Annotated in this window: 55 protein-coding genes and 1 other annotated feature (2 of these 56 cut by a window edge); of the genes, 23 read left to right on the forward strand and 32 right to left on the reverse strand. The window is 52.9% G+C overall.

The annotated features are described in order from the left end of the window. On the reverse strand, positions 1-491 hold the beginning of the coding sequence (locus TJ79_RS13390; protein ID WP_040951047.1) for an APC family permease. The gene continues 817 nt to the left of window position 1, outside the view; the window shows 491 of its 1308 coding nt (coding positions 1-491); the start codon lies at positions 489-491; its stop codon lies beyond the left edge, outside the window. 118 nt (positions 492-609) lie between these two features. On the opposite strand from TJ79_RS13390, the gene TJ79_RS13395 reads away from it, so the two are divergent. Beyond that, positions 610-1527, forward strand: coding sequence for a LysR family transcriptional regulator (locus TJ79_RS13395; RefSeq protein WP_040950822.1), 918 nt, complete (start codon positions 610-612; stop codon positions 1525-1527). Positions 1528-1622: 95 nt separating this feature from the next. Here the strand turns inward: TJ79_RS13395 and TJ79_RS13400 are convergent, their stop codons facing one another. Then, complete coding sequence (locus tag TJ79_RS13400; protein ID WP_040950823.1) at positions 1623-2879, reverse strand: MFS transporter; 1257 nt, start codon at positions 2877-2879, stop codon at positions 1623-1625. 304 nt (positions 2880-3183) lie between these two features. Here TJ79_RS13400 and TJ79_RS13405 point away from each other — a divergent pair, with 304 nt between their 5' ends. Further along, on the forward strand, positions 3184-3606 hold the full coding sequence (locus TJ79_RS13405) for a MarR family winged helix-turn-helix transcriptional regulator (protein ID WP_040950824.1): 423 nt from the start codon (positions 3184-3186) through the stop codon (positions 3604-3606). Positions 3607-3795: 189 nt separating this feature from the next. Here the strand turns inward: TJ79_RS13405 and ssuE are convergent, their stop codons facing one another. The 12 genes from ssuE to TJ79_RS13465 form a co-directional block, all read right to left on the reverse strand. After that, positions 3796-4368, reverse strand: coding sequence for an NADPH-dependent FMN reductase (gene ssuE / locus TJ79_RS13410; protein WP_040950825.1), 573 nt, complete (start codon positions 4366-4368; stop codon positions 3796-3798). Positions 4369-4585: 217 nt separating this feature from the next. Further along, on the reverse strand, positions 4586-5602 hold the full coding sequence (locus tag TJ79_RS13415) for a potassium channel family protein (RefSeq protein ID WP_040950826.1): 1017 nt from the start codon (positions 5600-5602) through the stop codon (positions 4586-4588). A gap of 23 nt (positions 5603-5625) precedes the next feature. Then, complete coding sequence (locus tag TJ79_RS13420) at positions 5626-6018, reverse strand: DUF350 domain-containing protein (RefSeq protein WP_040950827.1); 393 nt, start codon at positions 6016-6018, stop codon at positions 5626-5628. Continuing rightward, the gene (locus TJ79_RS13425) at positions 6015-6674 is read right to left on the reverse strand and encodes a hypothetical protein (protein WP_040950828.1); all 660 of its coding nucleotides are present in this window, start codon (positions 6672-6674) and stop codon (positions 6015-6017) included. Before TJ79_RS13425 ends, TJ79_RS13420 begins: the two co-directional genes overlap by 4 nt. Beyond that, positions 6646-7869: a glutathionylspermidine synthase family protein gene (locus TJ79_RS13430; protein WP_420319390.1), complete on the reverse strand. Its 1224-nt coding sequence runs from the start codon at positions 7867-7869 to the stop codon at positions 6646-6648. The genes TJ79_RS13425 and TJ79_RS13430 overlap by 29 nt, the downstream gene beginning before the upstream one ends. A gap of 2 nt (positions 7870-7871) precedes the next feature. Beyond that, positions 7872-8669 carry a hypothetical protein gene (locus TJ79_RS13435; RefSeq protein ID WP_040950830.1) on the reverse strand — a complete coding sequence of 266 codons (798 nt, stop codon included), beginning with the start codon at positions 8667-8669 and terminating at the stop codon, positions 7872-7874. Between the two features lie 30 nt (positions 8670-8699). Then, the gene (locus TJ79_RS13440; protein WP_040950831.1) at positions 8700-8915 is read right to left on the reverse strand and encodes a hypothetical protein; all 216 of its coding nucleotides are present in this window, start codon (positions 8913-8915) and stop codon (positions 8700-8702) included. Positions 8916-9181: 266 nt separating this feature from the next. Next, positions 9182-10012, reverse strand: coding sequence for an energy-coupling factor transporter transmembrane component T family protein (locus TJ79_RS13445; protein WP_040950832.1), 831 nt, complete (start codon positions 10010-10012; stop codon positions 9182-9184). Continuing rightward, positions 10009-11715 carry an ABC transporter ATP-binding protein gene (locus TJ79_RS13450; RefSeq protein WP_040950833.1) on the reverse strand — a complete coding sequence of 569 codons (1707 nt, stop codon included), beginning with the start codon at positions 11713-11715 and terminating at the stop codon, positions 10009-10011. Before TJ79_RS13450 ends, TJ79_RS13445 begins: the two co-directional genes overlap by 4 nt. 112 nt (positions 11716-11827) lie before the next feature. Continuing rightward, positions 11828-12388 (reverse strand): ECF-type riboflavin transporter substrate-binding protein, encoded by a 561-nt coding sequence (locus TJ79_RS13455; protein WP_040950834.1) that lies wholly within the window; start codon positions 12386-12388, stop codon positions 11828-11830. A gap of 214 nt (positions 12389-12602) precedes the next feature. Beyond that, positions 12603-13262: a hypothetical protein gene (locus tag TJ79_RS13460; RefSeq protein WP_040950835.1), complete on the reverse strand. Its 660-nt coding sequence runs from the start codon at positions 13260-13262 to the stop codon at positions 12603-12605. Between the two features lie 21 nt (positions 13263-13283). Continuing rightward, positions 13284-14036, reverse strand: a complete 753-nt coding sequence (locus TJ79_RS13465; RefSeq protein WP_040950836.1) for an SDR family NAD(P)-dependent oxidoreductase — start codon at positions 14034-14036, stop codon at positions 13284-13286. Positions 14037-14229: 193 nt separating this feature from the next. On the opposite strand from TJ79_RS13465, the gene TJ79_RS13470 reads away from it, so the two are divergent. Beyond that, positions 14230-15288, forward strand: coding sequence for an endonuclease/exonuclease/phosphatase family protein (locus tag TJ79_RS13470; RefSeq protein WP_040950837.1), 1059 nt, complete (start codon positions 14230-14232; stop codon positions 15286-15288). A gap of 194 nt (positions 15289-15482) precedes the next feature. Here the strand turns inward: TJ79_RS13470 and TJ79_RS28160 are convergent, their stop codons facing one another. Continuing rightward, positions 15483-15845 (reverse strand): collagen-like protein, encoded by a 363-nt coding sequence (locus TJ79_RS28160; RefSeq protein ID WP_238323002.1) that lies wholly within the window; start codon positions 15843-15845, stop codon positions 15483-15485. A 223-nt stretch (positions 15846-16068) separates the two neighbouring features. On the opposite strand from TJ79_RS28160, the gene TJ79_RS13475 reads away from it, so the two are divergent. The 3 genes from TJ79_RS13475 to TJ79_RS13485 are packed head-to-tail and all read left to right on the forward strand — an operon-like array spanning position 16069 to position 19109. After that, on the forward strand, positions 16069-16554 hold the full coding sequence (locus TJ79_RS13475; RefSeq protein WP_040950838.1) for a DUF4358 domain-containing protein: 486 nt from the start codon (positions 16069-16071) through the stop codon (positions 16552-16554). Between the two features lie 6 nt (positions 16555-16560). Continuing rightward, positions 16561-17946: an MBOAT family O-acyltransferase gene (locus tag TJ79_RS13480; protein WP_040950839.1), complete on the forward strand. Its 1386-nt coding sequence runs from the start codon at positions 16561-16563 to the stop codon at positions 17944-17946. Positions 17947-17966: 20 nt separating this feature from the next. Beyond that, positions 17967-19109, forward strand: coding sequence for a DHHW family protein (locus tag TJ79_RS13485; RefSeq protein WP_040950840.1), 1143 nt, complete (start codon positions 17967-17969; stop codon positions 19107-19109). Between the two features lie 15 nt (positions 19110-19124). Here the strand turns inward: TJ79_RS13485 and TJ79_RS27580 are convergent, their stop codons facing one another. Beyond that, positions 19125-19637 carry a hypothetical protein gene (locus TJ79_RS27580; protein ID WP_238323003.1) on the reverse strand — a complete coding sequence of 171 codons (513 nt, stop codon included), beginning with the start codon at positions 19635-19637 and terminating at the stop codon, positions 19125-19127. Between TJ79_RS27580 and TJ79_RS27585 the strand changes: the two genes are divergently transcribed. Further along, entirely contained in the window at positions 19621-19980 is a 360-nt protein-coding gene (locus TJ79_RS27585; RefSeq protein WP_238323004.1) for a DUF4358 domain-containing protein, read from the forward strand. The genes TJ79_RS27580 and TJ79_RS27585 overlap by 17 nt on opposite strands. 78 nt (positions 19981-20058) lie before the next feature. After that, entirely contained in the window at positions 20059-20364 is a 306-nt protein-coding gene (locus TJ79_RS13495; protein WP_040950841.1) for a putative quinol monooxygenase, read from the forward strand. Between the two features lie 86 nt (positions 20365-20450). On the opposite strand, the gene TJ79_RS13500 is transcribed toward TJ79_RS13495, so the two are convergent. From TJ79_RS13500 to TJ79_RS13515, 4 genes are all read right to left on the reverse strand, one after another. Next, entirely contained in the window at positions 20451-20840 is a 390-nt protein-coding gene (locus TJ79_RS13500; RefSeq protein WP_040950842.1) for a thiol-disulfide oxidoreductase DCC family protein, read from the reverse strand. Between the two features lie 11 nt (positions 20841-20851). Next, positions 20852-21379: a DUF4362 domain-containing protein gene (locus TJ79_RS26005; protein WP_052339579.1), complete on the reverse strand. Its 528-nt coding sequence runs from the start codon at positions 21377-21379 to the stop codon at positions 20852-20854. A 74-nt stretch (positions 21380-21453) separates the two neighbouring features. Continuing rightward, a complete protein-coding gene (locus TJ79_RS13510) occupies positions 21454-21930 on the reverse strand; it encodes an SRPBCC family protein (protein WP_040950843.1) in 477 nt (158 codons plus the stop codon). Positions 21931-22058: 128 nt separating this feature from the next. Beyond that, positions 22059-23165, reverse strand: a complete 1107-nt coding sequence (locus tag TJ79_RS13515; RefSeq protein ID WP_040950844.1) for a glycerol dehydrogenase — start codon at positions 23163-23165, stop codon at positions 22059-22061. A 199-nt stretch (positions 23166-23364) separates the two neighbouring features. Here TJ79_RS13515 and TJ79_RS13520 point away from each other — a divergent pair, with 199 nt between their 5' ends. From TJ79_RS13520 to TJ79_RS13535, 4 genes are all read left to right on the forward strand, one after another. Beyond that, on the forward strand, positions 23365-24405 hold the full coding sequence (locus TJ79_RS13520) for an LLM class flavin-dependent oxidoreductase (RefSeq protein WP_081756919.1): 1041 nt from the start codon (positions 23365-23367) through the stop codon (positions 24403-24405). Between the two features lie 20 nt (positions 24406-24425). Further along, entirely contained in the window at positions 24426-24779 is a 354-nt protein-coding gene (locus TJ79_RS13525; RefSeq protein WP_337588944.1) for a heme oxygenase, read from the forward strand. Positions 24780-25036: 257 nt separating this feature from the next. Then, positions 25037-25375 (forward strand): DUF4234 domain-containing protein, encoded by a 339-nt coding sequence (locus TJ79_RS13530; protein WP_040950847.1) that lies wholly within the window; start codon positions 25037-25039, stop codon positions 25373-25375. After that, positions 25356-25766, forward strand: coding sequence for a DUF2752 domain-containing protein (locus tag TJ79_RS13535; protein WP_052339580.1), 411 nt, complete (start codon positions 25356-25358; stop codon positions 25764-25766). The genes TJ79_RS13530 and TJ79_RS13535 overlap by 20 nt, the downstream gene beginning before the upstream one ends. 77 nt (positions 25767-25843) lie before the next feature. On the opposite strand, the gene TJ79_RS13540 is transcribed toward TJ79_RS13535, so the two are convergent. Next, positions 25844-30463 carry an endo-1,4-beta-xylanase gene (locus TJ79_RS13540; protein ID WP_040950848.1) on the reverse strand — a complete coding sequence of 1540 codons (4620 nt, stop codon included), beginning with the start codon at positions 30461-30463 and terminating at the stop codon, positions 25844-25846. Positions 30464-31003: 540 nt separating this feature from the next. Here TJ79_RS13540 and TJ79_RS13545 point away from each other — a divergent pair. Genes TJ79_RS13545 through TJ79_RS13555 form a run of 3 tightly spaced genes read left to right on the forward strand, consistent with a single transcriptional unit; the run spans position 31004 to position 35291 of the window. Beyond that, positions 31004-31993 carry an ornithine cyclodeaminase family protein gene (locus tag TJ79_RS13545; protein ID WP_040950849.1) on the forward strand — a complete coding sequence of 330 codons (990 nt, stop codon included), beginning with the start codon at positions 31004-31006 and terminating at the stop codon, positions 31991-31993. Positions 31994-32000: 7 nt separating this feature from the next. Continuing rightward, a complete protein-coding gene (locus TJ79_RS13550; protein WP_238323005.1) occupies positions 32001-33128 on the forward strand; it encodes a dipeptidase in 1128 nt (375 codons plus the stop codon). 15 nt (positions 33129-33143) lie between these two features. Further along, a complete protein-coding gene (locus TJ79_RS13555; RefSeq protein ID WP_052339582.1) occupies positions 33144-35291 on the forward strand; it encodes a CocE/NonD family hydrolase in 2148 nt (715 codons plus the stop codon). A gap of 525 nt (positions 35292-35816) precedes the next feature. On the opposite strand, the gene metG is transcribed toward TJ79_RS13555, so the two are convergent. Next, positions 35817-37496, reverse strand: coding sequence for a methionine--tRNA ligase (gene metG, locus TJ79_RS13560; RefSeq protein WP_040950850.1), 1680 nt, complete (start codon positions 37494-37496; stop codon positions 35817-35819). Positions 37497-37583: 87 nt separating this feature from the next. Beyond that, positions 37584-37851 (reverse strand) — a binding site (T-box leader). 173 nt (positions 37852-38024) lie between these two features. Here metG and TJ79_RS13565 point away from each other — a divergent pair. Then, positions 38025-39137, forward strand: a complete 1113-nt coding sequence (locus TJ79_RS13565; RefSeq protein WP_040950851.1) for an ATP-binding protein — start codon at positions 38025-38027, stop codon at positions 39135-39137. A gap of 13 nt (positions 39138-39150) precedes the next feature. Further along, positions 39151-39864: a class I SAM-dependent methyltransferase gene (locus TJ79_RS13570; RefSeq protein ID WP_040950852.1), complete on the forward strand. Its 714-nt coding sequence runs from the start codon at positions 39151-39153 to the stop codon at positions 39862-39864. A 77-nt stretch (positions 39865-39941) separates the two neighbouring features. Here the strand turns inward: TJ79_RS13570 and TJ79_RS13575 are convergent, their stop codons facing one another. Further along, positions 39942-40505, reverse strand: coding sequence for a DUF4352 domain-containing protein (locus TJ79_RS13575; protein ID WP_040950853.1), 564 nt, complete (start codon positions 40503-40505; stop codon positions 39942-39944). Between the two features lie 155 nt (positions 40506-40660). On the opposite strand from TJ79_RS13575, the gene TJ79_RS13580 reads away from it, so the two are divergent. After that, the gene (locus tag TJ79_RS13580) at positions 40661-41977 is read left to right on the forward strand and encodes a sensor histidine kinase (protein ID WP_238323006.1); all 1317 of its coding nucleotides are present in this window, start codon (positions 40661-40663) and stop codon (positions 41975-41977) included. Here TJ79_RS13580 and TJ79_RS13585 read toward each other — a convergent pair. Together TJ79_RS13585 and TJ79_RS13590 are read right to left on the reverse strand one after the other, a co-directional pair. Further along, positions 41972-42670, reverse strand: coding sequence for a response regulator (locus tag TJ79_RS13585; RefSeq protein WP_040951053.1), 699 nt, complete (start codon positions 42668-42670; stop codon positions 41972-41974). The genes TJ79_RS13580 and TJ79_RS13585 overlap by 6 nt on opposite strands. A gap of 161 nt (positions 42671-42831) precedes the next feature. Next, positions 42832-46437 (reverse strand): FG-GAP-like repeat-containing protein, encoded by a 3606-nt coding sequence (locus tag TJ79_RS13590; protein ID WP_040950855.1) that lies wholly within the window; start codon positions 46435-46437, stop codon positions 42832-42834. 257 nt (positions 46438-46694) lie between these two features. On the opposite strand from TJ79_RS13590, the gene TJ79_RS13595 reads away from it, so the two are divergent. Further along, entirely contained in the window at positions 46695-47621 is a 927-nt protein-coding gene (locus TJ79_RS13595; protein ID WP_040950856.1) for an aldo/keto reductase, read from the forward strand. Between the two features lie 79 nt (positions 47622-47700). On the opposite strand, the gene TJ79_RS13600 is transcribed toward TJ79_RS13595, so the two are convergent. The 4 genes from TJ79_RS13600 to TJ79_RS13615 form a co-directional block, all read right to left on the reverse strand. Then, positions 47701-49458 (reverse strand): SulP family inorganic anion transporter, encoded by a 1758-nt coding sequence (locus tag TJ79_RS13600; protein WP_040950857.1) that lies wholly within the window; start codon positions 49456-49458, stop codon positions 47701-47703. 174 nt (positions 49459-49632) lie between these two features. Continuing rightward, on the reverse strand, positions 49633-49959 hold the full coding sequence (locus TJ79_RS13605; protein WP_040950858.1) for an ArsR/SmtB family transcription factor: 327 nt from the start codon (positions 49957-49959) through the stop codon (positions 49633-49635). Positions 49960-50097: 138 nt separating this feature from the next. Further along, complete coding sequence (locus tag TJ79_RS13610; RefSeq protein ID WP_040950859.1) at positions 50098-51117, reverse strand: S-layer homology domain-containing protein; 1020 nt, start codon at positions 51115-51117, stop codon at positions 50098-50100. A 127-nt stretch (positions 51118-51244) separates the two neighbouring features. Further along, positions 51245-52045 carry a (2Fe-2S)-binding protein gene (locus tag TJ79_RS13615; RefSeq protein ID WP_040950860.1) on the reverse strand — a complete coding sequence of 267 codons (801 nt, stop codon included), beginning with the start codon at positions 52043-52045 and terminating at the stop codon, positions 51245-51247. A gap of 259 nt (positions 52046-52304) precedes the next feature. Between TJ79_RS13615 and TJ79_RS13620 the strand changes: the two genes are divergently transcribed. After that, positions 52305-52922 (forward strand): NUDIX hydrolase, encoded by a 618-nt coding sequence (locus tag TJ79_RS13620; RefSeq protein WP_040950861.1) that lies wholly within the window; start codon positions 52305-52307, stop codon positions 52920-52922. 76 nt (positions 52923-52998) lie between these two features. Here TJ79_RS13620 and TJ79_RS13625 read toward each other — a convergent pair whose 3' ends face one another. Both TJ79_RS13625 and TJ79_RS13630 read right to left on the reverse strand, forming a co-directional pair. Beyond that, complete coding sequence (locus tag TJ79_RS13625; RefSeq protein ID WP_040950862.1) at positions 52999-53583, reverse strand: DJ-1/PfpI family protein; 585 nt, start codon at positions 53581-53583, stop codon at positions 52999-53001. Between the two features lie 44 nt (positions 53584-53627). Next, positions 53628-53939, reverse strand: a complete 312-nt coding sequence (locus TJ79_RS13630) for an antibiotic biosynthesis monooxygenase family protein (protein ID WP_040950863.1) — start codon at positions 53937-53939, stop codon at positions 53628-53630. 163 nt (positions 53940-54102) lie between these two features. Between TJ79_RS13630 and TJ79_RS13635 the strand changes: the two genes are divergently transcribed. The 3 genes from TJ79_RS13635 to TJ79_RS13645 all read left to right on the forward strand — a co-directional run bounded on the left by TJ79_RS13635 (position 54103) and on the right by TJ79_RS13645 (position 56422). Next, positions 54103-55092: an N-acetylglucosamine kinase gene (locus tag TJ79_RS13635; protein ID WP_238323007.1), complete on the forward strand. Its 990-nt coding sequence runs from the start codon at positions 54103-54105 to the stop codon at positions 55090-55092. A 108-nt stretch (positions 55093-55200) separates the two neighbouring features. Beyond that, positions 55201-55641, forward strand: coding sequence for an RrF2 family transcriptional regulator (locus TJ79_RS13640; RefSeq protein ID WP_040950864.1), 441 nt, complete (start codon positions 55201-55203; stop codon positions 55639-55641). A gap of 157 nt (positions 55642-55798) precedes the next feature. Continuing rightward, entirely contained in the window at positions 55799-56422 is a 624-nt protein-coding gene (locus tag TJ79_RS13645) for an FMN-dependent NADH-azoreductase (RefSeq protein WP_040950865.1), read from the forward strand. 83 nt (positions 56423-56505) lie between these two features. Here the strand turns inward: TJ79_RS13645 and TJ79_RS13650 are convergent, their stop codons facing one another. Beyond that, positions 56506-57671: the 3' portion of an ABC transporter ATP-binding protein gene (locus TJ79_RS13650; RefSeq protein ID WP_040950866.1), read on the reverse strand. The gene runs 634 nt beyond the window's last position; the window shows 1166 of its 1800 coding nt (coding positions 635-1800); its start codon lies beyond the right edge, outside the window — the gene reads right to left on this strand; its stop codon occupies positions 56506-56508.

Consider the following 57671-nt stretch of genomic DNA (forward strand, 5'->3'; position numbering starts at 1 on the left):
AGCAACAACACGATGACGATCGCCAGGACCACCGCTATTTGCACGCGGCCGACCACCTTCATCCCGATCAAATTGATGCTAAGCCCGATAAACAGCATGAATGCGGCCAGAACGATCCGGGCGGAATCATCCAACCCGAGAGCGGAGGTCAAATAGCCGGCCCCCGTCAAAGCTGCGACCGGCGCGCCGATGGGAACCGACAACAGGAAAAACCATCCCGTTAGGGACCCCGCCTTAGCACCAAAAGCTAAGGTCGCAAAATGGGAAACGCCCCCTGCGTTAGGGTAACGGGCCGACAATAACCCCATGGACAACGCCATCGGCAACACGAGCAGCGTCATAAGCCCCCATGCCAATAGAGAAGCCGGACCGGCGATTTCCGCCGCGAGACCAGGAACGATCAGGACGCCCGAGCCGAGAACCGCGCCGATATACAAGGCCACCGCTTGCGGCAGGCCAATCGCCTTTTTCAACTTTCCATCATGACTCATATCCATACCTGCCATCCTGTATTTTTACAAAACAATAGCAGATCATGATATCATCAGTAAATCGGAACTTTTCGATCTGTTCCATCGGAAAAATCGATCGAAGAAAGAAGGGCATCACATGGAACTTCGTCATCTTCAAACCTTTCTTGCCGTTGTCGAGGCATCTGGCGTTACTCGGGCGGCCCAGCAGTTGGGTTACGCCCAGTCCAGCATTACCGCCCATATTCAGGCGCTGGAAGATGAACTGGATGCGCCTTTGTTCAATCGGCTAGGCAGACGACTTCTCCTGACCGAAACGGGTTACCGCCTGCTCCCCTACGCCCAGGAAATGACCCGCATGCATGATATAGCGAAAGAAGCGGTCCAGTCCGAATCCGTTTTGAACGGCACCGTGACTCTGGGCGCTCCCGAGTCGCTGGCCGCTTTTCGCCTGCCCGGCATCATCCGCGAATTTCGCAACCGCTATCCGGAGGTCAAAATCATCTTGAAGCCCGGCGTCTGCTGGGAATTACATGATCGTGTCCGCTCCGGCGAGTTGGACCTTGTCTTTACCCTGCAGGCCGAAACGAATACCCCCGACCTCCATGTGATTCGCCTCGTGGAAGAATCCATGGCATTGATCGCTGCCCCAAACCACCCTCTTGCCGCGGTTCATCCCGTTGAACCCGTCCACCTCAAAAACGAAGTAATCCTCCAGACCGAACCCGGTTGTACGTATCGTGAACTGTTCGAGCAGCAGTTGAAAAGCTGCGGCGTCTATCCCAATCCAGGGCTAGAATTTTGGAGCATCGAAGCCATCAAAAATTGCGTCATGTCCGGAATCGGCCTGTCGCTGCTCCCCCTCGTCTCCGTTCGCGACGAGATCCGGGAGGGAAAACTGGCGAAGCTGGATTGGGACGACAGACCGCAACGGCTCACCACTCAGGCCGCCTATCACAAGAAAAAATGGCTTTCTCCCGCTTTGCGCGAATTTCTACGGATCACCGAAAAACATGGGGAAGCTTGGCGCGCAGAATGCCAATTGCCGACGAGCTGACCCCGCCTTACAACCTCTCACCGCTCAAAAAAAGAGACCGGAGCGAAAAGAGCGATGTGCTCTTCCCGTCCCGATCTCTGTTGCGTAGTTGATACTCAGTGCGCAGACTCTACATTCTCGACGTGCTTGATATGTTTGTAATTGCCCGCAATGACCAACATGGCGGCCAATACGAAGCACGCGCCAACGACAAAAGGAACATGGGGATTGTACCATTCCGCCAGCTTGCTGGAGAAGTAAGGCGCGATGGCTCCACCCAGAAAACGAAGAAAACTATAGGCAGCCGATGCGGTGGAGCGCTGAACCGGAGCGGCGTTCATGACCGCCGTGGTGAGCAGCGTATTGTTGTTTCCGAGCATTGCCCCGGCGATGATGACACAAACAATAATAACGGTCTGATGGTTCGTCCAAATCCCCATGCTCAATAGCGTGAGTGCAAACAGCACAAGCATGGCGCACATGGAAGGGATGCTGCCGAATTTTTGATGCAGTCTGGGAGCAGTGAACACGGAAGTGAGCGCCAGCAGGATGCCCCAGCCTAAGAACACATAACCCAATCCGTGCTCGTCAAGCCCCATAACGAAAGGCGCAAAAGCCATCAAGGTGAAAAACCCGAAGTTATACAAGCAAGCGGAGAGTCCGAAGACAAAGAGCGGACGATGTTTTAGCGCCCTAAACGGATCCATGAGCGACGATTTTTGCTGCGGCTCGGCTTGGGCAAGCCCCATCTTCTTCGCTCCCGGCATCATGATGGACAAGGCGATGAAAGCAACCACCATCAAAGTAGCGACGCCATAAAAGGGACCTCTCCAGGACATGGCTCCAAGCTCTCCACCCAAGAGCGGTCCAACGGAAATCCCGATGCCGATTGCGGCTTCGTATAGGATAATGGCTTTCTCCGTCCCAGAGTTGGACAAGGAAACGATGGCAGACAAAGCGGTTGCGACAAACAAAGCGTTGCCGAGGCCCCAGCCGCCCCGCAGGCCGATCAACTCCCAGATCCCGTTGGAGGCACCGCCAAGAGCGGAGAACACGGCAATAACGACAATGCCCGTAAGCAGCGTCCGCTTAATCCCGAGACGGGAAGAAATCACGCCTGTAATCAGCATGGCGATAGCCATCACTGCATTATAGCTGGTGAACAGCAGGCTGACCTGACTCGGCGTAGCCTCTAACTTTTTCGCGATTGCAGGCAGAATCGGATCGACAAGCCCTAACCCCATGAATGCGATGATACAGGCAAAGCTGACCGCCCAAACGGCCCGAGGCTGCTTCAGAAGACTGGTTTCTTCCAGCGAAACGGCATGGGAATGATCCGCAGCGCGGTTGGCAGGTTGAACAACAGATGACATTCTCTCTACTCCTTCTTTCTCTTTTTTGGCAATGAAGTCTATGTCTTTGATCATTGCTTTCTTTAAAAACTAGTTGTATCATGAAACTTTATATGGTGTTATAATTGTATTATGCAACTACTTGAGCTGTCAAGACATTCCTTACATTCCCTTTTATATGCTATTATGTTACCAACCCTGAAATAACCTTGCTTCAATGTAGGTTAAGCTTCAGGCGGCTTCGCCGAATTTTCGATACATTCGCTGATGCTACGCTAGCGGCATGTATGTCTAATACGAATACGTCAAAAAGGCGGTACCCAACATGGAACCACATTTAATCGAATCCATCGATTTAGAGCTTGCGCTGTTGATCCGCCACCTCACTTCGCTGAAAACCAGCAGAACCTCGCCAAATCTTGACCGTTCCGCTTATCTGCTGCTTCAATATATTCACAATCATGAATCTGTCGGTGTAAAAACGCTTGCCGATGCCCTTCGTCTAGACGTATCCACCGCCAGTCGGCAAGCCGCCGCTCTAGAACAGAAGGGCTATGTCTTCCGCACCCCCGATCCCCAGGACGGACGAGCTTATTTTCTAAAGCTTACCGATTTGGGCCGGGAGGATTTTTTCGCCTATAAAGTGTTTCGGCAGACGCGCATTTTAGAAATCACCGAAGGTTGGCCGGATGAGGACAGAGCCAAGTTTGGCGAACTTTTGCACAAATTCAATCAAGGCCTACGGTAGACGGTTTGAGTATGATAATGACTATGACGGCACGCTGGAGCAATTTCGTGGCAAAGAAATCATCCGGCTTAACGGAGAAAACTTATACGATTGCGGTACAGCGGCGGAATCATCCGCTAGCGCCACCAGCGAAAAGGGCATCCATCGGGATGCCCTTTTTCATGTTGAAACGAAAGACCGCGTGGCGGCTTACTCAGCAGCAACCGTATCCGTACTGCTTGCGGAAAGCTGCTGCCTTCCAATCTCCAACGCGAAACGCTGCACCGTTTGGTCCAGGCGGGCCTGCAGCTCGGCGGTCAGCTCGAATCCGCCTCCTTCCAGCCGGGTTACCCACTGGTCCACCGCATAGACTCCTTGCAAAATATTCGTCCCGCCCAATACAGACAAAACCGGCTTCAGCGCATATTCGATGACCAGCAGATGAGCTAGGGATCCGCCAATGAACAAGGGAAAAATGATTTTGTCTTGAAGCCCTTTCTGCGGCAGCATGTCCAGGAATACCTTTAACAACCCCGAATAGGAGGCTTTGTAGACCGGACTGGCGATGATCACCGCGTCCGCCTGGGCCACCTGGGTAAGGGCTGCCTGAATGGCCGGATCGCCGAAATCCGCAGACAACAAGGATGCAGCCGGCAAATCGATCACGTGCAGCACGGAAACAGATAAGCCGCTTTTCAGCAGCGCCTGATGGCAATAATACGTCAGCCCGTTCATCCGCGAGCTTTTGGACGGATTTCCGGAAATAAGAAGAACTTGCGGCATCTCTCATACCTCCCTTATATGCATCTAGCATACGGCTAATCGCCCGATAACGCCAATCAAACGGCACATAGCCCCTACTCCGCTTACATAAAATCCTTCTTATATGATCGGCCTGATGCTGTCTATACCGGGATTGCCGTCCGGTCTTCCTTCAAACACAAAAAAAGCCTGAACCCTCTTTTCCGGGGCTTCGGGCTTATCTTGCATTAACGTGCGTTCACTTTCCCGCAATCCGTTGATATGTCGCTTCGTCAGAGACGACAAACAAGCGCGCATCCTTCGGCAGCGGCTTATCCAGCTTTCGGTTAATGCCGAGGTCGTTCCGGTCCGAAAGCAAGGTAGCGCCTTGCCGGAGCAGGTCCTGAAAGGCTTCTCCGTATGTTTTCCACGAGGGATTCACCGGCACCTCGTACAAATCGTCGCCGTACTGCCGGCTGATCAACTGATTGATCACTTCGGAGCTGCCCGTTTGCAGCGCCGCCCGCACCGCCAAACGGGAGACGGCGTCATGGGACAGGATGAACTCATTCACCTGCACATGGCGAAAATTTTGAATGTTCTTTTCCTGCAGAATTTCTACTGTCGTATGGACCTGCGGCGCCATGCGCTCGATGCTGGATGCAATAAGCAGCGATTTGCCGTCCGAGAGGGATGGATCGTCGATCCGCCCGTCGGCAAAGAGGATCACCGCCCGTGCTTCGCCAAGTCTCGCTTTGAGCAGCACCTCTTCCGAGGAAGGGTCTCCGCTGATAAAATGCACCTGCTCCACATACTCTAAAGGGTGGCGGTCAGCCACGTCGATCAGTACGATATGAACGTCCGGCAGATACGAAAAAATTTCGTCTATGGCGGACTGCGCTTTTTTGCTCCAATTGATGACGATGATGTGATTCTTACCTCGGAAGGTCAACGCTCCCGCTCCTCTCTTCCGCTGGAACTCCGCCATGGCGTCGATCACTTTGCCGATGACCAGGCTCAAGAGTCCGATCCCGAATACATACAGGAACATGGTTAGCCACTTCCCAGCCACTGTATGGGCGAAATAATCGCCGTAACCTACAGTAGCCATAGTCGTCATGACCCAATACAGGGCGGTAAACCAGCTATGGAACGTGGAAGGCTCCAGCAAATAAGCGGCAGTGGCGCTGACCAAAACGAACAATAAAATGATCATTCCGATGCTTCGCTTTCTTAACCGCATCATTTTCGTCGTGATCCGGATGAAGTAATGCACGGCTGGCGCCCCTTCCCGGACCTCTATACGATCAGGCTGCTGACAGAGATGGCGGTACCGACGAATATGGCGAAGAGCAGCGCACCTACGGCGACATTGCCTTTTTTCAATTCTTTTGAAAGGGTCAACCCCGGAGTGACGAGTTCAAACACCCAATAGGCGATCATAAGGCACACATAGCCCACGGCAAACCAAAGCATCATAAACCAGATGGACGTATTGGTATACGCCGATACAGCAAGGATGATGGCCGTGGCAAGAAACTTTCCGCCCATGGCAAGACCGACGGCGACGTTCCCTCTCTTCAGCTCTTCCAAATCGTTGAACGGCGTCATCCACATGAAAATCGCCATACCGAGAAGCTGCAACAGGATAATGATGATTACGCTGACGATAATATTAACGACGACTGTCAATTGCCCCACCCCCGAAATTTTGCATAAGCCAAATCGTAATCGGCAAAATCATGCACTTCCTCCAGCTTGACGCTGGTTGTTTTCGCTTTCTCTAAAGCGGAGTAGCGGGCGTCGTCGATGGGCTGCTTGATGCGGTTGCCAGACGGTAGCTCCAGAACGGCGAAATCGCGGGTCTCGCCCTTGTATTTCGTTTTGTAAACGCCGACGACGTCGATATCTGTGGTAACCTGAATTTTCAAGTTCGCCATGTCGGTCTGGGCGTCCTTTTCCGTTTTATAGGTCTTGATGGTGGTCCAGCCGGACAAGCGGATGTCGTTGCGCTGGTTTTCATCAGTGGTAATCTCGGCGTCCATGTACTGCAGCGTCCAGATTTTATCGCCGGTGCCGTAATTACCGTCATTGGGCATCAGCTCGTTATCGGGAAGCACCGTCATGTCGCTGCCGACCAGGTCGCCAACGGTATTTTCCACGATCTTGTAATCCCAAGGAACCCGAACGGTTCCGGTGCCGTCTTGCGTATTCGCAGATGACCCGGTTTCTGTGTTGGTGTGGAACACCGATTGCTGATCCAGACCGCAAGCGCCCAGCAGCATTACCACCAGCAATAGAGCCGCTAAGGCAAACCCTCTAGACGCTGGCTTCAACTTCGTTTGCATCGTTTTCTTTCACTCCCATCGGGATAAAATGACTCGTATTGCCGGTAATCGGCCCCCCTGCCCGGCCCAACAAGCCGCAGGGCGTGCCGTTCAGCATGAACATGCCGGTAAGCAGGTACAGCTCGCCTTCCTCCGTATCGATCCGGGCCATGTCCGCCCGTTTTTGGTAAACCGAAGGGAACAGCGCGCTGGTGTCGTAGCCATCGTGATCCTCAATCTCCAGCTTACCTTCGGCATCAAACATCCGCACCGAACCGCCTTCGCGGCCGAACATGGATTTGGAGACAAAGCTGCCTTCAAAAACCGGCTTGTTATAAGTAGGCAAAACATAACGGGAAATTGTCTCCCGTTCCTCTTCGTTAAAAAGCAGACCGAGCTCATAGAGCCCCCAGACCACTGCGAGCAGACCCTTCGACTGCAAGAGAATGCTGTGGGGAGGGTTGAACAGTTCCAGCTTCCCGGTTTCGACGGCGTAAGATAAGGCTTCACCGCCTTCATCCACGGCCATCCATTCTTTTGGATATAGAGCGAACATTCGCTCAATTACCCGGCCGTCCTGATCCATAACCGTCCCTTTGTCGATCTGCAAATCCATGCAATCTACATAGTTGACCTCAAGCCCGCTGTGCATGCCAAGCGCCTCGATGGTGCCGGAATCCTCCTGGTGCCAACCGTAAGCGACACAGGCGATGGTGTCCGGCCGGTATTCCGCCCAAGCTTCCGCCACCAGTTCCTTCATTCTCCCGTTGGGAGAATGAATTCCTTCCCGTTCGCACAGCCACGGAGTGGCGATGGCTGCCTCCACATACCCCGTTGGAGTATCGGCATTCAGCTCCAGCAGTTTGATGGTGCCGTCGTTTGCCACCGCGTAATCAAACCGGGCGTACCGGCTGATAAAACCGGCAGGCGGCAGAGGCAACGTGTCGAGCATTTTCCACAGGACAGGGGGAATGCCGATCAACTCGTACATGGCCGGATTACCGTGAATATGCCGGGCCGCTTTGTCGAGAATGCTCCACAGCTTGGCGGATGCCTGTTCCAGCTCCCGATACGTATCTCCGCTCAAGACGGCCAGTTGGTCGAGCCAATATTCTTCGTCTTCCAAATCCGCCCAGGTAAACCCCAGTTCCTCCAACTGCTCCACCAAAGGAGCTCGTTCCCGGCCCGGACGCCTAAGCAATTCGAATGCTCCCATGGTCATCCGCCAAATCCGCTCGACTTGGAGCCGCCGGATTTTGTGCTGGTACCGGACTTCGTGCTAGATTTTGTACTGCTCTTCGTGCTCGAGCCGGAGCTTGTGCCGGATTTCGTACTGGACACCGAACCCGAATTCGTTGTTGTTTTCGTACCTGACGAGCTGAGATTGCTGGACTTGCCCCCAATGCTGCCCTTCTTCGCGGAGGTGGACCGCTTCGTAAACGTGCCGACGGAGGTAGAGGTCTTCGGTTTAACCGCCGAGCCGGGAACATTTTTGTTTTGGAAGGTCTCGCTCGTGAACGTCCGCGGCTTGTAGGCCGTACTCGTTCCGGTATAATACCCCCGGTGATCGTTATACCAGCCCCGCGACGAGTAGTTCCCGCCGCTGTTGAATAGCAGGTGATAGAGCAGCAGATCGTCCCAGCCGAAGCCGGAGTGATACGACCCACCGTAGTTGTTGATCACCGTGGTCGTTCCGCCCGTCGTGCCCGACCCCGTTCCTTCCGCCGCTGTCCCGGAATTCTGCTCGTCTAATTGATCCCCTGGAAGAGGAATGCTCCAGTCGACGTTCGGGTCGAAATAGGCCTTCACTTCGTCCGTTGACCAGCTTACAAGCTGAGGTTGATCGGTTTTTGCCGATTCAGCGACAGCCGCTCCAGTCGACAGGAACGCATTGGCCAAAAGCGCGATACCCAGGGAAGTGGACAAGACCTTGAGAGGCTTTCCCTCCGGCGTCGTCAGCCGGGAAATCGCCGGCTGCTTTTCGTCCTTCGCCTGTTCCGATTCATGGTCGTTCATCAAAATAATAGCCTCCTTCTATAACCTTGCTTACACGCTCTGCATCGGGACAAGCAGCAGTTCCAAATGGCCGCTATCCACATTAAGCCTGCCCTCGATGGTTTCATATTCCCGTCCGTCGACGACGAGATAGTTGACATGCTCCAGCGCCGCAATCATCGCCGCGCTCCAAAGGCGCTCTTCAATTTGCCGGAGACCCCCCTCTGGCAATTTTTCCAATAGTATCACATTCATGCTGTCGCTCATCTTCATTCCCACCTTTCTTAGATCACTACCCATCTATTACGAGGTTCGACTCCGATTGTTCCAGATTCTTATGCCCAGGATAAACGGCTTCTCCGTCCATATTGGACGCGCGACGTTTACCGTAGCGGAATCGGGCTAAGTATAATAAATTTTTATACTTTCCGATGTAGAAAAAAAAGAATCGTACCCATCAAGGATACGATCATTTATTCCCTCGCGCAATGCTAGTTTTTCTCTTTTTCTTCCAGAAACAAGCATCCGCTTCCCTACTGAAAAATAGTATAAAACCGCGACCCGTTCACTACCATCATCGATACGCACACAACAGCAATCACTATAACAAGAGCGACCGCCGCATAGTCCCCTGCTGCAAACGGACGATAGCGATACCAGGTGCGTCTTGCCTTTTGTCCGAACCCCCGAAGCTCCATAGCGGCGCTAACGCTATCAATCCGCTCCACACTGGCCAAAATCAAAGGTAGAAGGATCGAGACAGCGTTTTTCAATCGCGCAACCAGATTTTCTTTGCGGGAAATATCGATCCCCCTGGCCTGAGCCGAGAACGAGATGTTTTCGTAATCCCGCTGGATATCGGGAATATAGCGCATGGCAAGGGAGACGGCATAAGCGATTTTATAGGGGACGCCGATCCGGTTGAGGGAAGCTGCAAACTCGCTGGGGTCAGTCGTCAGGATGAACAAAAGCGCCATCGGGGTAACGGTCAGGTACTTCAAGGCGATATTGAACTGGTAAAAAAGCTGCTCCGCCGTCACTGCATAATGCCCCCCGAAGGAAAAGAGAAGGTGCCGCGCGCCATACAACTTCACACCCTCCTGAGGTGAAAAAGCGAAGATGGCGAGCTGATTGAGCAGGAAGAAAAACAAGATCACATAGAGAACGAAAGCGTACTCCCGAAATTCCACTTTGGAACGCCATAACGCGATCAAAGCGATGACGAACATCGCCAGCAGACAGCGGGTATCATAAGTTACCATGGCGGAGACGGACCAAACAAGAAAGACGATCAGCTTCGAAGCTCCCGTCAGACGGTGGATTGCGCTATCCTTCTTTGTATAAGCGAGCATTTTCGCTGTCATCGGCGGCGCACCTCCCGGTCGTGCTCGATAAAATGACGCACGAATGCCTGGGGCTCGCAGATGCCTGCGCGCCGCGCCAGCTCATGGACCGATGTCGTCTTTAAGCCCGTCGCCTCCACGACTTCCTCGCGGGTCAACAAGGAAGCCGGATGGTCATCGGCCAAAAGCCGGCCGTCGGCCAGAACGACAGTCCGTTCGGCATATTCCAGCATGAGGTGCATGTCATGAGTGATCATAATGACGGTGATGCCCGACTCGTTCAACCCCCGCAAAAACTCCATCATTTCATTGTAATGACGAAAATCCTGGCCGGCCGTCGGTTCATCGAGAATGATGACCTCGGGATTCAACACAAGGATGGCGGCGATGGTCACCCGTTTTTTCTGTCCGAAGCTGAGCGCTGAGATCGGCCAATTGCGGTATTCGTACAGTCCGCATACGCGGAGAACGGCATGAACCCGGTCCCGGATCTCCTCCTCCGCCACGCCCCGTGTCTTCAGCCCGAGAGCGACCTCCTCGAAAACCCCGACTTTCGAAATCATATGGTTAGGATTTTGCATGACGAAGCCGATCCGCTCCGCCCGCTCTTTGATCGTGTCTCCGCGCATATCGCGGCCTTCATAAAGAATCCGGCCTCCGCCGGGTCGGTAAAATCCGCAGATCAGCCGGGACAGGGTAGATTTGCCGGCGCCGTTTTTTCCGACGATACTGAGCATCTCCCCTTTACCGATAGCGAAAGAAAGATCGTGCAGTACGGGCGCCCCTTTTTCATAGGAAAACGAAAGCTCCTGCAGCTCCAGGAGCGGTGGGCGCTGGGGAACAGGCTGGGTTGCCCGCCATCCGTCGTGCCAAGCTTGCAGCTTGCCTGTACATGTCACGAGATCAATGGTTTGGATGTGCTGGGGATTCATCTCCGTCTCGATTCGGCAGCCGGCGTATTTCAAGGCGGTGAGATACAGCGGTTCGCGCAGGCCTGTTTGTGCCAAAAGACTGGAGGAAAGCAGCTTGGAGGCTGGCTGGTCCGCCAAAATCTGGCCGTTGTCCATGACGATAATCCGGTCCACGGGACGGTGAAGGACCTCCTCCAGCCGGTGCTCGATGATGAGGACGGTTTTCCCTGTTTCCCGGTGCAACTGATCAATCCGCTCGATGGCCGCCTTTCCCGCAGCCGGGTCCAAATTGGCCAAGGGCTCGTCAAACAGCAGGATGTCGACATCGCTCACCAGCACACCCGCAAGAGTCGTCCGCTGCTTCTGCCCGCCCGACAACGCATGGGGCGAGGCGTCAAGGCGGTCCTCCAGACCGACGGCTCGCGCCGCTTCCTTCACCCGGATGCGCATCGCGTCCAAGGGCTCCGCGTCGTTTTCCAGCCGGAAGGCGATGTCTTCGCCCACAGTCAGCCCGACGAACTGCCCGTCCGGATCCTGCAAAACCGTGCCCACTTGTTCGGAAGCGCGGGCAATGCCGACGTTTTTCCGTTCCTCCCCCATGATCCGGAGAATGCCCTTCGTTTCACCCGGATAAAAAAACGGGGCCAACCCGTTGATGCAGTGGCCCAACGTGCTTTTTCCCGAACCGGATGGGCCGACGATCAGCACTTTTTCACCTTGATGTAAAGTAAGATGGATGTCGTGAAGAGTAGGCTCCGATTGGGCCCTATATTGGAAGCTGAACCCGATAAATTCAATAGCCGGTGATCTCATGTAAGGTACCTCGACGTTCCGCCCTCCTGGGAAGGCGATGGAATGGAGTAAAAAAGCCGGTGCGATCACCGGCTTAAGGTTATGAAGTAGTGGATGAAGGGCTTAAACTTCCTTAAGCTTCCCGGCTCAGACTGCCCTTTTTCGTGCGGGTACGGGCATAGGCGGAGAGGAGCAGGGTGCCGAGAATCGCCACGGTGACGATGTTGGCGGCTCCGGCTACGAGGCCCTGGGTGTATACCTTATCCGCCGGCTCAGCGTAGATGAGAATGTCCAGCGTCGGCGCCAAGACAAACCAGGCGATGGCATTGGCAATAATCTGATAAAGATTGAAGCGGATGATCTCGTTCCGGCCGAATTCCCCGTCATGGATGCGGATTTTCCCGGAAGCTAGACCGATGAGTAGGCCGACGACGGCAGAGGCAATCACCCAACTGAACCAAGGAGAGCCGTAAAAAATCGCATCCTTCAGGGTATGGCCGATGAGGCCGATGAGCAAGCCCGCCACTGGACCATACAGCAACGCCATTAAAGCCAAGAGAGCGTATGTCGTTTCGATGTTGGTATTGGGAATGCCCGAAGGTATAGAGCCGAACCTCCCCAAAATGACGAATAGCGCGGACCCAATGCCGACAGCCACGATCGTTTTTACCGATAAACCGTTTCCTTTTGCCAAATGCAATCCCTCCCAGGTTCGTCCTTGTACATTGTTATGGGTTACCTATGCGTACATAATGCCGCTTATGTATAGATGGAGAAAATTTCAAACGATTTATATTATTGTACATCGGAATACTTGGGATTACAAGAAAAAACGACTGCTCCCGTCTCTGTCTGTCACCGCTTGGGAGCAGTCTATTCCGAAGCTGTCTTCGGCGCGGCAGCCTGTGTTAACGGAACTTGCCCGGAAATTGCTTGATGATGCCGGAGCTAAGGATATCCGCAAAATGAATCATATGGGATTCGCCATTGTCCACAGCCTCAACATAACCGGGCCAATCTTTCTTTAGACGCGTCGTAGCGGCGGCGGTGACAAACTGCAAATGCCGATCCATCATGTCCTTGATCACTTGATAGGACCAGTTAGGGTTGGCTTTGCTGAGAAAAATGGCGATATCATTGGCGTTGCGGTACCATTCTTTGTTAAAGCGCTCGAGGTCCGCCTGGTTGCCCGCCTTCGCGGCATCGACAACCTTTCCAGCCAATACGATATGCTCCCTCAACAATTGAGCCAACTTATTGCCAGCCGCTTCTCCGTAATACGGCTTGATCGCGTTGCCGATATCATCCTGGTTCCGGAGCAATCGGTCCAGAACGGTTTGTTGGTCTGGGAGCCCGGCAAGGGCGCTGACAATGTAGGTGCTTGTCCAATAGACATGGTCCTGCCAAAGTCTTCTCATATCGCCTTGGAACTTGACCATCGACTGAGTCAGCGCAGGGCTAGGGGTGCGAAATTGGACGCTTTGATCAGCTGCTTTCACGGCACCGGGGGCAAAGCTCCAGGCTAGTACAGTCGCAAGTAAAGTCAGTTTAAGGAATAATCTTCTCATCCCGCGATCTTCTCCTTTGGTCTATTTCGCCGTAACGCCGCCGTCCACAGGCAGCTCGACTCCCGTAATATAGGAAGAAGCATCAGATGCAAGAAAAAGCACCGCCTGAGCCACCTCCGAAGCCCGCCCGACCCGGGGCAGCGCCGTCTGGGAAAGGAACCATTGCAGCATCTGTTCGTTCTTGATCAGATCCGAACTCATCGGAGTCTCGATGAACCCGGGGTGCACCGAATTGACGCGGATGTTGTCCTTGCCGAAATCGACGGCGGCGGCTTTGGACAGCATCCGGTTGCCTCCTTTTGAAGCCGTATATGCCCCGGCTCCGTTGCTTCCGGTCAATCCGGCGATAGAGGAGATGTTGATGATCGAGCCGCTTTTATTCTTTTGCATATGGGGAATCACGTACTTCATCCCGAGAAAATTACTAGTCAGGTTAATCGCCAATACTTTATTCCACTGCTCCATGGTGGTGTCCAAAAGCCCCACGGCCAGCGATATGCCGGCGTTGTTGACCAGCACATCGATTTTTCCGTACGTTTCCACCGCCAAAGCCACAACTCTGCTCCAGTCCTCCTCCGAAACCACGTTGTGGGCAAAGGCCGCAGCCTCTCCGCCCGCCGCTTTAACCTCCTCTACTACAGCCTTCACGGCCGCTTCATTGATGTCCGTAGCGACAAGCTTTGCCCCTTCCCGGGCAAGCAACAGAGTCTCTTCTCGTCCCATTCCGCTGCCCGCTCCCGTTACGATCGCGACTTTTCCACTCAATATCGGCATGCTTCTACCTCCGGCTTCTTGATGTTTTGCGGTCTCTTGCAGTGTTAGTATGATCCAACGGCTGTCAAACCAATCAGACTCTTCCAAAGCACCATCCCGCAAGGCCGGGGCAGGCGGTTTTCTTGACCCTCAAATCCCCGCATGGTACAGTTTCGGTAGCGTTTCCAGGTAAAGGATAGGGGAGATTGGACGTATGAAACGTTTCGCAAAAATAATCGGTTCATTCATTCTGGCGGCGGTGCTTCTCTTCGCAGTGCTTCTCTTGGTCCTCACGATTACCGATTATAAACCCGATGAAGTGATTCCCCTGACGGCATCCCCTAGTCAAAATCCAATCATCAAACATAATGAGCCTTTTTCGGTTACGACCTTCAATATCGGCTATGCCGGCCTTGACCAAAACCAAGACTTCTTCATGGACGGCGGAACGATGTCCCGCTCCAGCAGCAAGTCGCAAACCTTGACCAACCTCACGGGCCTTTCCTCCTACTTGAAGAAGGCGGAGTCGAACATCATCTTTTTGCAGGAAGTGGATACCCGCTCATCCCGCAGCTACCATATCAATGAAGCAGACTACATGGCCGATCAGCTTCCGGCGTACAGCCACGTGTTTGCCGCCAACTATAATGTGCCGTGGGTGCCCGTTCCCCTGACCCACCCCATGGGTTCGGCACACAGCGGCCTGCTTACTCTTTCGTCCTATAAAAGCACGGCCAATACCCGCTACGATCTTCCCGGAAAAGAAAGCTGGCCGACTCAGCTTTTCGAGTTGGACCGAGCCTTTCTCGAAAGCCGCCTCCCGGTAGATAACGGAAAAGAACTAGTGCTCGTGAATCTGCACCTCTCGGCCTTCGACAAAGGCGGGAAAATCCGCAAAAAGCAGCTGAACTACCTGAACGCCTATATCCAAAAAGAAAGCGAAAAAGGCAACTATCTGCTCATTGGCGGAGACTGGAACCACGCGCTGCCTGATACCGATCCTTCCGCTTTTGCCACGACGCAAGAGTGGCCAGAGTGGCTGCAGAGCTTCCCCGACAGCTTCAAGCCGGTGGGCTTCCAATGGGCGGTCGACAAAAAAACGCCCAGCGTCCGGACGGTGGATGTCCGTTATACGGAGGGCGTTAATTTCAGAGCGGTAATCGACGGATTCCTCGTTTCCCCGAATATCGAAATCAAATCGGTGGAAGGCACCGATCTGCACTATGCGAACAGTGACCACAACCCAGTGACGGCGCGGTTCATTTTACGTTGATGGCGGACTGCGGCTAGCAGAAGTCAGCCCAGAGCTAGCGCTAGGAAACGGCGATTTCTCCTACCATTACCGGTATTCAGCAGACAACACGCCCCTCTACGTTTTCGACTTCGCTTAGCATGCTCCCTCACCTTACATTAGGATAAGGGACTGCTGGCAAAGAGAAAACCATGGAGGGGCGTGTCATGCTTTCATTAGAAACAGGTAAACGACTGGATCTCGTTTAAGCTGACTCCCGAGATGACCCAGAATCGGCCGGTCCACCGAAAACCGCTGACCGATACGCGACCGACGAAGGTCGGGAAGAACCAAAACCGCTGCCCGTTTCGCAGCCAAATGAACGTGTTCCGGAACAGACATTGGGATATGGCACGAGGGTCGACGGCAAAAGTGGATATCTGTGGTTCAAAAGGTGGCGGCGGCGCGGTTGGTCCCTGACCAGGGCCGGGGCCGGGACCAAATCCGGGGCCAGGACCAAATCCAGGACCGAATCCAGGACCGAATCCGGGACCAGGGCCAGGAGAACCTGGTGGCGGGGGTGGCATCATGAATCCCATCGGTATTCACTCCATTTCGCATAGGCTAACACAATGTATGTCAAAATGGGTTCATGGGATTGGGCGTTTACCTATTTTCGGAACTCCACGATTGCCTTCGCGTCATAGCTAAACAAAATCTGGGAAACGTATAGTTTACGCAACATTCCCCAACTTCCCCTCGTTAGGTACTTGTCGCAGATAGACACACACTAAAAAACACACATCAAGGAGAGTGCACGCATTGAAAAAGATTACCCTCGCCATACTGGCAACCCTCGTATTAAGCCTGGTACTTGGTGCCTGCGGCGGCAATAAGGAAGCGGCGCCGGACTCCAAGGTACCGCCGAAAGATATGGTGGACAAGCTCATTCAAACCGTGGAGCAGCCCGCCCAAATGGAGCTGGATAAAACCATGGTGGAAGCAACGTATCATTTCAATCCGGACCTGCTTGAAGCGTTCAGCATCCGCGTTCCGCTCATGAACGTTAAGACCAACGAAATCGCTATTCTTAAAGTAAAAAGCGCTAAGGATCTTTCCGCCGTGGAAACCGGCGTCAAGCAGCGCGCAGCGGATGTGCAGAAGGTATTTGAATCCTACCTTCCCGACCAATACGAAAACGCGAAAAATTACAAGCTCGTTACGAAAGGCAACTACGTGCTGTTCGTCATTTCCGAAAATGCCGATGAACTCGTGAAGACCTTCGACAGCTACTTCGCTAAACAATAACCGGGCATGGTATTCAGCAGTCTGCTTTTCCTGTTCCTATTCCTACCCGCCGTCCTTCTTCTCTATTACGCATCGCCGTGGCGGATCAAGAATCTCATCCTTTTCGTGAGCAGTCTGATCTTCTACGCGTGGGGCGAACCGGTTTACATCGTCATTATGCTGCTGTCCACCGTGACGGATTACAGCTTCGGCCTGCTCCTCAGCAGGTCGAAGCTCACTCAAATCCAGCGTAAGTGGATCGTGGTCTGTTCTGTCATTGTCAATTTGGCCTTACTATCCTATTTCAAATACGCCGATTTTCTCATAGAGAACGTCAACGCGCTCTTTGGCACGGATATTCCGCTGACGCAACTGCCGCTTCCCATCGGTATCTCTTTTTATACCTTTCAATCGATGTCCTATATTATCGACGTGTATCGGGGAACCGCCAAAGCCCAGCGGAATTGGCTGGATTTCGGCACCTTCGTCGCCTTGTTCCCGCAGCTTGTCGCCGGCCCCATCGTCCAGTACAACACCATCGCCGAGCAGCTGCGCAAGCGAACGGTAACGGCGGAGTCCTTCGCGAAAGGAATCCGGAGATTCATTGTCGGGCTGGCGAAGAAGGTGCTTCTGGCCAATAACATCGGACTGCTGTGGGACACGATTTCTGCATCTAATCTAGGGGACATGCCTGCATTAACCGCATGGCTCGGTATTATCGCCTTCGCCTTTCAAATCTATTTCGACTTCAGCGGATATTCCGATATGGCCATCGGCCTCGGCCTCATGTTCGGATTCCGGTTCAACGAAAACTTCAACAAACCCTACACCGCCCAAAGTATCACCGACTTCTGGCGAAGATGGCATATTTCCCTTAGCAGTTGGTTCCGGGATTACGTCTACATCCCTCTAGGAGGAAACCGCCGGGGTTTGGGCATTCAACTGCGCAATATTCTCATCGTGTGGATGCTTACCGGCATCTGGCACGGGGCAAGCTGGAATTTTCTCTTCTGGGGTTTGTATTTCGGGGTGATTTTGATTGCGGAAAAATGGTGGGGCTTAAAGCTGCTCAGCCGGTTACCCCGCTGGATTCGCCACGTCTATGCGCTCGTGCTGATCCTCTTCGGCTGGGTGCTGTTTGCCTTTGAAGAGCTTCCCCGTGTATTCGGGTATTTGAACGCGATGCTGGGTTTCAATCACCAGCCGCTGTGGAACAACGGCACGGTGTACTTTGCCTACACCAATGCCGTTTTGCTTGCCGTGTTGACGCTGGCGTCCCTGCCGAAGCGGCGGGTTCCCGTAAAGGAGACCTGGCCCCGGCTGTCTCTCATTTGGTATGGAGCGCTATTTTTCCTGTCAATCGCTTATCTTGTGGACGCTACCTATAATCCGTTCCTGTATTTCCGGTTCTGACGTGGAGGTGATATGCAGCTATGAAAGTGAAAGCCGATCGAATACTAGTCGGGGGATTTATCATTACGCTGTTTCTACTCTCTTTCATCCTGCTTCTTTCCCCGGTGGACCGCTTTTCAGAGCTGGAAAACCGGTATTTACAAGGCGTCCCGCATCTGACATGGGGCAATGTCCTATCCCGCAAATTTTCGGATGAGGCCGAGAGCTTCGTCACGGACCATTTTCCATTTCGCTCCAAGTGGGTGTCGGTGAAATCGGCGACCGAACAACTGCGGCTGCAGCAGGAGAACAATGGCATTTACAAGGGGAAAGACGGTTACCTGTTTGAAAAGTTCCCCGAGCCCGATCACGGAAAAGTCGATCAGTATGCGGAGGCCGTGAAGCATTTCGCCGCCAACCACCCCGACGCGAAAACAACCTTCATGCTGGCCCCCACATCCATCGGCCTTTATCCCGACCGTTTGCCCTGGATGGTGGACACCTATCCGCAAGATGAAGTGAATAAAGAAATCGCCGGCATCGTGCAGGACAGCGTAACCTTTATGGATGGTTTCGATTTTCTCAAACCCCATGCTTCCGAGCCAATCTATTACCGGACCGACCATCACTGGACGACGAACGGCGCATATTTGGCTTACGTTGCCTATGCAAAGCAAATGGGCTGGCAGCCCAAGTCCAAGGACGAGTTCCGCATCGAAACCGTCAGCGATTCGTTTCTCGGAAGCTACCATACCCGAAGCCAGTTTGCGGGCACGAAGCCGGATTCGCTGCAGGTCTACACCCCTGTGTACCCAGTTTCCACTGAGCTGTATATCGCGGATACGGGCGAAACGCTGCACAGCCTATACGACGACAGCTTTTTGAAAAAGAAGGACAAGTACTCCTACTTTTTGGGGGGCGTCCATGCTCTCATGAAGCTCACCACCCCGCTTGACCCCGAAACTGTCGGCACAGAAAAGCTGCTGGTCGTCAAGGATTCGTATGCCCATAGCGTGATCCCGTTTTTGACGCTGCATGTGCCGGAGCTGCATGTAATCGACATCCGTTACTATAACGGCAGCATTGGCGACTACATGGCCGAGAACGGCATTCGGAACGTGCTGCTGCTCTTTAACACCGCGACGTTTGTTGAGAACAATGAGCTGTTGAAATTGGCTGATTAGACGCCGTCTGCAACATTAACCCGTCAAGTGTCGTCCGTAAGTGCGCGCAGTTAACCCATTAACAACAAGGAGAATGCACAGGATGAACAAACGATTGACCGCACTGGTAATGACCACAGCCTTGATGGGGAGCTTGCTCATGGCATGCTCCAACACGAAAGAAACAGGCGGAACGGAAACGATCGCCCCGACGACAGCTCCAAGTGAAGCGGCATCACCAAGCACGGTTCCGAGCCCGACCGTTAAGGCAAGCCCCAGCCCGGAGGCCACTTCCACGGCGCCATCGCCAAGCGCAGCGCCTTCGGCCAGCAGCGAGCCGAGCAAGGAACCGGTAGCCACCCAAAAGCCGACGGCAACCAAAACGCCAGCAGCGAGCAAAAAGCCTGCGGCAACTAAATCGCCGGTGGCGACTAAAACGCCAACCCCAACCAAAAAGCCGGTGCCTAGCCAAACGCCTGTACCTAGCAAGAAGCCGGAAACGATGCCTTCCGTAAATGCAATGGTTGACGAGATGGTCAAACAAGTCACACAGCCGAGCCTTATGCAGCTCGAAAGCGACAAATTGGAAGAGTTTTATGGCATCAAGCCCAGCCTGGCTGAAGAATTCACTGTTCGGATGCCCTTCATAAATATCAAGACTAACGAGATCGCGATTTTCAAAGTGAAGGATGAAAAAGACATACCCGCCATAAAAGCCGGAATGGAAAAGCGGGCGAAAGACGTCCAGAACCAATTCGAACACTATCTTCAAGACCAGTACGAAAACGCGAAAAACTTCAAGATCGTCACCAACGGCCATTATGTATTGTTCGTCATCTCGGATAGCTCAGCGGATATCATCAAGGTCTTTCATTCCTTTTTCCAAAAATAATACCGTCGGAGCAGCTCCTTCCGCTTCAATTGCTTTTTTGCCATCCGGTCCGTAAGATGGACGGTGAGGTGATAAATCGTGAGCAAATTTGGGATGGTTGCCAAATTTACGGCCAAGCCCGGCCAGCGGGACGCACTTGCCGAGATTTTGCTGGAAGCCGCGGACGCTCTGCAATCCTTCGAGAATTGCGAGATGTACATCGTCCATACGTCGGAAACCGAAGCGGATACTCTGTGGGTCACGGAAGTATGGAGCAACCCGGAAGCCCATAAAGCATCTCTTTCCTTGGAAGAAACAAAAGCGGCGATCCAGCGCGCGATGCCCTTGATTGCCGGCGTCGAATCGACCCCGCTCAAGCCGGTAGGCGGCAAAGGTCTCCATTAATCGAAATATCCATAAGTAAGGCGCTGTTCCCCGGTCGAAGATGACCGAAAGAACGGCGCCTTTTCTTTTTCGTTTCTCCATCGTATCTATAAAAAACGATCTCTTTCTTCAGGTGAAGGCAGCGTGCAGCTTTCTTTTTTACCGAACCATTTGTATCTGTTCTTGGCCACGATCCCATAGACGAAATCCCGAACCGGCTTGGGTATGATTACGAGAAGATAGAGCCCTTTCCAGGCTCCCGATAAGTTCTTGCAAATACGAAGGGCAGCGGTTGATTTGAAATAGGCCTTATTATGCTCAACGAGGATAAGGCTGTTCCGGTCATCGGTTATGTTGAAACGCGCAAGCCAATCTTGTCCGGTTTCACTTTGCTGAGAGGCGAATTTGAATCGTCCCTGCGGGTCTCTTTTGATAATGAAGCGGACGCTTCGATCGCAAAAAAGGCATTCCCCATCGAAGAAAACGACCCTATCCATATAAACGCCCCCTAACCGCCAAAGAAAAAGGTTTCCCCCGTCTCTTTATCTTCACATCCCGAAAGAACATAGCCTTCCGGGCGCCCCTCCAGCTTCTTCTTTTCAATTCCTTTGCACTTCGTACTGGGCCGACCCGCGTCCGAGCCGAAAACATCGAGCGAATTGTCATAGGTATAAAGAATGCTATCCCCATCATAGACGAGTTCGTAAAAGATCGGATCTCCTTCAGTGGTATACTGCGTAATCCGCACCTTTTCCGCTTTGCGGTCCTCCACATTTTGCAGGAACCGGCTCCAAATATCCATATTGTGAGATTGCCCGTGGACATTGACGACATCGCCGTTTTGAACCGCTTGCTCCACCGTATAAGGCCGTTTTGCTTTCGGGAAACCCGATACGTCCGACGATGGACTTTGCGAAACCGCCGTAGCGCTTGTGGGGATGACCGTTGCGTCCGGCGCAGCGGTTTTGCCGTCTTTATCGCCGCAGGCGGATAACATAACCGCAACAGAACATACGAGCATTAACTTCTTTATCATGAAATCGCCTCCTGTCCCCCTGACGCGGGCGAAGGCTCTCAGGTTGCAATCAGCTCCTATGTTGAAAATGGAAGTTACTGGAGGCCACCGACAAGTTCCCGATATTTCTCATACCATGCTTTCCACTCGGTTTCTCGGGATTCAATCGTTCTTCCGTCCAGCAAAGCACCAACCACGTCCAAGCACACATGCCATCCGGCAAGGTCCTTCGGAGTGTGATCGGTTATTTGATTAAGGGTTTCCACCAAGAGCAACCGGCATCCGCCGGACTCCGGAGCGAGTTCAAACCTGACGCGGTCTTCGCCCCACGTATATTCCAACACGGAGGGGTTTTTCAGTTCTAGAATACTCATCTTCGCAAATGTGCCGTCCCTCATGTCAAACTTGATGAACCCGCCTTCCCGCAGTTCGCCGACGCTCAATTCGGAGAACCACAACTCCAACTTGTCATCCTCAGTCAAATAAGACCACACTTGCCCGACTGGGTGCTTATAATGGCGCTCGAACCGGGCGGTATATCCGTTTTGACCTTGCTTCAGATCAGCCAGCATGGGCATCTCTCCTCAAAAGAAATTGGCTCCTTTACTTCTTCTACCCCCATTTTACCGGATATGAAAAGGACTGTCCGGTAAGATTCACCGTAACAGTCCTTGCCTGAATATGCCTGACCTAAATGCGTTTACTTATCTTTGTACGATTCCGCAATGGCGTTTGCCGCCACAATAGCTTGGTAGACGTCCTCCGGCGTTACGGGAAAGGGCATATTCCCCATCGTATCGCTGTCCGCGCATGACAATTCGGCCACTTGACGCCATTCGGCTTCCTCGAATTTTTTGACGCCAAGGTCCTCGAGGGTCAGGGGCAGTTGAACGTCCTTGATCAACTGAATAACCGTCTCCAGCTCCTCGATCGGGGCATTTTCAAGCACGAGTTGGGTCAATAAGCCGAAGGTGACCTTTTCACCATGCTGGACCTTGTGCAGGGAGTGAACGGCCGTCATCCCGTTGTGTATGGCATGGGCGGCGGCGAGGCCTCCCGATTCAGCGCCGACGCCGCTTAGATAAATGGTGGCCTCGATCGTGTTCTCTACAGCTTTCGTCACGACCTTTTGATTGACGGCGATTTTGGCGTTCACCGCATTTTCCAGCAGCGTTTCATAACACAAGCGGGCCAGACCCAGCGCCGTATCCGAAGGCTTCTTCAGCACCAGGTTGTCGCCATGGGATTGGTAGCAGGCGCGGGCTTCAAAATAGGTGGCTAAAGCATCGCCGATTCCCGCAGCAAAAAATCGCGCCGGAGCGGCGGCCAAAATATCGACGTCGGCCAGAACGATATCGGGATTTTTCGGTAGAAAGAGATACTCGTCGAAGGAGCCATCCTTCTTATAGATCACGGCCAGCGCGGTGCAGGGGGCATCCGTCGAGGCGATCGTCGGGAAAATGACAACCGGCAGCTTTTCATAATAGGCGGTGGCTTTGGCGGTATCCAAGGTTTTGCCCCCACCAATCCCGACGACGATATTGCAGCCGGTGCCTCGCACCCGCTCGCGATGGCGTTCGATTTCTTCCTTCGTGCATTCGTAATTGAACTTTTCGAAAACGGCTTTGTTGCCCGCTCCTTCAATGGCCGAGCCCGCTTCCTTCTGTGCCCGCTCCAAAATAAATTCATCGCAGATGATATAGGCATGATCCCCGTAGGTTTTCATGTAATCATTTAATTTGGGAAGCAAATTGCGTCCGGAATAGAACTTGCTCGGGGAAGTAATCGATTTTACCGTCTCGGTCATGTGTACGCCTCCATTAGTAGCTAGAATCTGTCCCGACCCTCTCCGTTAGTATGAACATCCGGCACTAAAATATGTCGGTGCGGTTGTTGTGCTTTTTGGCCGCTAGTCGGGCATCCGCTTACTAAATTTGAGAATCCATAACCAAATCAGTAAACTGGAGATAGTGAAGGAGGCAAAACAAATGAGCGATTCGACTGTCATGGAAATCGGGATCAGCACCTTTTTGGAAACAACACCCGACGTTACGACCGGTAAAATCATGAGCCAAGCCGAAAGGCTGCGCAATGCCGTCGAAGAGATCGTCTTAGCCGACCAAGTCGGGCTTGATGTCTACGGAATTGGCGAACATCACCGTCCCGATTACGCCGGTTCGGCACCGGTTGTCGTTCTGGCGGCAGCCGCGAGCATGACCAAACACATCCGGCTGACCAGCGCCGTGACCGTGTTGTCCTCGGACGATCCCGTGCGAGTCTATCAGGCTTTCGCCACACTGGACGGCATCTCGAACGGCCGGGCGGAAATCATGGCAGGCCGCGGCTCGTTTATCGAATCCTTTCCGCTGTTTGGGTACAGCCTGGACGATTACAACGAATTGTTCGACGAAAAGCTGGAGCTGCTCCTGGCTGTCCGGGAATCGGAAAAAGTCAGCTGGCGCGGCGGCCACCGCCCTGCCATCGATAACCTCGGCGTCTATCCCCGCGCCGTGCAAAATCCGCTGCCTGTGTGGATCGCCACCGGCGGCAATCCAGAGTCGGCGGTACGGGCCGGGATGCTGGGTCTTCCCGTCGCCTTCGCCATTATCGGCGGCATGCCGGAGCGTTTTGCCCCTCTCGTCGATCTCTACAAAAGTGCCGCGGCAAAAGCGGGCCATGATCCGGCCAAGCTGTCTATCGCCACCCACTCTCACGGCTTTGTCGGCGACTCCAATGAGGCGACCGCCGAAATGTTCTACGCTCCGACCCAGGCGCAAATGAACGTCCTCGGCCGGGAACGAGGCTGGGGACAGCCTTATGACCGGGCCGCTTATGACGCCGCCCGCAGCCTGCGGGGTGCGCTCTATGTCGGCGATCCCGAATACGTAGCCGAGAAAATCCTTCTCCTGCGCAAGAATCTGGGCATCACCCGGTTCTTCATGCACTTGGGCGCCGGAACGATGCCCCACCGGGAAGTTTTGCGCGCCATCGAACTATTGGGTACCCGCGTCGCCCCCATTGTGCGTAAAGAAATCGCCCGGGGCTGAAGCGGTTCATATTCACCAAAATGAAAAAGGAGCTGTTGAACATGATCATCGTAACCAACCGCATGAAGGTCAAAAAAGGGATGGGAGCCGCGATGGCCCCCCGTTTTACAGCACCAGGACCGCTGGATACCACCAAAGGCATCGTAAAGGTGGAAGTCCTGCTAACCCGTAACCTACCCGACCATGATGAACTGAGCGTGAACACTTACTGGGAAACGGATGCGGACTTTGCCGCCTGGAAAGAAAGCGATGCCTTTAAAACAGCCCACAAGCGCCCGGAAGGCAAAACGGGAGAAGCACCAAAGGAATCGCCGGTCATAAGCAGCGAAATTATCGTTTACGACATCGCTACTGCGAAAGAAGTGGGAAAATAGTCCTTGCGGAAATAAGCATGTGAAAAGCCTGTCCCTATTGGTATGTTCTCCCTATTAAGCAGCCAGGTTAAAAAAAGGAATCTGGCCCTTGGAGCGAGCATATCCTATTATGGACAGGCTTTTTTTCATTTTGCGGCACTCATGTTTTGTTAAAATTATTTATGAATATCTTGCATTTTCATTAATATTTTCATATAATGGGAAAGTGCTAATTTTGTCATATTTTGTAATAAAAACGAACAATGGGACGGTGGGTAATGGTAACAAAAAGAAGTGTCGCTACAGCTATTATTTTTACTTTTATCACTTGTGGGATTTATGGTATTTATTGGTTTATCTGCCTGACCAACGATGTCGGCACATTGAGCGGGGATGACCGTTTCACAGGAGGAAAGCATTTTCTGCTCACCCTTGTGACTTGCGGAATTTGGGGCTACGTATGGTGCTACCAGCTTGGCAAGCATATTCAAGAAGCCCAAATGAGAAGCGGATACCCGGCATCGGACAATTCCGTCCTGTTCATCATTTTGAACTTATTCGGTTTGTCCATCGTTACTTACGGCATTGCACAGGCCGATGTCAACAAATTGGTATAAGTCCGCCGCTCCTTTTCGGACGGTGAACCGCAAGCTGGTGCACGGCTCCGCGTTTGGTTTAGGGGGGCTCCTCTACCTTCAGGTTTGGCTGCCGTTAACCGGACTGGCCATCCCCTGCGTCTTCCTCAAAGTAACGGGACTCTATTGTCCAGGCTGTGGGATGACCCGGGCTGTCCTCTCGATCCTACGATTAGATTTCTATCAGGCGTTCCGCTACAACGCTCTTCTTTTTCTGCTTCTTCCCTTGTTTCTTGCATATGGGATCACACAGAAGACAGGGCGAAAGCGGCTCGGAAGCGGAATCATGGCGGTCATGCTAATCATGACCCTCGGTTACGGACTGCTGCGGAATTTTCCGGCCTTTGCTTGGCTGGCTCCGACTACGATTTAAATGAATGCAGGCACCAAAAAGAAGCCTTCCCCACAGTGTTAACCGGCGGGAAGGCTTCTTTTTTGCAATCTTCAAACTCAATTCATTAACAATTCATAAATGACAACTGCAGCTTCTGCGCGCGTTGCGGTACCGTTGGGGGAAAACCTCCCGTTCTCCATGCTGGTGACGATTCCGGCTTGCTGCAATGCTTTAATCGCTTGCGCTGCATAAACCGCGATGCTCGAATCGTCGGTAAATGTGATTGCGTTAACGGTATTTTGCAGCTTGATATTTGCCTTTTCTGTGGCGCGGTATATCATGACGGCCATGTCCTGCCTGCTAATCTTGTCGTTGATACCGTAAGATCCGTCCGTTTTCCCACTGACGATGCCGAGCTGTTGAGCCGAAGCGATTGCCTGATAATACCAGGCACCTGCCAACACATCGGTAAAAGTGCTTGTTGCCAGGTTGTCGTTCAGATCCAACGCATTCATCAGCATTTGGGTGAACTCAACTCTGGTAACCTCATTGTTCGGTGCAAAAGTTCCAGTCTTAACGCCGGCAACGATACCCCGTACTTCGAGAGCTTGAATGCTATCCATTGCCCAAGGAACGATGTTCACGTCCTTGAATGTAGATTCATTGGCTTTAGCAAAGTATTTGCTGAAGTGCTTCGGAGTAAATTCGACTTTTCCCGTCGCTGCGTTGTATTTCCCATTTTTAACAACTTCCAGCCTGCCGCTGTCATCGATGTAATAAACGACGACGTTGTGTGGATTTTCACCCGGCTTCAGCGTGTAATCCATGCTGACTTTAACGTCATTACCGATGAATTTCGATATTTTTTCACCGTTTACGCTCAAGCTGAAATTGTAGACGGTATTTCCGCCCAGTTGATCCCGGACCATTTCGGACAGCGACGCCGGATCTACGACAGCCACAGACAACTGAACGTTGCCGGTTCCCCTCACGTCGTTATGGTTCAGCAATTTCGGATCAAGCGTTACGGTAGCCAGACCAGTGTCGATCACAATGGATTGGATCTGATCCGATACCGCTTGAACTTGATCTGTCGGCAAGTTGACTTGAACTTCTTTAACGCCGGTACTTGATTGCACCTGAATCTTGACGGTTTTGTCCGTAGTTTGACTGATTGCTTGATGGAAGTCATTTGAACTAATGGTCACAGATACTATACCATTGCTGTCCGGCTGAGCCTTTGCAGTTATTTGATTATTGTTTACTGTGTTAATAGGACCCTGCGTCGAAGTTGAAGTTGAAGTCGGTGTTGCAGTCGACGCGGCGTTGACGGTTACAATGCTTGTTGCTGTATGTCCGCCGTCAGCAGTCGTTACAGTAATGGTGGCAGTGCCTGCTCTAACAGGTGTGACAACACCAGTGTTGTCCACAATCGCAACACTCGTATCATTGGAGCTCCACGTGACGTTTTTGTTGGTGGCATTAGTCGGCTGAACGGTGGCGGTTAACGTCGCAGTCGCTCCGCTCACAGTCAGCGAAAGCTTCGATTGGTCGAGGGTGACCCCGGTTACGGAAATGTCTGAGGTTTTGCCGTTCAAGGTCAACACGCCGAAAATGGATGTGTCCTGATATCCCTGACCGGTCGTATCGTTCCATGCGGCAACACTTTGACGGACTTTGTCTTTCGCGTCATTGATTTGAACATCAAAACCAAGTTTACTATCGTTACTAGGTGTAACTTTTTTAAACGGAATCTTCATTTCAACCGTGTAGTTCGTTCCGGAAACGTGAGTTGCCGATACGAACCCGTCTGCGATGCTTGCCGGGCTGAATGTCGTTTCGTTATCAAAATTTACTCGATACTGTCCGTCATCATCTTGATAGAACGTAGTCTTGCCATTGTTTTCGTCCACGAAGACTTCGACGGAATCCTGCTCCCATGCATTTTCATTCGATTTATCCAGTTGCGTGTCGCTAACTTGGACCAGAACATACAAGTTCTGATCATCCCAGAGTACTTTGGCCACTCCGCTCGCACCTTGCCAGGCCATCTGGTACCGGTTGATCGGGAGCTCGGGAGCTCCGCTCCAAACCGTGTCAACCGTTCCGTCAATGACAGGCGTACCAAAAGCAGCGGTGGATTGCCTTGCATCGATTGATCCCGCCGTATGTTGGGAAATAAATGTATCCGGATCGATCACACCGTAGTAAGCCGGTTTAGCCTGCAGGTTCTTGTCAAACAATACCGGGTTTTGCGAGGATCGCCAGCTCGTATTGTCATCCATTCCCCAGAAGGTAACTCGTGCAATATGATCGGCATGAGCTTTGAAGATTTTGAGCAACTGCGCATAGAGGTAGCCTTGGGCGTTCGCAAGCTGATCGGAAAGCTGGTAGTTGCTTCCTACCGTAACGTCCAGCTCGGTTATGCTGACCTCTACGCCCAAAGAAATAAACTTCTCCAAGGATAGTTCGACATTGGCCGGATTGGTATTGATATTGTAGTGTCCCTGCATGCCCATGCCATCAATGAGGAGCTTGCCAGAGTGTGACTTAGCATACTTATCATTGAGATCCTTGATCATGTTGTAAATGGCTGTCGCTTTATTCTGGTTATCTTCGTTATAGTCGTTATAGTAAAGCTTGATATCCCAACCGGGATGCGCGTCCAGTACTTCTCGTGCCGCCAAGAATGCTTGCTCTACGTAGTCCGGTCCGATGGCATTATACCATGAACTTTGACGCAACGACGCTTGCCAATCCGCTGGGTTACCCGGGTTATCGTTCATCGCTTCGTTGACGACGTCCCACGAAATCACCTTGTTGCCGAAATGCTCCATGACCTTTTGGATATGAGTCTTCATATTCTGGAGAGCTTCGTCCCGTCCCAAAGGCGTGGTACCGTCGGACGTATTCATCCACGTAGGACTCTGCTGATGCCATACCAGCACGTGCCCGTGCATCTTCAATCCCGCAGCCAAGACTTTAGTAACAAGGTCATCGGCTGCAGAAAAGTCAAGATTGCCATTCGTATCATACAATGCAACAGGCTTCATCGCGTTTCCGGCCGTGGCGACATTATGATGCATCTTCAGAAGATCAAACCGAACCCCGTCCATATCTTCTGCCGATACCACGTTCCCGATGAGGAAGTCATTTTGATAGGCACCTTTGAGCGGAGTCAGGTCTTTCTGTATGGCGGTCGGGCCCGAGCCCGTGCTTACAAAGCTGACATCATCCATATAGAACGATGCTGTTGCGTCACTGGCGCTTTCCACATAGATGGTCAAATACTCGCCGCCAACACTGTTATAACGGTAGGTTCCCTCATACAGAACCCAGCCGTCGCTCGTGCTGATTGCACTCTTGGCCAGGGCAACATAATTGGCACTGCTTCCATTGCCGATTTGCGTGGACAGCTGGAGCTGGGAGCTTGCCGGTTCGATCAGCTTGACCCAAGCCGAAATTTTATATTCGTAACCTTTGTCCACATATTTCTCCACGCGCAATGAAGGCCCGTGCCACGTGCTTGTCCTGCCCTCTACTTTCAAAGCATAAGAGCCACCTGCGGTATGATTGGCTTCATTGGTGACAGTCAGCGTTTCCTTGCCTGATCTGCCCACGAAGCCGCCTGCCGATTGATCCTCAAAGGTGATGGTGGAGAAAGGCAGAGCCGCAGGTCGAGGCGTCTCATCAGTGCCGCCACCGCTACCCGAAGCCACCTTCTCGGTAATAAGAACATCCCCGATGTAGAACGGAACCGAGGCTCCTTTATCGTTGGATTGAACACGTAGTTTCGTATCTTTGCTTGTATCCACGGTAAACTCTTTCGTCAGCGTGGAAGCACTTCCGGCTGCAAAGTCTGCGCCGGCTAAGAAACCATAGCTTATGTCAGCAGTTTGAAGATAAGCTTGGGCGCCAGCAGGCACCGTCTCACCAGCATCAACATAAACGGATATGGTTACTGTATAGGTTTTACCATTTTCCAAACCGATGTCGCTATAATTGAAATCCGCCGCATCAAAATCGTGCGATCTGTTGCTTACAGATAAAGCCTTTCCATCAGCATTACCATCAAACACTTTGTTCGAGACCTGTGTCAGACTAGCACTGCCCGATTGCTTTGCAGCTCCTATGTCGTTTGCAAAGGTTTCGTGATAAATGACCGTATCCGTCGCTGCCGATGCTTGTTTAGCCGTAATAAGAACATCTCCGAGGTAGAACGGAACCGAGACTCCTTTATCGTTGGATTGAACACGTAGTTTCGTATCTTTGCTTGTATCCACGGTAAACTCTTTCGTCAGCGTGGAAGCACTTCCGGCTGCAAAATCTGCGCTGGCTAAGAAGCCATAGCTTATTGCAGCCGTTTGAAGATAAGCTTGGGCGCCAGCAGGCACAGTCTCACCAGCATCAACATAAACGGATATGGTCACCGTATAGGTTTTACCGTTTTCCAAACCGATGTCGCTATAATTGAAATCCGCCGCATCAAAATCGTGCGATCTGTTGCTTACAGATAAAGCCATTCCATCAGCATTACCATCAAACACTTTGTCCGAGACCGGTGTCAGACTAGCACTGCCCGATTGCTTTGCAGCTCCTATGCCGTTTGCAAAGGTTTCGTGATAAACTACAGTGTCCGAAGTCTCAGCTTTCACGACCGGGGCAAGCAAGCCTGACGGGGTAAGTAAAGCTGCTACAAGTAAAATCGAGACGACTCTTTTGAGTTTTCTACTCATTTAGCGATATCCCCTCCGATATAGTAATATCGAATCCAAAGTGGCCCAGTACAGATAGGGCTGCTTTCCTTTCCCGAAAACCAATTGAGAACATGCATCCCCCCCAACTTTATTGATAGCGCTTCCAAAATAAGTTCTATGTCTCACCTCCTTCGTCCCTCTGACTGTCAACAGGCTATTGTTATGAAAGCGATTTATTTTGCAGTTTTTATTTTACAATGACTTTTTTTAATGCATAACCCAATGGAATAAAGATGTTAGGCAGAAAAAGTTTAGATGTTTTTCAAAAAAACGCCATGCGCGACTCAATAACACAATTAGGCGTTAAACTTCCGTCCTCATTATGGGACAATAAAAATGGCAACCAAGGGTTACTGATTTAGCCCGCACATTTCGAGTTCAAGTCTAAAGGAGCTTTGAAGAAGCCCAAAATTCAAAAAAGGTTGCGGCCAAGGAAATGTGCGATATTATAAAAAAAACGGCTGCACGAATGGCGCATCCGGCTTGGTACAGCGAAAAAAACAGAGGGGGGACCATTCCTTGCTGGTTATCAATCAAAACGAAGCGGAAGAATTATTGCCTATGAACGCCTGTATTTCCATCATGGAGAAGGTGCTGGCTGATCTGTCCACGGGACAAGCCGTCCAAAACCTGCGGCAGGTGCTCCCCTTGCATGAGGCAGGGCTGATCGGCATCATGCCCGGTTATCTCAAGGGAGAGGAAACCGCCGGGGCGAAAATCATCAGCGTGTTTCCCGATAATCATAAGCGAGGGCTGCCCTCCCACCAGGGCATCATCACGCTGTTTGACGCTGCCACCGGCGCGGTAAAAGCGCTGGTCGACGGGCGCAAAATCACCGCCATCCGCACCGCCGCCGTCAGCGCGGCCGCCACTCGCCTGCTGGCCCGGGAGAACGCCACGGAGCTGGCGATTCTCGGCAGCGGCGAGCAGGCCGCAAGCCATCTCCGGGCGATGCTGCTGGCGCGGCCGATCCGGCGGGTCCGGGTGTGGAGCCCGACGCCGGAGCATGCCCGCGCTTTTCAGCAGCGCATGAGCCCGGAGCTGGAGGCGGCAGCGGTGGAGCTGGCGGTGGCGGCGGATGTCCGCACGGCCGTGGAAGGCGCCGACGTCATCTGCACCGTGACAGCGGCGACGGAGCCGGTTTTGCGCGGCGAGTGGCTGAAGGGCGGCGCGCACATCAACGCCGTCGGCGCATGCCGGGCGGCGGACCGGGAGCTGGACGGGGCAGCAGTAGCCCGGTCGCGTCTTTATGTGGACCGGCGGGAAGCGGCCTTGAGCGAATCCGGCGATTATCTTCTCGCCCTGGCGGAAGGCGCTATACCCGAGAGCCACATCATTGGCGAAATCGGCGAGCTCTTGGCAGGCCATGCCGCAATCGCTGGTCGCACAAGCGACAGCGAGATTACACTATTCAAATCTTTGGGCTTGGCCGTGGAAGATTTGGCCGCCGCCCAATTCATTTACCAGGAAGCTATCCAGCAGAAGCGAGGCGTTGACATTGCTTTATGACTTTCATTTGACTTCCGAACAGGAAGAACGGGCGAAACGCCTGCACGAAGAAAACATCAATATCGATTTGCTGTTCCAAGGGCCGCTCTCTCCTACTGCTATTCCGGATTCCGTTTCGGAACGTATTCGCGAGCTGTGTGAACCCTTTCGCGACGATCCTATGCGGTACAGCAGTCTGCCCGCCAAGTGGATTATCCAGCTGTCGGCAAGCGGAGTCATTCCCGAGTATAAAAGCGAGTGGTACAAGTCGGGGATTACCGCCGGCAACCGGGAACTGCACCTGTCCAACACAGATGATTTCATCACCAGCATGGGCGAAGTGCAATTGCAGTTTGATTCCCACGATTGGCTGATCAAAGCCCTTACCGCCGAGGACATCCGTAGGGCCAAAAGAGAGGGACGAAAAGCGGGAATCGTCACCGCCCAGGAGACTGAGGTCCTAAGCAAAAACCTCGACTTGCTGGACGCCTTGCACCAATTCGGCTTGCGGGTTTTGCAGCTTACCTACAACAGCCAAAACCAGATCGGTGCCGGCTGTGCGGAACGGTCTAATGGCGGCTTGACCAACTTTGGCCGTGCTTTTATCGACCGGATGAACAAGCTGGGCATCGTCGTCGACACCGGCCACTGTGGCAAGGCGACGACGCTTGAAGCCTGCGCAGTGTCCTCCGCGCCGGTCATCGCCTCCCATACGGGAGTGGAGGCCCTTTACCCCCACATGCGGTGCAAGAGCGACGAGGAGTTCAAGGCCATAGCCGCCACCGGCGGAGTCATCGGCATTTTCGCCATGCCTTGGTTCGTGTACGAGGACCCGGATCACACCACCCTCGACCATGTGCTGGATCACATCGACTACGTTGTCCGGCTGGTCGGCGTTGATCATGTGGGCATCGGCACCGACTGGCCCATGAGCGACCTGACATGGTCCTTGGTTTATTTTAAAGAGCATATCGCCCCGAAATTGGGGTTCGCTCCCGGCGACGGCCCTTCCACCGAAACTGTTGTCGGTCTTGAGCAATACGGCGATTTCATCAATTTTACCCGGGGGCTGGTGGCCCGCGGCTACTCCGACAGCGACATCGCCAAGATCATGGGTGGCAACTGGCTACGGGTTTTTGAACAAGTCTGGGGATAGAAGGAGACCGAAATGATGGCAACCGACAACATGAACGTTTTACCGAACACTGTTTTTGCCCTTTATTGCGCAGGCGTCTATTCGGGGAAAATCCGGTTTACCTCCAAACAAGTAATGCACGCCAAGGTTGACCCGCGCCGCCGCACGCAGATGCAGATGAACGCCCTCGACGACCGGAACCCTTACGTGCTTCCTCTGGAAAAAATCCAGCGCGATTTAGCAACCTACTCTGCCGCTGACTGGACCGGCGACGGCGACGAACGGGTGCTGGACAGCGGCGACGTCTATCAGAGGCATATTCAATATAGCGGGGTGGTTGCCGGACGTCCGCTCACGTCCCAAGTATGGGCTCGGCGGAACGGTACGGCTCTGGACATCGTGACCGTGGAGGGCGAGATCATCGCTTTTCTGACGCCGAACCGTTACGGTCTGGAAATCATCGTGAAGGAAGGCTATGAGCACCTCACCCCGCTCGTCGGATACGACGATCCGTTGCTGTCCAAGCCGGAATACGGCATCAACGAGCTGGGAACCTACCTGGTGCCCATGCGGGACGGCGTGCGGTTGGCTACGGACGTTTATCTTCCCGAAGGCATCGAGCCCGGCGCGAAGCTGCCGACCATTCTCGTGCGCACCTGCTACGACCGGCACGGCAAAAAACCGTTTTTCCTGCGTTGGGCAAACAAAGGGTACGCCGTCGTCAATCAGGACGTTCGGGGGCGGGCGGATTCCGAGGGCGATCTGGTTCCCTTCTATTACGAGCGGGAAGACGGCAGCGACACCATCGACTGGATCGTCGCGCAGGATTGGTCCGACGGACAAGTTGGCATGTGGGGCGCTTCTTATCTCGGCTACGTCGTGACGGCAGCCTCCACCAGCGGAAACCCCAACCTGAAAGCCGTCGTCAACGAAGTCAACGTCGGCTCTCCCTTCACGGATACGGCGCGAAAAGGCGGCACCCTCTGCTCATGGCCGCTGTTGTCCTGGACGATGGCGCAGTCGGTGGGCACGCGGACGGATTTCGATATTTTCGGTGGGGTCACAGTCGACCCCGCTGCGGCGGTAGACGCGCGCCCCATCAGGGACATCCCCCGGCAGATGATCGGCCATAACTCCGGGCCATGGGACCTCTGGAGCGAACACCCCGACTACGACGATTTCTGGAAAAATTGCACCTACTCCGAGCGCGGCGACCAAGTGAACGTGCCGATGTACGTCATCTCCGGCTGGTATGACGGCGACAGTCCCGGCGTCTCCGAGACGTGGCGGATGCTCACCAAGCACGACGTGCCGAACCGGAAAATCCGCCTCGGCCCTTGGGAGCACGGCCCCAACCGAGCGCGGGATTACGGCGGCTTAAACTTCGGCAACGACGGTGTCGTTTACGACTACGACATCTCCGTGCTGCGCTGGTTTGACCGGTTTTTGAAGGGGATCGACAACGGCATCGACCGGGAGCCGCGGGCATCCTATTATGTCGTGGGCGAAAACCGCTGGCGGACATCGGCAGACTGGACCCCGGCGGAAGCGGTCGTAGCTCCCTTCTATTTGGCCAGCAGCGGCCGAGCCAATTCCAGTTCGGGAGATGGCAGATTGCAGCTTACGCCAGGAGCTGGTGAACATTCCGTGCCGGACATCTACTTCTATAACCCTGCCGATCCTGTGGACGAAAGCGGCGAGCGGGAACCGGAAAACATGCGTAAGCATGAGCTGCGAAACGACGTCCTCGTTTACAGCAGCGACGTCTTGACCGAAGACGTCACCGTCGCCGGTGAGTTATCTGCCGTTTTGTATGCGGCTAGCTCCGCTTTGGACACGGACTGGGCCGTCGCTCTGTGCGACGTGAACGAGAGGGGCGATTCTTTCCGCCTGTCCAACTACATCGTCCGGGCCCGCTACCGCCACGGCTATGACAAGCCCGAGCTGCTGACCCCGGGGCAGGTGGAGAAATTCGAAATTTTCATGCCGAATGTCGGCTACACTTTTTCCAAAAATCACCGCATCCGCTTCACCGTCACCTCCTCCAGCAAAAACGTCGTCTTCCCCAACCTGAACACGGGCGGTGACCCTTACGAGGATGCGGAGCCCATTATCGCCAAGCAGACGATCTATCATAGCGAGGAATATCCGAGCCACGTGTTGCTGCCGATTTTAAATAAATAAAAAATGAGGACCGCTGCCGGTAGGATTCCGGAGCGGTCCTCGTGCGGTTAGGCGATGGATGCTGCTATAGTGGCGAGCCCTGACCGGCGCTGTTGCAAAAAGTACAATCTCTTCGCCTCATTCCCTTCGTTTGAGCGTCGGTGATTGTATTTTGTGCAATTGAATCCATCGATTTTGGGGGAAATTAACGCTCATAGCAGGTTTCAATTGTACTTTTTGCAACCAAAATATCAAAATCGCCTATAAACTGGAAGTTTTATTGCAGATTTTGCAGTCAGAGCGGGATTGCTTCTTCTTAGCCAGCCGAGGACCGCCCGGATATATAACAGCAGTCCTTTTAGCGTTAGCCTATTAGAGGAGTTGTCTACCGGACTTACGATGGATGATCTGTCAACGATGGACTCGATCTCATTATTCGGGACACGGGTTGCTGATGAATCGCCACGAGCCGCGTTATCGGCTGGCCAATCAACCCGCTGCGGCTACACGCTCAACCGCTCCTCCTCTTCGGCGATCCGTTTCACGTCAATTCACGCTCAACCGCTCCTCCTCTTCGGCGATCCGCTTTACGTCAATTCGCTCAAAAAGCAGCTCCAAACCGGTGATCCGCTGGCCAGCCGCCACCTTAGCCAAGCTCCATTTCGGCTCGCTCAAGCCGAGGAACCCCCTTGCTTTTTCACAAGAAAAAGGAATAAATGGGTTCAGCAAATTCGCTAGATTGGCGATGATCTGAACGCAAGCAAACAGCGTCCTCCCGCAGGCTTCCCGATCCTCCTTTAGGGTGATCCACGGCTTCTCTTCATCGAAGAATTTATTAGCCCGGCGTACCCCGGCAAAAATTAGTTCTAGAGCATCCTTCAACTGCCCTTTCTCGATGAGCGCCCCGGACTCCCTGTACAACTGCTCCAAGTCAGCCCGCCACTCTTCCGTCAGGTCGCCGGCCGGAACGCAGCCTTCGAATGATTTTTCGATAAACGCCAAGGTCCGGTTCACGAAGTTGCCGAAAGCCCCTAACAGCTCCCCGTTGTGGCTGTGAATGAACTCCCTCCAGGAAAAATCCGTGTCCCGCTTCTCCGGCCCGTTTGCGATGAGGAAATAGCGGATGGAATCCGGCTGATACCGCTGCAGAATATCCGGCACCCATACCGCCCAATTGCGGCTCGTGGAGAACTTTTTCCCCTCCAGTGTCATGTACTCACAGGAAATGATCCGGTCCGGCAGATGCAAGCCCCCGTATCCCATCAACAGCGCCGGCCAGATCAGCGTATGAAACGGAATGTTGTCCTTGCCGTGCACGTAGTAAGCGACTATCGAGTCTTCCCCTGTACTTTCTCCTGTACTTTCTCCTGTACCTTCCGCCTCAAACCCATCCTGCCAAAAAGGCTCCCACCGGTTCCCCGTCTTTTCCGCCCACTGGATACTGGCCGACAGATAGCCGCTGACCGCCTCGATCCAGACATAGATCTTTTTGTCGTCAAAGCCTTCGAGGGGGACGTCCACGCCCCAATCCAGGTCCCTTGTCGCCGCCCGATCTTGCATCCCTTCCGTCAAATACCGCCGCGTAAGCTGAACCGCATTTTCTCTCCAGCCCTCCGCATGCCCGGCATACTCCGCCAACTTCTCCTGAAAGCCGGACAACCGGAGGTAGAAATGCTCCGTCGGCTTCTGCACAGGCGGGTTTCCGCAAATTTTGCAAACTGGATGAAGCAGATCCGTCGGATCCAAGAGCGTCGAGCAGAAGTCGCACTGATCGCCCCGGGCGCGGTTCCCGCAAACCGGACAATCCCCTTCCACATACCGGTCGGGCAAGAACCGGGCGTCCGTCTCGCAGTACATCATCTCAACGGTTTTTTTGTACAAATGGCCGTTCTCCAGCAGCTTTAAAAACACTTCCTGCACGACCCGGTGGTGAACGGGTTGATCCGTGCGGGTATACAAATCGTAGGTGAACCCTAACCGCTCCAAGCAATCCACGAACTCCCGATGATAACGACCAGCAATCTCCCCAGGTTCAATACCCTCCTGAATAGCCTGCACCGCTACCGGCGTGCCATGGCAGTCGCTGCCCGATACAAACAGCACCCGATCCCCTTTTGCTCGAAAATACCTAGCCAGCACATCCCCAGGCAACAAGCTCGCAAGCCGTCCTAAATGTAAAGAACCGTTGGCATACGGCCATGCTCCGCCAATAAACACCTTCGCCATGCTTCCATCCTCCCTTTTGATGACCCGCTTACCGTCCATTTCTTCTGCAAATCCAGTGTGCCGTAAACGACAAAAAAACCCTCATCCCAAAGGGACGAGAGTTTACACTCACGCGGTACCACCCAATTTCATGCTGCCTTGCGGCATTCACCTCTTCAGGTACGGCGCCAAACGGCGGTTATACCCTAGCACGGTAACGGATGCGGGTTCCGGCGCAGCCTACGGCGGGCGATGCCCGTTTTCGATGCGCAGCTCTGAGACCATGTTCCCAAGGCTGATCTTTACCCCTTTTCAGCTGCCGGGGCTCTCTGTTGAAAGATATCGCGCTGGTACTCTTTCTCTTCTTTGCCTTTAATGAATTTGAAGTTATTGGAGATAATACCAAACCGCGTATTCCAAGTCAACCCTCTCTATGACGAAGCTATCGCATGAATCAACGAGATTGAAGCCATTTACATTTACGCAATTATGGAATATAATAATTACGTAATATCGTAATGAGATAATAAAACAGGCTGGTGAACCTTGATGACACGTGACTTATCCAAGGAACTAGACGAACTCAAACAGCAAATGGCCGACTTGCAGCAGCTTGTCCGGCATTTTATGCCGGAGCGGAAAGGAAGCGCCGCCGTCTCCCATCCGGTGACTTCCCGTCATGAACCGACTACGGAACCTGGGGATGAGGCCGATGTGGCAAACTCGGTCTTTTATTCGGGACGGATGCAAGTGAATGGACTTGGATTGCGCTTAGAGCCACAAGAACGGCGCATGGAGCAGCTGCTCGGCTTGAACGGGGAAAAAGCAGCCAAGGTACTGGCGGCACTGGGCCATAAGCAGCGGCTGGATATTTTGCGGGCAGTACTGCAGGAGCCGTTAACCGGCGCAGAGCTAGTGGATCGGCTGAACATGGGAACGACGGGGCAGCTTTACCACCATCTGAAAGCTTTACAGGGTGCAGATCTGCTCGTTCAAGAGCATGGTGGCCGCTATACCCTTCCCCGCCACCGCCTTCTGCCCTTCCTCCTCTTGTTGGCGGCAGCAGGCGATTTGTTGGACGCAAGCGACTATCTGGCTATGCAGGAAACGAGGGATCAAGCTGGGACTTATTTCAGCGCGGCAGCCGATCTCGATGTTCACCACCTCCTGTGGGCCGTCGTGGAAAATTCCATTCTAGAGCATCAGGAGGGCTATTGCAGCGAAGTCGGCATTTTCCTGCACGGAGACGGCAGCGTGACAGTGGCGGACAATGGCCGGGGCATCCCCGCCCAGCTGCTTCCAGGCACCAACTTGTCCAACGTGCAATCGGTGTTGACCGACATCGGGCGGTTCAGCAGCGCCGCGCCCTATCAAGTGCCCGGGGCGGAAAAAGGCATCACCATCGCCATCGCCAACGCCCTCTCGCAAAAGCTTACCGTGGAAGTCCGCCGTGACGGCAAAATCTACCGCCAGGAGTACCGCCGCGGCATCCCGCAGACCGATCTCCTCACCGTCGGTATTTCAAGCGAGACAGGAACCCGCATCACTTTCACCCCCGATTCCGATCTATTCGGAGCGGGACTCGAACGGACCAAGCTGGAAGAGCGTATCGAGGAGCTGCGCGAAGCGTATCCTCGCCTTGCCATTGCGGTCTTTGATTAAGGAGGCCGAAGAAATGACACCGGAAACGATAAAATCTCCCGGCCACCTACTGAAGATGCTGGATTCGCTGATGCGCGAACCCGCTCCCTTTTGGGATCAATTTTATAAGGACCGAACACGGAGCATCCCGTTTTTCACGGAATATCCCGACGAGAACTTGGTCGCTTACCTGGATTCTGAAAGATTCCCCAAGGGGCGAATGCTGGAGTTGGGCTGCGGACCGGGGCGAAACGCCATTTACGCCAATCTTCAAGGCTTTGAGGTAGACGCGATCGACATCTCGGAAAATGCCATAGCATGGGCGGAGGAACGGGCAAAACAGCGTAACTCCGACGTTCGTTTCCGCTGCCAATCCGTATTCGACCTGTATATTCCCGAGAAATACGACTTCGTCTACGATTCCGGCTGTCTGCATCATCTGTGGCCCCATCGAAGAATCGGCTATATCGAAACGATCCGCCAAGCCCTCAAGCCGGGAGGTCATTTCGGGTTAACCTGCTTCGCGCCCGGCTTTGTTGAAATGGGAGGAGCCGTCGAGTCCACCGATTGGGACATCTACCGGGACCGTAGCATGAAGGGCGGCCAAGCTTACAGTAAAGATAAGCTACTTGACCTGTTCGGAGATGATTTCACTTTGATCGAGTTCAGACCCATGCGGGAATGCCACGACACCGACGAAACATTCGGCGTGCCCTTTTTATCGGCTTCCTTATGGAGAAAAAATTAAACGAGGAGCGGCATGGGGGATTCCCCGACTGCCGCTCCTTTGTCATTCTCGGGACTATCGTACCGCGTCCTGCCGCCCTACTTCAAATCAAAGCGCAGAACCCGCTCGGACATCATATTAGGATGAAATTCCAGCATCTTGACCGCATCCCCAACCGGATGCTCAAAGGGTAAAACCCCGCTCACCGTTTCGCCCGGCGCTAACTGGCCGATATGCAGCTCGCCGCTCTGGTCCAGCGTCGTAACGCTGAGGTCCGGCGATCCGCTAGACGAAAGCAGATTGAAACTGGCCGAGTTGTAATTTTTCTGCTCTTTCCCCGCGTTTTTCAGCGTAACATGAACGAGAACGAATTCTGTCCCGTCTTTCAAAATTTGCTCATTATAGCTGGCAGCCGACTCCACCTTATCCACCGTAACCTGCAGATCGAACAATTCCGCGGTTTCTCCGATTTTGTAGGTTTTACTATCCGTATCCCCTTGACCCGCCGCCGTGTTCTCAACCGCAGCCTCCGGGGCGGCGCTAGCCGGCTGGCTGGCCTCCGCCGTTGCCGGCTTATCCTCCGCTTTATTTGAAGACGAGCCGCAGCCTGCTGCGGAGATGATCAACCCTGCCAACAGAAACATTCCGACTATTTTCCGCATACGATTGCGGCCTCCTTATATTCCTTTTTGCCGAATCTATGTGCTCTCATCGGCTTTGGTTTACACAACTGATTATTTCTGTTATACCAAAAATAGGGATTGATTACATAATAGGGAAGGATGCTGCCCGTGTGATTCTCTTTTTTTCTATCTTTATGGCCGTACTCATCGTCCTTATCTATCAATACAATCATTCTTCGGCTTCCCATTGGCTTCTGCTAATGCTCATAGCCGCTTTAGTAGGCATGGTCGGAAATGCCGCTTACAGCATGCTGCCGCCGAATTTGAACACGGGCAGTCCTTGGGCGTCCCTATACGCTATCGCCGATATCCTGCTCACCAAGTTTTACTGGTTCTCCAGCGCCGGGGTTTACTTCTTCTTCATGTATGCTATCGTTTACTCCGGCCGTTTCAACCGAAAACTTCAATACGGATTGGGCTTTCTTCTTCCTTTGCCGTATTTCGTCCTCTATTCCGAAGACCGAACGCCTGGCTATTACCAAGGGTTTTTAATATCGGTGATGATCTACACCCTGCTGGCAACCGCCTTAATGATCGACGGCGCATGGAGAGAAACGCATCCGGGAAAACGAAGGGAGCGCCTGCTCTCGGCCATCCTGTTGATCCCCCCGGTTTGGGTTGCGGTGGTTTTTCGATCTCTCTTTCCGGAATACGAACGCGACCATTATCAGTCCTTCGTGGCGGCGCCTGTCGTCTTCGTGGTTCTGTTCATCTTTTTGTCCTTTCGCTACGGGGTGCTCGATATCCGAATCACCCTCCGAAAAACAGGTCCGGACGAGAGGTTCAAAGGCATCGCTTCCGGTTTGATGATGATGAACCATGCCGTTAAAAACCACGTAACCAACATCCATCTGATCGCCCAAGAATGGGACCACGCCCGGACCGGCTTCCCGGCTGGAGATGCCGCCATTATTCAGGAGGAATCCCAGCAAGTCATGGCCATCGTAAAACGCATCCGCAACCAGATCGAGGATATCGAAATCGAGCGGGCTCCTTGCGATCTGAACGTGCTTTTGGAAAATGCCCTGCGTTCGCTTCGGCGATATTTGGATAACGGCGTGATTACCGTGGTCAAACAATGGGATACTCCCGCCACTTATGCCAATTGCGACAAAGATCATATTCAGGAGGTTTTCTATAATATTTTACATAACGCCATCGAAGCCATAGGAGACCGTCCGGGAACCATCCAGATCCGTATCGAAGAGAACCGGAAGATGATCCTCATCGAAATTTCAGACGATGGGCCGGGAATTGACCGAAACGACCTTACCGACATCTTCAATCCGTTTTTCTCCACAAAAGCCGACGCCCAACACTTCGGTCTCGGGCTATCCTATTGCTATTTGGTCATGGAAAAGCACGGGGGTAGCATCGAGGCGTTCAGCATCAAGGATATGGGGACGACGTTTACCGTCCGGCTGCCGGTTAAAGGCACTCCTACCCTATAAAATGCCAAGCTGCTTAGCCAGTTGAATGATCTCCTTGGAGTTGTGTTTTTTCAACCGCAGCCATTCCAAATAAGGAAACTTCCCCTTCAGCACCGAGGATACCTTGCAAAGCTCGTTGTTAATCGTATATTCGCTATAAAATAGCATTTCGGAAATTTCCCTGCGGCTATACCCCGCGTCCTGCAGCTGCAAAATTTTAATTTGCGTCGGCGTAATCCGCTTCCGCAAATCGCTCTCCTGTTGATTGCTCAGCACATTCAGCACCTTCGCCGCGGTGGAATGATGGAGTCCCGACCGTCCGTGGTACGCATCGCGGATAGCCGCTGGGATATCGTCAAAATGTTCCTTGGTGATATAGTTATCGACACGACCGAACCCAAGAGTATGCACGATGATCTCATCGTCCTCCATCGAGGACAGCACAATGATTTTCGGTGATTTTTCTGCGCCTGGGCCGTCCATCTCTTTCCCCCGAAGCTCCAGGGCGATCTCCAGCCCTTCCATCGTTTTGCTCAAGTTCAAATCCAGCAGCAGCACGTCAAAGGAAACCGACTGCAGCGCAGCCATTAGCGGCTCCTTGCTCACCGCCCAGCCGACAACCGCAAATCCGCTCTCCTGTCCCAGCCGGTTCAGGAGCAGCCGAGCAAACACCGGATCATCCTCGCAAACGAATACCCGTATCGACTCATCCATAAGCGAAGGCACCTTTCTCTCCTGTTTATCCGATACTCTTATGCTAGCTTGAGCATATCAAATTCACCAAGGTTTGAAAGCAAAAAAATGCCCATTTATAGGAGTAAGCCTCCGAACCGCCGATAAAGTAACTCCGCGGTTCGGAAGCTGACGGCATGATTTTAATTCGGAGCTTTTCTCGCCAAAAGATTAACCGTTACCGACTCCGCACGCGTAGTATTGTCGTTCGGGAAGAAACGATTGCCGCTTTTCCCGCTGACAACGGAACGGATGCGCAGAGCTTCGACAAAGGCACTGGACCAATACGGAATAATCGCATCGTCATCAAAACCAGTATGGATGCCCTGCTGGATCGGGAACCCATAGGCTTTTGCTATGATAATGGCCATCTCTGCTCGGGAGATTAAAGCATTCGGTTTGAAGCTGCCATCGGGATACCCTACGACAATGCCTTTCTCCGTGCCAATGGACACTGCTTTCTGCGCCCAATCCGGAATTTGAGCGGAATCTGTGTAGGGAAGAGGGACTCCTCCTTCCGTTAAATGGAGAGCATTCACGATCATGACGGTGAATTCCGCCCGGGTAACCGCCTTATCCGGTTTGAAACTGCCGTCTGGATATCCGCTGACAATGCCATCCTTAGCGCCTTCCTTGATATAAGGCTCGGCCCAATGACCGGCAATATCGTTGAACGTAATCTCCGGAGTTGGCGTCGGGGTCGGCGTAGGCGTTGGTGTTGGGGTTGGCGTTGGTGTTGGGGTCGACACATACCCCCCTCCTCCTCCGGATACCGGTGTCGGGGTCGGGGTCGGTGTAGGCGTCGATGTCGGCTCCGTCGTATGTGAATCCGTCGGGGTCGGGGTAGGCGTAGGCGTAGGCGTCGGAGTTACCGGCGGCCGTTCGGAAGGAGTTGGCTCCACGACATTGCCACTACCGTACAATAAGGTGAAATCCATGCCATCATAACTGGGCACTGCCACATCGTAGAATCCGTCCTTGTTGAAATCCAACACCGATAAGCCCTCGGCCTTTGAACCGATTTGGTGCTCTACCGGAGCTTTAAAGGTTCCCGCAGCATCACCATTGCCCAACAGAACCGTTATCACGTTCTTCGAATCGTCGGATACGACCAAATCCATTTTACCGTCGTTGTTGATGTCTCCTTGGGCGATTTTCGCTACGGCTCGGCCCGCCGGGTAGGATTCAGCCTGTTTGAATGTCCCGTCGCCATATACATGATCGGTATCCGTCTGCCCAACGAGAACAAAGACGTTATTAAAGGTGCTGTCAATGGAAGTAACGGCAAGATCGAGAGCATTGTCGTTGTTGTAATAACCTGCCGTAATTGCTAATGGTTTAGCGCCGGCGTCATAGAGCACGGCGGACTTGAAGCCAGTTTGCTTCGGATCGTTCAGCATGACGGAAACTTTGCCATTTGTCCCTTTGTTTACTGCCGCCAAATCGGCATAGCCGTCTCCGTTGAAGTCCCCGGCCACGATGGATTCCACATGACTACCTGGTGTCGCTCCGGTATTAAAGTCACCCAGATAGCCCATCGAGTTGGATTGATCAGAGCCTGTATATATGCTAATGGAATTGCCATCGTAGCTTGAAATAGCAATATCATTAATTTTGTCCCCGTTAAAGTCGGCCACAGCCAGTGCCTCGGGATGTCCTCCCGTGGGGAGATCGATTCCCGATTGGAAGGTCTTATCGCCATTTCCATAGAACAGTGTAATGCTGGCCTTCTCATGGTTTGCCATGACGATATCGCGCTTTCCATCGTGGTTGAAGTCACCGGCTGCGATGGCGACCTGACCCCCCATAAATCTTCCATCCAAAAATACGGGATCCTCGAAGGTACCGCCCGCTTTCCCGAAGAAAACGGCCGCCCGGTACCCGGCGCTGTCAGCCAAAGCGATATCTATGAGCCCATCTTTGTTGAAATCCGTGGCTACGGAAGCCGTTATTCCAACAGGGCCGTTCGGATTCAGGAAGGTATGCGGGGCAAAGAATAGCCCTCCACCTAACCCTTTTAATAATGTGACGTTCCCGGCAACACCTGTTGCCGTATCTCCGTCGCCGGAGTTTGCAGACAGCAGGTCCATCTTCCCATCTCGGTCAAAGTCCGCTGCGACAAGATCAGCAGGACTAGTGCCTGCCGCAAAGCCGTATTCGGCCGACCGGGTGAAGGTTCCATCGCCTCCGCCTAATAAAATACGGATGTCGCCCGTCTCCTGATTGAGCACCGCCAGGTCGGCAAGAGAGTCCCCGTTGAAGTCGGCTGAAGCAATGCCGATGGGCTCCCAATAAGAATCATAGGAAAAGGTGCTTGTAAAATCACCGTTGCTTGCGCCTAGCATAATCACGACTTTGTTACTGCCGAGAACCGTTACCGCAAGATCGATATATGCGTCGTCATTGAAATAACCGGAAGCCAGAGCAACGGGCTTTCCGACATTGATGACACCGGGATCTTCCACCTGATAGGAATCCTGCAACTGGACTTTACCCTTGTCATAGGTCAAGATCGCCACACTGTTCCCGCCTGAAATGGCAACGGCAATATTATCGCCCTTCATTTCATTCGGCACCCCAACTTTCAAAGCTTCGGGGGTTTCCGGCAACAGTACAAGCTGGTCGTCTACCTTCTGAGGGTCTGGAGCAGCAGTCTCCGTTGACGGCGTCTCCGTTACAGCAGGTTCTGTCGGGGCAGGATCCTCCACCCCTGGTTGGACGCTGTGCAACATACCGCCCGGTGGCTCCGTTGCAGCCGATTCCTGCGTCGGTGCCGGCGTCTCTGTTACAGCAGGCGTTTCCGTCGGTGTCGGGGTCTCCGTTCCCGGCTGAACGCTGTGCAGCATGCCGCCAGGTGGCTCCGTTGCAGCCGATTCCTGCGTCGGTGCCGGGGTCTCTGTTACAGCAGGCGTTTCCGTCGGTGTCGGGGTCTCCGTTCCCGGCTGGACGCTGTGCAGCATGCCGCCAGGTGGCTCCGTTGCAGCCGATTCCTGCGTCGGTGCCGGGGTCTCTGTTACAGCAGGCGTTTCCGTCGGTGTCGGCTGTTCGCCCTTCAGAGGACCGTCCGGAGGTACTGTCGCCAGTTCTTCTCCGCCAACGGCCGTCGGCATCGTATTACCCACTTCCTTCGGAACCGCGATAAGACCCGCTGGGGCTTTGCCCACCCCGATATTTTCGATCGGCCCATTGTAGGTCCCATCGCGATTAAGCGGCCCCCATATAACGGAGACGGAGTTGTCTCCACTATGAGTCACAGCCAAATCTTGATAGCCATCCCCATTAAAATCACCATGGGTAATCGCAGCTTGTTGCGGAGCTTGATTGGAAAAAGAAACGGTTACCGGCGGATCAAACGTCCCGTCGCCTTTGCCGAACAGAATGCTGATTGAGCCGTCCTGGGAATTGGCCACTACCAAATCGATGAGCATATCGACATTCAAATCTACCGCCGTAACGGCAACGGGCGCGCCTCCAACCGAATAGGGAGCGGCCGGAGCGAAGGTACCATCGCCTTTTCCTATCAAGACCGAAACGTTAGCCGACCCTTGATTGACCACAGCCGCATCCATGATCTTGTCATTGTTAAAATCGGCCGACACCACACCTGCAGGATTCTCCCCTGTCTCAAAAACCGACGCGCTTAGCAGCAGGGGAGCAGCATTCGCTTGCATCGGCAGCAGCACCAGAGCAGCCGCCGTAAACCCGGCCAGCCATCTCCATCGCACTGCTTTTCTTCGTTTTCGTAGCATTTTTGTATTCCTTCCTTTCTATTTCAGAAATTGAAATGGTTTCCATCGCTGATCATAGCAAAGGTCGGTAAGAAAAAAACTATCTGAAAATCGAGGTAGTTTCGCCATGAAATCGATTTATTTTTTCGGCTACTAAACTTGAAAGCCCTTATGCAGTTATGTCACAATAAGAACGCGAATAGCGGTCGTTTTTCTTGCGGTATCGGAAGTAAGGGACAAACGGTACATACCATCAATCCTGAAAGAAGGAATAAACCATGAGAACAATCAAGCTTGGAAATAGCGCGCTGGACGTTCCTGTCGTAGCCGTCGGCTGCATGCGCATCAACTCCCTAGACAAAACCGGAGCCGAGCGCTTCGTACAAGCCGCCCTCGATGAAGGCGCAAACTTCTTCGACCACGCAGATATTTACGGCGCCGGGGAGTGCGAGACCATTTTTGCCGATGCGATCCACATGAACGACGACATCCGGGAAAAAATCATCCTCCAATCCAAATGCGGCATCCGCAACCAAATCGGAACCTTCGATTTTTCCAAAGAGCATATCCTTTGGTCCGTGGATCAAATCTTGAAGCGGTTGAAAACCGATTATCTGGACATCTTGCTCCTCCACCGCCCCGATGCCCTCGTGGAACCGGAAGAGGTAGCGGAAGCCTTCGACCGTCTGGAAGAATCCGGCAAGGTGCGCCACTTCGGCGTATCCAACCAAAACCCGATGCAAATCCAATTGCTTAAAAAGTTCGTGAAGCAGCCTATCGTCGCCAACCAGCTGCAGCTGAGCATCACCAACGCGAACATGATCTCCGCCGGGATCAACGTGAACATGGAGAACGCTCCCTCTTTGAACCGGGACGGCAGCATTTTGGATTTTTGCAGACTGAACGACATCACCATCCAACCCTGGTCGCCATTCCAATACGGCTTCTTTGAAGGGGTCTTCCTGGGCAACACCGAGAAGTTCCCGGAACTGAACAAGAAGATCGACGAAATCGCGGAAAAATACAACGTGACGAACACCACCATCGCCATCGCTTGGCTGTTGCGTCATCCGGCGAACATGCAGCCGGTCATCGGCACGATGAACATCGACCGCCTGAAGGACTGCTGCAAAGCCACCGACATCCGCCTGACCCGGGAAGAATGGTACGAAATCTACCGCGCGGCAGGGAACATTCTGCCTTAAACTACTCACTAAGCTTCTCAGCAAAAACAAAGCCCTTCCGCCTCGAAAAAGGCGGAAAGGGCTTTTGGTTTTTGTTATCTTAGACAATTTCAGGCGCCAAGGCTGCCCGCTCCGAACGTTCTTTCACCCTCGGGCTTGCCAGCTTTTCGCATTCATGGAAGGCAAAATGCTTGCACCCCACACACTCCGCGCGATTTAGCTTCGTCATGGAATAGCTGATGGCGCCGCCTGTTTGTTCGAAAAAATGATCTTCCCCGATGACTTGATCCAGCCCGGTTTTGTTCAACACCTGCCGTGGTTGATGTTGCAGCTCGGAGAGGAGAACCGTCCCCCCTTGCCGCTGAACTTTTTTGATCACACCCGCTAAGTTCGCTTCGCCCGTCGTGTCCATATACGGAACATGGTTCATACGCAGAATCAGGACTTTGGGCTGGCGGCGGAGCTCTTCCATCAACTTTTGGTCAAACCCATCCGCAGCACCGAAAAATAGCGCTCCTTCAATCGTGTAAATGCTCACTTGCGGACAATTGTGCTGGTCGTGCACCATGTGTGCGGCCACTTTTTCATTTTTATGGGAAGGATCGGGCAGTACCTTTGCCGTATTCAATATCTCGCTCATATGTTTCACAAAGACCACACCCGACAGGACGACACCGACTTCTACAGCCGTGGTCAAATCCGTGAAAACCGTAAGCAAAAAGGTGACGACGAGGACGATGGACTCCGCACCCTTTGTTTTCAGCACGCGGATAAAGGCTTTGGATTCGCTCATATTCCATGCCACCACCATCAAGATTGGCGCCATACTGGCAAGAGGGATGTCGGAGGCGTAGGGAGCAAACAAAAATAAGACAAGCAGTACAACAATCCCGTGAATCACACCCGAAAGCGGCGATGCCGCACCGCTCTTAATGTTGGTTGCCGTGCGGGCGATGGCCCCCGTAGCGGGAATTCCGCCAAAAAGAGGAGCCGCCATGTTGGCAATCCCCTGTCCAATGAGCTCCCGGTTGCTGTTGTGCCGGGTGCCGGTCATGCCGTCGGCGACAACGGCGGAAAGCAGCGATTCAATCCCGCCCAGCATCGCGATGATAAAAGCGGGCTTAATGAGCTGCCTCATATGTTCCAGAGTAAGCGACGGGAAATGCATGCTGGGCAAGCGGTTCGGAATAGTACCGTACGTCGACCCGATGGTCGCCACCTTATCCGGGAAGAACAGCAAGGCAACGACGGTTGAAACGAGCAGTCCCACGAGGGATCCGGGGATCTTCGGAAATCGTTTCTGCATCAGCAGGATGCAGGCTAAAGCGATAGCCGCGGTTAGGACACTGTACCCGTTGGTGGTGCTAAGGTGCGTCCCCAGTTCCTTCATGTTGGCAATAAACGACTCATGCTTCGCCAGATTGCGCAGTCCGAAGAAGTTTGCGATTTGACCGGTAAAAATCGTAACCGCAATGCCTGCCGTAAATCCGATGGTCACGGGACGGGGAATGAATTTGATGATTCCACCGAGCTTGAATAGTCCCATCAATAAGAGGATGACTCCCGCCATAAATCCAGCGATCAGCAGGTTTTCATAGCCGTACTTCATCACAAGCGCAAACAATACGGGGATGAAAGCTCCTGTCGGCCCACCGATTTGAAACTTGGAGCCTCCGAATAGGGAGATCAAAATGCCTGCTACGATAACGGAAAATAACCCGTACTCCGGCTTTACGCCGGAAGCGATGGCAAAAGCCATCCCCAAAGGAATCGCAACGATGCCGACAATCAACCCGGAAACCAAATCTTTCTGCATCAACTTGAAATGATAGCCCTGAAATCTGCCGCCCTGTCTCATACCCATCTCCGAATTCGCATTATTTTAAATATTTGATTATTTAAATATATGACGAATCATATATCCTCACCCGACCGCTGTCAATTGAGCATTCGCACCTTATAACGGTCTGCGGACACAAGAAAAAGGGGAAATGAAATCATTTCCCCCTTTTTTGGCGAGATTCATTGGATTTTATTGGTTTTTGATATTTTCCAGCAAGGAGATGGCATTAATCAGATGGTTGTCAAAAATTTGCCGGGCAACCTTCAGCAATTCCTTTATGAGCGGGTCCCTTAAGGAATAAATCACCGATGTTCCGTCCTTCGTTCCGACCACCACATTTTTGCTGCGCAGAACGGCCAGTTGCTGCGAAACCGCGGAGCCCTCGCTGCCAAGCAGCATCTGGATTTCATTCACGGTTTTATCGCCTTCGGACAAAACCTCCAGGATGCGGATCCGTAAAGGGTGAGCCAGCGCTTTAAAAAAATCGGCTTTAAACTGCTGAACTTCCTGAAGCATAACGTTCTCCTCTACTATTTGAAGATTTGCATACATCATAACATACATTCTTTTTTTGTGAATAACCCCGGTATCCGGCGGCAAAATCGAATGGGCCGAATAAAAAGGGCTGCGCCTTGTAGGCGCAACCCTTATTCGTTAATACTCCTCGTTGTAGATCTTCCAAGTATCTCCGACTTTAATGAGATAATAGCTGCCGTCCAAACTCTCCGTATCTTCGTAGGTTTCATCCTGATACGATGTTGTGATCTTGATATTCCCACCGGTAGATTCTACTACCGCGAAACGATCCGAGATTTTGGATACTTTAAATTGTTCCGCCGACACAATTTCAGCTTTGAATTGCAGACCTTCGTTAATCATTTCGTTGATATAATCCATCGAGTCAACCTGAGGTGCCATCCCATATCCTGTAAAATATTTATCTAAATGAAAGTCGATTTGTCCGGAGTTGATTGAATCTACTTGGTCTTTAAGTGCGCTGTTGATGACATTGAACAATTCATCTTCGGTAGGAAGACTGCTGTTTTCCTTCATGACAGCGTGGTTAAGTACGACAATCACTTGAGCACGAGTTGCCCATTGACTCGGGGAGAACGTAGTCGCCGAAGTTCCACTGATTAGTCCTGTATTGTACGCTTTCCCTATGTATTCTGTTGCATAAAACTGCGGAACGTCTGTGAACTTCGTAGTGCCTGTGCTAAACGCAATCGACTTTTTGGCCTCGAATGCTTTGACGATCATCGTCGCCATTTCAGCACGGGTAATCTTTTGGGAAACTCCGAAGTGGGTGGCGTCTACCCCATTAGCGATTCCGAGCGCGCTGGCAATACGAATTTGGTTTGTGTACCATAAATTTTCACGCACATCTTCAAAGATCTTACCAGGCAGATCCGTGGTTAAACCTGCAATTTGGACCAATGCTACGACAAATTCCGAGCGCGTCATGTTACCGTTAGGGTCAAAATGAGTATACCCGTCAGAGTCAACATATTTTCCTTTAATAAGGTCGGCATTAATGAAATTGTCGATTTCCGGTTGCGCCCAGTGTCCATCAATATCCGCAACGATATAACTCTCTGAATTTGCGGCGAATGCAGGAACAGCAATGACCAACGACAAAACCAATAGTGCAACCATGCTAAAAAACTTCTTCATTGTCTTCTCTCCCCCTTGTTGTATAAAGCAAGGAGAATCATACCATAAGGTAAAATGATTATCATTTGGGAATTAGTATATTAATCGATATTTGTCGAAAATTATATTCCGTAATAGCCGCAATCCTTTAGCTTGAAGCTGCCCGTGACGCCTCGATTTCGAGCCGCATTTCCTCCCGTTCAGCCGTCAGTAACCGCGGACAATTATAGCATTTCACGCCGTTCTCCCGATGGTCGTACATGCAGCAAGCAGAGCGCATGAGGATCTTTTTCCCCGGGGCATAAGGGCTGTCGAGATACCGTGGCTTGAAGTCGAAGGGGTTCTTTTTCCTCCCGAAAATCCCCGGAGCCAATTGAAGTAATAGCTCGTGATCTCCGCGAAAACGCTCCTTCACCTGTTCATCGGGCATATTTTCCTCCACGTAATCAGAGGCAAACCGCATGCGGGCGGCAAACTGGTTCCAGATGAGGTCCGGTTTCACTCCGGCGCTTTCCGCCGTCACGTTCATAACCCGATTGATGAAACCGCCAAAATAGTCCGTCCAAAAGGCGGTCAGCCATTCCTCCCGCCCTGCCTCGGGTGCTTCGGTCCAGCGCAACTCCTGCACATAAAGAACGCCATGAAGATATGTGCCCCGGTCGACGATCTGAAACGTGACGTTGGCGAGGGACAAGTCCAGCAGTCGGTTGTGCATAGCCAAAGCGAGCTGAATACCCCCGATCAAGCCGAAAAGTGACAGCCCGACGAAGGTAGCCGGCAGTTCCAGCCCTATGGCTTTTTGCAGCTCTGCGCATTTATGTATAACAATGTCCATCTGCTCCCGATTCAGCAAATCCGCAGCAGGGATGGACAGTATCGGCTCTTTCTCACTCTCAAACGCGATACCGAAAAACTGGTTCAGCAAGGATAAATCCATTGCAACTTCCACTTCATCGCCCCCGAAGACAAAATGAGGTACATGCAAATGATAATCATTATCAATGATATCGTCAAGGGTAACTGCATATGAAGGGGTGACAGCATCGCACTTTCCAAAAACCGCCTGCTATCAAAGACAACACCACATCATTCTCACCAATCAGACAGATCTGCTACTAAGCAAAACAGATCGTTTTCCTATCGTATCTCGTTTCCACATATGGTAGGGTTAAGATAAATAGCAGGCGTACCAGAAAAGGAGACTTCCTATGGAACCCAAATGGTTGGAATGGGCCAAGCAAATACAGGCCATCGCGCAAACCGGGTTGACCTATGCCAAAGACGTCTATGATATCGAACGTTACGAGATGCTGCGGGAGATGAGCGTAGACATCCTCGCCCAGTACACGTCAATCGAGAAAGAAAAAATCGCCTTAGCCTTCGCCGGCGATTCCGGGTATGCCACCCCGAAAGTGGATATTCGAGGCGTTGTATTTCGCGACGGCAAAATCCTCATGGTCCGGGAAAAGGCGGACGGGTCCTGGGCTTTGCCGGGAGGCTGGGCCGATATCGGCCTGTCGCCCTCCGAAATCGCCGTAAAGGAAGTCAAGGAGGAATCCGGGTTCGACGTCGTCCCCCTTCGCCTGTTAGCGGTGCTGGACAAAAAGTTCCACAACCATCCCCCGGAGCCTTACCACGTCTATAAAATGTTCATCCGCTGCGAAATCGTCGGCGGTGAGGCCCTTGCCGGTACGGAAACCAGCGCTGTCGGTTTTTTTGACTTGAACCAACTGCCGCCGTTGTCCCTGGAACGGAATACTCCGGAGCAAATCGGACTGATGTTTTCCTTTTTGGATAAACCGGATCGCGAGGCCATAGTGGATTAACGAGTCCAAGTTGCAGAGTGGCTCTCCACTTCCTCACAAAAGATTGCTCGTAACGCCCATTTTCACAAGCCGCTTGTCACTTGCCTAATGACGAAGCCGTCCGGTAATACGGATAGTCCATCCTCCGTTGAATCTCTCTCGCCACTTCCGAGCTTGTCAGCTCCTCCACGACGTACAAGCCCAAGTCGATAGCAGTGGAGACGCCTCCGCCGGTAAACACGTTTCCATCCCGGACTAGCCGTTCCTTCACCACTTCCGCGCAATACGGCTCTAGAAGCTCATATGCGGAAGGATTCGTTGTCGCGCGTCTACCCTCCAAAAACCCTGCCGCGCCAAGAAGCAGCGCTCCCGTACAAACGGACACCTTATATTCCACATCTTGCGCCGTCCGAATCCAGGAAATAAAATCGGCATCGTTTTGGAGCTGCCGCGTTGCCATGCCGCCGGGGATAAATACCAAATCATAGCCGGAAAGGTCGGGAAGAACGCGGCCGATTTTCATCGTCAGCCCGCGGTCATCCGTCACCTGCTCTTCGTTCCCGCAAAAATCCCAGGTCAGATTTTCCACGGCTTTCAGCGGATTCATCCGGGTTATCGCATCGTAAAAGCCGACGAAATCCAAGGTCGTCATCCCGTCGAACAAAACAAAAGCCATTTTCACAGCTCATCACCGGTCCTCTCTTGAGTAATAAGAAACGGCAGCGGTTAAAACGAATACTCCCGCTCTACTTTGCAGACTCTCACCTGATAGCGCTCGTACCAGACCTCTTTGCCTTTACTTTGCGCCAACCGGTGGGCGGGATTTTGCTTCCAGGCTGCGATGGCCTCCAAGCTCTCCCAATACGAAACGGTAATCCCCGCGCCGCTGGCGTCCCGTACCCCTTCTACCCCAATAAAACCAGGCTGCTGCTTGGCGAGCTCTTCGATTTCGTCCGCCGTAACGCCGTAGCCCTTATCGCCTTCCGTCCGCTGGCTTGAAAAAATCACCGCATAATAGCTTCCACTTCGTTGAGTCATGTGGATCAAGCTCCTCCCCTTGCCGACGATTTTTTGGTAAGAGTATACTCCTGTCATCACCGTTTGTCTGCCTGCTTTGATAAAAAAACGCACTGAAATTTCGCAAAGTCGTCCATCCATCCGGCCGCTACGGTATAATCTGGGTACCGAATGAGAAATTGAGGTGTTCAATCTGCATAACGAAAATGTCGTGATGGGAATCGACGGTGGAGGAACCCACACCCGGGCGATGGTCTGCGATCTTGATGGAAACGTGCTTGCTTATACGAGAAAAGGCGCCGCATCCATCTATAAAGACGGGAATGCGACGCAAAACGTCCGAGAGGCGATTACCGAGGCGCTGAAAATAGCAGGAAAAGAAGCGTCGCAAGTGATCGGCTTGGCAGCGGGGATTGCCGGCTACGACTCGGAAGCGGATTTGAACTGGATTATCCCTCTTACGGAAATCGATGGTCTCGACTGCCCCAAATGGCATGTGAACGATGCGGTCATCGCCCATTCCGGTGCGTTGATGGGGCGTCCCGGCATTATCGCGATTTCGGGTACGGGCTCGAATATTTTGGCCATTACAGAAAGCGGCAGCCATTTGTACAATTTCGACTTCCGCCATTATGCTGCCAGCGCTTCGCGGTTTCTTGGCTATGCCGCCGTCCATGAAGTTTTGGCGGGATACACAGGCGAGTCGGATCGGCGGCTCATTGAAGCGATGCTGATACACTGGGATGCGCGGAGTTTGCAAGAGTTGTATAAACAGGCCCAAAAGGGCTTCGAAGAAGACCACCAACAGCGGGAGAGGACATTCGGGTTGTTCGCACCGGTAGTGACAGAGGAAGCTGAAAACGGCAGCGCCATCGCCATTCGGGTATGTGACAGGGCCATCGCCCAGCTCAAATTGGGGATCAGCCTGTTGAGACCATCATTTTCCCACGGGCCGGTAGATGTCGCGCTTATCGGAAGCATCGCCACCAGCGACTATTTTTCCCGCTCGTTAACTGAGCAGCTCCTACACATGGCCGACTCCCCGTTCCGGGTCGTACAGCCGGCGTTCTCTCCTTCGGCAGGAGCGGTGCTCTACGCTTTGAACCAGCTCGGCGTCCCTCTAACCGACCGGTTCTTCGACCGGCTCCGGCAAAACGAATTCGCCCGGGGGTAACCTTTGGGGCTGCCCTTTCTATCCTTCTGATCCTCCTTGTATAGGCCTAAAGATTACTCTATAATGTGCGTTGAGCAGTTGCTAATGATGCCAAAGGAGCGATGAAGCATGAGTACGGTAAGCCGCGGAATCAACATCGGACCCCCCCGTTTCAAAATCGCCGTTCATTCTGTCGTCCGCTTGGCGAAAAGCGGCTGTATCTTGTCCAGCGCCATGATCGCCGGTCAGGTCCAATCCCATGCTACTTTCATGCGCAGAGTCATGCAAGCGCTAACGAACGCCGGAATTGTGGAGTCGAGAGGCGGTCGAGAGGGCGGATATATCCTTCGCAAACCGGCGGATCAAATAACGCTGGCGGAAATTTACCTCGCCGTGCAAGCCCCATCTTGCGACGAAGAGGAATTTGAACTCGGCTGCGGAAAAGCCGGGGTTCAGCTTAACAGAATCCTGGAAAAAACGTTGCAGGAAGCGGAAGAAAGAGCGATCGAGTATTTGCGGAAATATACAGTTGCCGACATTATGGAAGGGATTTCATTCCCAGCCACTTGAGATTGATTTTCATTTCCCCTTTTCAAACGTCTGAAAATCCTTTATACTGTGCTCATGCCAGTTGCAGTTTAGTAACTGTATTTTTTTCAGTAAAATGCACCTGCTGCAAGCACATATTGCTGGAAACCAATTTTATTCATAAAGGAGCTCTTCACACATGTCTACTATTTTGTTTGTCAAAGCAAACGACCGCCCGGCTGAAATGGCCGTCAGCGTGAAAATGTACGATGCCTTCCTGAACGCTTACAAGGAAGCCCATCCGCAAGACACCGTTATCGAACTGGACCTTTACGCGGAAAACCTTCCGCGCTTCGGTAATGTGACCATGACAGGGAACTTTAAACGGAGCCAAGGCCTGCTTCTCTCGGTAGAAGAACAAAACGCCGCGGATACCGCCAACGGCTATCTCGATCAATTCCTTGCCGCGGATAAAGTCGTTCTCGCCTTCCCGCTTTGGAACTACATGACTCCTTCGCCGGTTGTCGATTATGTATCCTTCCTGGCGCAAGCCGGTAAAACCTTTAAATACACCGAGAACGGTCCGGTTGGTTTGGCTGGCGGCAAGAAAGTTGCCCTGCTGAGCGCCCGCGGCGGCATCTATTCCGTGGAGCCTATGGCTTCCATGGAATCGGCGATCCGTCCAATCAAGGGAGTATTCAGCATGTTCGGTATCCAAGCAGAAGAAGTGATCATTGAAGGCCACAACCAATTCAAAGACCGCTCCGCGGACATCATCACCGAAGGCCTGCAAAACGTCGCTAAAGTTGCAGCCAACTTCTAATCCAACAATTTTTCTCTTCATGCAAAAAAAGCTCTTCCCTTTCGCGCATCGCGCAGGGGAGGAGCTTTTCGTTTTGTACGACCTTAAGAATTAACAACATCCTGATACCGCAGCAGCTTGCCGAACACGCCTTCCCGCTCGCCGGAAAGCTGCTGATAACCGCCCTGCTGGACGATCGCCCCGTTTTCCAGCACCAGCACTTGATCGGCTCCGCGAATCGTGGACAGGCGGTGGGCAATGACGATGATCGTTAGCATCCCTTTCAAACGGTCCAGAGCCAGTTGGATCGTCCGCTCGTTTTCGCTGTCCAGCGCACTGGTGGCTTCATCCAGCACAAGAATCGACGGCTTGCGCAGCATTGCCCTCGCCAAGACGACACGCTGCCTTTCGCCACCGGACAGCCGGACTCCCCGGTCGCCGAGGACGGTGTCCAACCCGTCGGGTAGCTTACGCACGAATTCGTCCGCAGCAGCGAAAGCTAGCGCCTCCCACATCATCTTCTCGTTGGCGCCGGGAGCGGCGATGAGCAAGTTTTCCCGCAGCGTCGCATGAAACAGAAACGGGTCTTGCGAGACGTAGCTGACCGCTCCGCGAAAAAATGCGGCGTCTTGTTTCCCTAGAGGCTGCCCATCCACCAGCACCTCTCCTTGTTCCGGCTTTAATAGACCGATGAGGATATCGATCAACGTGCTTTTGCCTGCGCCGGATTTGCCGACGATGGCCGTCATGCTGTTAGCGGCAATCTGCAGGTTGATATCCCGCAGCGCGTACACTGGTGTTTGCTTGTCGTAGCGGTAACTGACTCCCCGGCACTCAATCCCGCGAGATATCCGCAGCACCGGTTGATCCTTTGCCGCGTCCCCAAGCTCCAGTTCCTTGGCTGTACGAACCTCCTGCTGCAGTGCCGCTAGATTTTTAAAGGCAGGCAAGGTCTGAGCCAACTGTTCCCAACTGGATTGCAGCCCGGAAAACGTCGGCCACAAGCGGGAAAAAAGCAGGATGATCAAGACAAGGCGATCCGGCGCCACGTCGAACAAGGAGTACGAGGCAAATACAAAACCGGCGAGCAATATCCCGGAAACGGCCTTGAAGGAAATCTGAGAGGCGGTTTGCACCCGGGTGAACTGTACCTGATTTTCCTCCAGCTCCCGGTTCAGGGTACGGAACCAGGCGGCGTGCTGATCTTCCATTCGGTTGCTTTTGATATCCTTGATCCCGTTGAAGTGTTCCGTCATTCCGGCAAAATATT

The sequence above is a fragment of the Gorillibacterium massiliense genome, from assembly GCF_000455485.1.
GTDB lineage: Bacteria > Bacillota > Bacilli > Paenibacillales > NBRC-103111 > Gorillibacterium > Gorillibacterium massiliense.

Coding starts and splice junctions, on each gene's coding strand:
- TJ79_RS13515 (WP_040950844.1), bottom strand. CDS start 23,165: ATGACCGAGACGGTAAAATCGATTACTTCCCCGAGCAAGTTCTATTCC.
- TJ79_RS13585 (WP_040951053.1), bottom strand. CDS start 42,670: ATGGATGAGTCGATACGGGTATTCGTTTGCGAGGATGATCCGGTGTTT.
- TJ79_RS13530 (WP_040950847.1), top strand. CDS start 25,037: ATGGTAACAAAAAGAAGTGTCGCTACAGCTATTATTTTTACTTTTATC.
- TJ79_RS13580 (WP_238323006.1), top strand. CDS start 40,661: ATGGCCGTACTCATCGTCCTTATCTATCAATACAATCATTCTTCGGCT.
- TJ79_RS13400 (WP_040950823.1), bottom strand. CDS start 2,879: ATGTCATCTGTTGTTCAACCTGCCAACCGCGCTGCGGATCATTCCCAT.
- TJ79_RS13510 (WP_040950843.1), bottom strand. CDS start 21,930: ATGCTGGCTGATCTGAAGCAAGGTCAAAACGGATATACCGCCCGGTTC.
- TJ79_RS13590 (WP_040950855.1), bottom strand. CDS start 46,437: ATGCTACGAAAACGAAGAAAAGCAGTGCGATGGAGATGGCTGGCCGGG.
- TJ79_RS13395 (WP_040950822.1), top strand. CDS start 610: ATGGAACTTCGTCATCTTCAAACCTTTCTTGCCGTTGTCGAGGCATCT.
- TJ79_RS13525 (WP_337588944.1), top strand. CDS start 24,426: ATGAAAAAGGAGCTGTTGAACATGATCATCGTAACCAACCGCATGAAG.
- TJ79_RS13535 (WP_052339580.1), top strand. CDS start 25,356: ATGTCAACAAATTGGTATAAGTCCGCCGCTCCTTTTCGGACGGTGAAC.
- TJ79_RS13435 (WP_040950830.1), bottom strand. CDS start 8,669: ATGAACGACCATGAATCGGAACAGGCGAAGGACGAAAAGCAGCCGGCG.
- metG (WP_040950850.1), bottom strand. CDS start 37,496: ATGGCGAAGGTGTTTATTGGCGGAGCATGGCCGTATGCCAACGGTTCT.
- TJ79_RS13570 (WP_040950852.1), top strand. CDS start 39,151: ATGACACCGGAAACGATAAAATCTCCCGGCCACCTACTGAAGATGCTG.
- TJ79_RS13610 (WP_040950859.1), bottom strand. CDS start 51,117: ATGAAGAAGTTTTTTAGCATGGTTGCACTATTGGTTTTGTCGTTGGTC.
- TJ79_RS13440 (WP_040950831.1), bottom strand. CDS start 8,915: ATGAGCGACAGCATGAATGTGATACTATTGGAAAAATTGCCAGAGGGG.
- TJ79_RS13565 (WP_040950851.1), top strand. CDS start 38,025: ATGACACGTGACTTATCCAAGGAACTAGACGAACTCAAACAGCAAATG.
- TJ79_RS13645 (WP_040950865.1), top strand. CDS start 55,799: ATGTCTACTATTTTGTTTGTCAAAGCAAACGACCGCCCGGCTGAAATG.
- TJ79_RS13605 (WP_040950858.1), bottom strand. CDS start 49,959: ATGCTTCAGGAAGTTCAGCAGTTTAAAGCCGATTTTTTTAAAGCGCTG.
- ssuE (WP_040950825.1), bottom strand. CDS start 4,368: ATGCCGCAAGTTCTTCTTATTTCCGGAAATCCGTCCAAAAGCTCGCGG.
- TJ79_RS13405 (WP_040950824.1), top strand. CDS start 3,184: ATGGAACCACATTTAATCGAATCCATCGATTTAGAGCTTGCGCTGTTG.
- TJ79_RS13555 (WP_052339582.1), top strand. CDS start 33,144: ATGGCAACCGACAACATGAACGTTTTACCGAACACTGTTTTTGCCCTT.
- TJ79_RS27585 (WP_238323004.1), top strand. CDS start 19,621: ATGGTCAAACAAGTCACACAGCCGAGCCTTATGCAGCTCGAAAGCGAC.
- TJ79_RS13630 (WP_040950863.1), bottom strand. CDS start 53,939: ATGACTCAACGAAGTGGAAGCTATTATGCGGTGATTTTTTCAAGCCAG.
- TJ79_RS13595 (WP_040950856.1), top strand. CDS start 46,695: ATGAGAACAATCAAGCTTGGAAATAGCGCGCTGGACGTTCCTGTCGTA.
- TJ79_RS13430 (WP_420319390.1), bottom strand. CDS start 7,869: ATGGGAGCATTCGAATTGCTTAGGCGTCCGGGCCGGGAACGAGCTCCT.
- TJ79_RS13445 (WP_040950832.1), bottom strand. CDS start 10,012: ATGACAGCGAAAATGCTCGCTTATACAAAGAAGGATAGCGCAATCCAC.
- TJ79_RS13640 (WP_040950864.1), top strand. CDS start 55,201: ATGAGTACGGTAAGCCGCGGAATCAACATCGGACCCCCCCGTTTCAAA.
- TJ79_RS13540 (WP_040950848.1), bottom strand. CDS start 30,463: ATGAGTAGAAAACTCAAAAGAGTCGTCTCGATTTTACTTGTAGCAGCT.
- TJ79_RS13575 (WP_040950853.1), bottom strand. CDS start 40,505: ATGCGGAAAATAGTCGGAATGTTTCTGTTGGCAGGGTTGATCATCTCC.
- TJ79_RS28160 (WP_238323002.1), bottom strand. CDS start 15,845: ATGGGATTCATGATGCCACCCCCGCCACCAGGTTCTCCTGGCCCTGGT.
- TJ79_RS13485 (WP_040950840.1), top strand. CDS start 17,967: ATGAAAGTGAAAGCCGATCGAATACTAGTCGGGGGATTTATCATTACG.
- TJ79_RS13500 (WP_040950842.1), bottom strand. CDS start 20,840: ATGGATAGGGTCGTTTTCTTCGATGGGGAATGCCTTTTTTGCGATCGA.
- TJ79_RS13520 (WP_081756919.1), top strand. CDS start 23,365: ATGGAAATCGGGATCAGCACCTTTTTGGAAACAACACCCGACGTTACG.
- TJ79_RS13465 (WP_040950836.1), bottom strand. CDS start 14,036: ATGCCGATATTGAGTGGAAAAGTCGCGATCGTAACGGGAGCGGGCAGC.
- TJ79_RS13450 (WP_040950833.1), bottom strand. CDS start 11,715: ATGAGATCACCGGCTATTGAATTTATCGGGTTCAGCTTCCAATATAGG.
- TJ79_RS13425 (WP_040950828.1), bottom strand. CDS start 6,674: ATGCAAACGAAGTTGAAGCCAGCGTCTAGAGGGTTTGCCTTAGCGGCT.
- TJ79_RS13470 (WP_040950837.1), top strand. CDS start 14,230: ATGAAACGTTTCGCAAAAATAATCGGTTCATTCATTCTGGCGGCGGTG.
- TJ79_RS13620 (WP_040950861.1), top strand. CDS start 52,305: ATGGAACCCAAATGGTTGGAATGGGCCAAGCAAATACAGGCCATCGCG.
- TJ79_RS26005 (WP_052339579.1), bottom strand. CDS start 21,379: ATGATAAAGAAGTTAATGCTCGTATGTTCTGTTGCGGTTATGTTATCC.
- TJ79_RS13460 (WP_040950835.1), bottom strand. CDS start 13,262: ATGAGAAGATTATTCCTTAAACTGACTTTACTTGCGACTGTACTAGCC.
- TJ79_RS13480 (WP_040950839.1), top strand. CDS start 16,561: ATGGTATTCAGCAGTCTGCTTTTCCTGTTCCTATTCCTACCCGCCGTC.
- TJ79_RS13600 (WP_040950857.1), bottom strand. CDS start 49,458: ATGAGACAGGGCGGCAGATTTCAGGGCTATCATTTCAAGTTGATGCAG.